The following is a 57,671-nucleotide window of genomic DNA, read 5'->3' on the forward strand; positions in this document are numbered from 1 at the left end:
CATGCCCATAGCGGACATCGGCTCAGTCCAACATCGTTTTATTCATCATTCTTCATACCTCTACATTCAGGCACCAATTATGGTGTTTTCACCTATTTTTATTTACTTTTAGTGAACGATGAATAAAACGCTATAATGTTATAAATGTCTGCATTAACAATTTACAAAAATCACGCCCTTTTTAAATTAGCTTATTTATAAATCCAACTTATTTGATTATCATGAGTTAAAAATGGTAGAATAAATAACTATGCAAAAAGTATTAATAACAGGCGGCTCAGGTTTAGTAGGTACAGAATTTTCGGCTTTATTGAAAGATAAAGGTTATGAAGTAGCACATCTCACCAGAAATAAAAAAGATAATTATCCGTACCAGCAATTTGAATGGGATATCAAAAAGCAAGAAATGGAGGAAGAAGCCATTAGATTTGCTGATGTGATAATCCATCTTGCTGGAGCTGGTGTTGCCGATGAAAAATGGACTGATAAGAGAAAAAAAATAATAATTGATAGTAGAACAGAATCTGCAGCTCTTTTGCATAAAACCATCGCTAAAATGCCAGATGAAGCGCCAGAATATTTTATCAGTGCAAGTGCTATTGGTTATTATGGCATGGACACAGGTGATAAATTAGTAGACGAGGACACCAATGCTGGTAATGATTTTTTAGCAGAGGTCACCAAAAAATGGGAAGCTGCAGCCGACCAATTTAAATCATTAAAGATTCCCACTGCCAAAATCAGAATTGGTATAGTTTTAACGGATAAAGGCGGTGCTTTACCGCAACTAGCAAAACCAATTAAACTAATGGCTGGAGCTCCTCTTGGCTCAGGCAAGCAATGGATGAGTTGGATTCATATAGATGATTTAGTAAGATTATTTCTGCATGTGCTAGAAAATAAATTGACTGGTGTTTACAATGGTGTTGGTTTTAATCCAGCAACCAATAAAGAAGTTACCAAAGCCGTGGCTAAAGTTTTAGATAAACCTTTAATTCTACCAAATGTCCCTGCTTTTGCAATGAAACTATTGTTGGGAGAAATGGCCCAAATGGTATTGGGTGGAAATAAAGTGAGTGCCGAAAAAACGCTAAAATCTGGATTTGAATTTAAGTTTGAGAAGCTGGGTGATGCGTTGGAGGATATTTATAAAGCCCCCTTAACCCCCAAAGGGGGAACTTTTCTCACAGATTTATCTTAGTAGAAAATGATAATTTTCATCTTTAACAATTTAAATTTCTTGATAAGAAATCAAATTAAAATGCAAATGTATTAACGTGAGTATCCCCCTTTGTGGGTTAGGGGCTGGTGCTTGGCTAAAGAAAAACCCAAAAACTCAATATCAATATTGCCCACAAAATGCCTAAAAAGTGCCAGCCTTTGGTGAGTAGCTCATATTTCAAATGCCAATAAGGGTTGGTTTCTGCTATCAGATATTGAACAGGATCTTTAGAAATGCTTTGAGTTTGAAGAATTAGAAAGCCTAAGTAAGTGTGAGCTGCTAAAAAGTGTAGCGCATGCAAACCAGTCAAAACATAGAAAAAGGAGGAAGAAACTTCAGAAGAAAATAGCACATCTGATTCTCTCAATGCTTTCCAGCCTAAGAATTGGCATAAGGCAAATCCTAAACCTAAAAAGAAAGTAAATCGCAAAGCGGTCAGCAAGGATGAAATTTCTTCAGTTTTAAAAAGACTGTGAATAGGATGAATCATAAAACTGGAAGCTGCAATCAAAACAGTGCTTAAGGCAAAGACGGCTGGGATTTCAATCTCCTTTTGCCCTCCGTTGCTTAAGCTCATAAAAAATGAAAAAAGCAAAAAAAGAAAGATTAGCGTACTTCCTACTAAACTTAAAATAAAAATCATTTTATAAGGATGAAGTCTCTCCACTCTCTCGAAAAATGACAAATCTTCTTCTGTTATTTTCTTATCCATTTTATACAAGTCTTACACCTATTTAAGCAATTTTTAATCCATTTTTTGCAGTTTTATCTACATTTATTAAACTAATTTTATCTCCATCTACTGCCCCTAAAACCAAACACTCACTCATGAATTTGGCGATTTGTTTAGGTGGGAAATTCATGACCGCTACTATCTTTTTACCGGGCAAATCTTCCAGTTTATAGAGATTAGTAATTTGAGCTGAGCTTTTTCTTATTCCTAGTTCTCCAAAATCAATTTGCAGCTTGTAAGCAGGCTTTTTGGCTTCAGGAAATTCCTCTGCTTTTACTATTGTGCCCACTCGCATTTCAATCTTGGAAAAATCTTCCCAGTTAATCTCATTAGTCTCTTCATTCATAACTCTTTATCTTTCGTTTTAGTTATTTTATTGTTAAATCATTTAGTGATTATTGAACTATGCGCCTTTCCCGAGAGTTTGTTTTACCTTTGCATATTGTTTACGGATTTGCAAGGCAAAAGTCAGCGCAAAATTTAAATCATATTTACTTTGAAGATTAAAGACTTTCTAAAATTATATAAAGATGATGCCATTATGCAAACGATGGTGGCTTCTCTCAAAGCAAACGAAGACCAAACCATCCAATTTAAAGGATTGTTAGGCAGTTTGGATGCTATAGCCGTGGCGGTTTCCCATCAGTTAAATCATCAAAATCAACTCATCATTTTGCATGATAAGGAGGAAGCTGCTTACTTTCAAAATGACTTGCAAAACCTTTTAGATTATAAAGAACCTCTTCTTTTTCCTACATCTTATAAAAGAGCTTATCAATTTGATGAGACGGAAAATGCCAATGTGTTGATGAGAGCGGAAATACTAAATCGCATAAATAATAAATCATCCACTGGAGAAATTATTGTGACTTATCCTGAGGCACTTTCAGAAAAAGTAATCAATAAAAAATCATTAAAATCAAATACCTTCACTGCCAAAGTAGGCGAAAATCTCAATGTGGAATTCATTGCGGAATTATTGCAAACCTATGATTTTGAACCAACTGATTTTGTGTATGAGCCAGGGCAATATGCCATTCGTGGTGGAATTATCGATATCTTTTCCTACGCTAGCGATGAGCCTTACAGAATAGAATTATTTGGGAATGAAATTGACAGCATCCGAACTTTTGACGTGGCTACTCAGCTTTCCACCGAAACGGTAAAACAAATCAACATCATCCCCAATGTGCAAACCAAATTACTGGAAGAACGCAGGGAATCGCTTTTGGAATACATTCCCAACAACACTAAAATTTGGTTTAAGGATTATAAACAGACGCTGGATGTACTTCAGCAATATTTCGATAAAGCTTCCAATTCTTTTCAAGAAATATTGAAAAGCACCAATCAAACAAAGGTGGTTTTGGAACCTGAGATGTTGTTTGAAACCACCGAAAGTTTTGAAACAGGTTTAAAAAAATTCCTCAAAATAGAATTTGGTAATCGTTTTTACTTAAAAGCCGATAAAGAATTTGAATATAAAGCCAAGCCTCAGCCATCTTTCAACAAAAACTTTGATTTAATAGCTGAAACTTTATCCAGCAATCAGGAAGCAGGTTTAGTTAATATCATTTCCTCGGAATCAATAACGCAAACTGCGCGCTTAAAAAATATATTTGAGGAAATCGACCCTTTCATCAAATTCCAATCTTTAGCAATTAGTTTAAGAGCAGGATTTGTCGATGAGCAATTGAAATTAGCCTGCTATACCGACCACCAAATATTCGAGCGTTTCCATCGCTACAAAACCAAGGACAAGCAAAGCAAATCCAAAGCCATCACCATTCGAGAACTAAAAAATCTTCAGCCAGGGGATTTTGTGACGCATATCGATTATGGCGTTGGGCGTTTCGCAGGCATGGATAAGGTGGAAAACAATGGTAAAAAGCAGGAAGTTATTCGCTTAATTTATCGGGACAATGATTTGCTTTATGTCAGCATACACGCGCTCCATAAAATTTCAAAATACAGCGGGAAAGAGGGAAATAATCCTACTATCAGTAAATTAGGCTCACCTGAATGGGAAAACAAAAAGAAGAAAGCCAAGAAGCAGGTAAAAGACATTGCCAAGGATTTAATTGAGCTTTACGCCAAGCGAAAATCTGCCCTAGGCTTTGCTTGTGAAAAAGATAGTTTCCTGCAAGCAGAATTAGAATCCTCTTTTATTTATGAAGATACGCCCGACCAAGCCAAGTCCACTGCGGACGTTAAATTGGATATGGAGCAAGCACATCCGATGGACAGATTGGTCTGCGGGGATGTGGGATTTGGAAAAACGGAAGTTGCCATTCGAGCAGCTTTCAAAGCGGTAGATAACAATAAGCAAGTGGCGGTTTTAGTGCCTACCACCATTTTAGCCATGCAACATTTCAGGACTTTCTCTGAAAGACTAGAAAAAATGCCTGTCACGGTGGAATACATTAACAGATTTAAATCCACCAAGCAAATCAAAGATATTCTTAAGCGCACCGCTGAAGGCAAAGTTGATATTCTCATAGGCACACACCGAATCGTAAATAAAGATGTGAAATTTAAGGATTTGGGCTTGTTGGTGATTGATGAAGAGCAGAAATTTGGAGTTTCGGTAAAGGATAAATTAAAGCAATTCCGTGTGAATGTGGATGTACTGACTCTGACTGCCACACCAATTCCTAGGACTTTGCATTTTAGTTTGATGGGCGCAAGGGATTTAAGTGTGATTCAAACACCTCCTCCAAACCGTCAGCCTGTGACCACTCAATTAAATACCTTCAATGAAGAAGTATTGCGAGATGCTATTGCCTTCGAATTGCAAAGAGGCGGTCAGGTCTTTTTTGTCCACAACCGAATTGGCGATATCGAGCAGGTCGGCAATATCATTCTTAAATTAGTGCCCGATGCTCGCATTGGCGTTGCCCACGGACAAATGGATGGCGCCAAATTAGAGAAAGTGATGATGCGCTTTATCGAAGGGGAATATGATGTACTGGTCTCCACCAATATCATCGAATCAGGATTGGATATTCCAAATGCCAATACCATTATCATCAATCATGCACATATGTTTGGCATGTCCGATTTGCACCAAATGAGAGGTCGGGTTGGGCGTTCCAATAAAAAGGCTTTTTGCTATTTGCTGACTCCTCCAACCATTGGTTTGAGTTCCGATTCTCGAAAAAGGCTGACCACATTGGAAGAATTTTCGGATTTGGGAGATGGCTTTAAAGTCGCCATGCGAGATTTGGATATTAGAGGAGCTGGAAATATGTTGGGTGCGGAGCAAAGTGGATTTATAACCGATTTAGGTTTTGATATGTATCATAAAATTTTGGATGATGCCGTAGCAGAACTGAAAGAAAGCCATTTTGCCGATTTATTTAAAGATGAATTAGCCAAAAAGGCAAAAATCATTGCTCAGGATTGCACCATAGAAACTGATTTGGAAATCCTGATTCCTGAGGATTATGTGGGCAATATAACCGAAAGATTGAGCCTTTATTCTCAATTGGATAATATTAAAAATGAGGAAGAATTAGGCGTTTTTGAAAAGTCACTGGAAGACCGTTTCGGGAAAATACCTGAGCCTGTTTACGATTTAATCGAAACCGTTCGTATCCGCTGGAAAGCAGAAAGCCTTGGTTTTGAGAAATTGTTAATTAAAAATGGTAGTTTAAAAGCTTACTTTGTGTCAGCTGATAATAAGAAATACTTCAATTCAGATATTTTCGGCAGGATTTTAATTTTTGTTCAAACGCATCCTAAAAAGTGCAAAATGAAAGATTACAAAGGCAGACCGATATTAAAAATCGAGGATATAGAAAACATAGAACAAGCCAAAGCCATTATATTCGATATGGCAGGAGAAGAAGTGGAAACGGCTTAGTGATTTTTTTAACAATCTGTATATTTACAGCGTAAATACTATTTCAAAGAGAATTTGCTGAAGAAAAACCTACAACATGAACAAAAAAGTAATCTTAATGATATTGGATGGCTGGGGTTTAGCTACCAACAAAGAAGTTTCCGCTATTGACAAAGCCAACACCCCTTTTGTGGACAGCCTTTACGGGAAATACAAAAACAGCAAACTAGATGCATCTGGTTTGGCAGTGGGTTTGCCTGAAGGGCAGATGGGAAATTCTGAAGTCGGGCATATGAACATAGGTGCTGGCAGAGTAGTCTATCAGGATTTAGTTAAAATCAATAAGGCAATAGAAGAAAAATCCATCAAGGAAAACCCGGTTTGGGCGGAAGCAATGGATTATGCCAAAAAGAACAATAAAAATGTGCATTTCATCGGATTGGTTTCTGATGGAGGCGTGCATTCCCATATCGGGCATCTGAAAGGTTTATTGAGTTTGGCGCATGATGAAGGCATTAAAAACTTATTCGTTCATGCTTTTACGGATGGGCGTGATACTGACCCAAATGGTGGAAAAGCTTATCTTAAGGATGTTGAACAGCATGCCGAAAAAACAGGAGCTAAAATTGCTTCCGTTACGGGTAGATATTTCGCCATGGACAGGGATAACCGATGGGAAAGAGTCAAACTGGCTTACGATGCCTTGGTGAAAGGTGTAGGTAAAAGCACTGATTCCATAGCAAATGCCTTGCAGTCTTCTTACGATGAAGGCGTTACGGATGAATTTATAAAACCAATTATACAAACTAAAAATAGAAACCCTATTGCTAAAATTGAAGAAGGCGATGTGGTGATTTCATTTAATTTCAGAACCGATAGAGGTCGGGAAATCACTCAAGCTTTAACCCAAAAAGCTTTTCCTGAGCAGGAGATGAAGCCATTACGTTTGCATTACATCACCATGACCAAATATGATGATACTTTCAAAGGAGTGAAAGTACTTTTCGAAAAGGATAATTTGACCAACACTTTAGGTGAGGTTTTAGAAAAACATGGCAAGAAGCAAATCCGAATTGCCGAAACAGAAAAATATCCGCATGTTACTTTCTTTTTTTCTGGCGGAAGGGAAACAGAATTTGAAGGAGAGAAACGCTTGATGTGTCCTTCTCCCAAAGTAGCCACTTATGATTTACAGCCAGAAATGAGTGCCTATGACATCCGAGATAAAATCATTCCTGAATTGAAAGCAGGAGATCCGGATTTCGTTTGCTTGAATTTTGCCAATCCTGATATGGTGGGGCATACTGGAGTTTTCGAAGCTGCAGTTAAAGCTTGCGAAACGGTAGACGCTTGTGCCAAAGCAGTGGTGGATGTAGCAAAAGAAAATAGATATGCCACCATCATCATTGCTGACCATGGAAATTCCGATTTCATGATAAATGAAGATGGAAGTCCGAATACGGCTCATACCACCAATTTAGTGCCTTGCATTTTAGTTGATGATGAGTTTAAAGGCTCTATTAAAGACGGTAAATTAGGAGATTTAGCACCTACTATTTTGAAAATCATGGGTATTGAAATCCCTAAAGAAATGACAGGCGATATTCTTATAAATTAATATATTTGAAAGAGTCCTTAATTTGACCTCTTTTTTGATTCTATTTAACCTGATTATGAAAAACTTTAACAAAATTCTTTTTACTCTTACATTCATATCATTTTTAGCCTGCGAAACAGCAGTAAGGGAAAAACCCATCAATGAATATTATGATGTAGATGCGTTGATCAACAGGCAGTCAAAATTACTATCGGAATTACAGCCAAAAATTATAAAATCAATTATGGTAGACGGAAAACAAGAGACGGATACAATGCAATTTGATTCTTTAGGCTGGAAAAATGAGCTGGAAGTATTCAAGTTAGCCGACATCAATAAGCCTACTTTATATGATGCCTATGAAGCCACCGAAGAACAAACTAGCAATGGGAAAATTTGGAGGTACACTACAGAAAAGCCTTCACTAGGCATAGAATATTTGTATGTGTATTTTGATAAGGATAGTGCAGTTACTAAACTGGAGGCCCGTTATCATGAAAATAATGCGCTTTATGTTTCAGAAAGAAATTTTGAAATCAACTTCAAAAAATCCGATGATTTAAGCGTATTAGAATCCTACAAAATCTTCGGCAGACAAAAAATGGCTATGAAAGATAAAGTGACTTTTTCTATTGAGAGTGAGGTGGTGGATTAAATAATACAATTAAAGTACTGATTCATATTTTAAATAGCCGACACCCCAAGCTTTTTCATACAACCACCCCGTCCTACGGACACCCCTCCTTTTCGTAAGGAGGGGAACTGCTTCGAGCAAATTGACGATGTTAATAATAAATTTCTCCAATCCATACTCGACTTATAAAGGTCAAAAAAATACTTAGCAGACTTTTAATGTTTAGCACAATCTGCTGCTCCCCTGTTTTAGGGGAGCTGTCCGAAGGACTGAGGGGTTTAAACTGTCCTTCAATAGATTTAAGCAAAAAGTGTTACTGAGTCAAAATGGTAAATTAAATTGATAGAAAATCAAATTAAACAGTAAATGCAATTCCGTGCGTCTTTCTATCCATAATTAATTGTAACAGTGCGGGTAATGATAAAACAATATTTGATACATTTCTAATTCTATAAATGAGATATCTAAAGCTATACTAGCAGTTGAAGTTTCGAGAAAATACTTTTTACTATAAAGATATTTATCATTAAAATTTACTATCAAATTTGAATTAAAAATTTCATCAAAGCTATTTACATCTTCAGAAATATCAATCTCTTTAACTAATGAAGAAATAGCGCTACTTTGATAAATTTCAAAATAGTTTTCATCTCCTTCTTTGCAACCATATGCTATTTCATTATTTCCTGGGTTTATTCCACCAGAAGCAACTATTATTTCATATTTAAAATCCTTAATGTCTTTCAAAATATTTAAATATTTCTTTAACTCAGGCTTCCTGTAATAATCTTCAGTGTTAACTATATATTCGTTTGCAAGTAATAAATTCTCTACTCTTTTAAATAGATTTGAGCTACATACATCTTCTTTAGAATTTGATTTATTATCACATGATAACATAATCAAAAAAATTACCGAAATAACTATTGAGTTTTTCATTTTATTGTGCCCTTTATTTTAGGTTATTTCCAATACTTTATTAATGTAAATCTAACCCATAAAATTTAATTTTAATGGCATTTCCTTTCTAAAACCCCACCGCAACCCGTTCCTTCACCACCCTAGTATTTCCCTCAGCGGTGAAAAGCTGAAAGTAAATAATATAATATCCTGTTCTTACTTTTCTGCCATTGGAATCCACTCCATCCCAGCGGAAGAAGCCAGTATTGCTGAGGGTTTCATTATTGGCTAGGGTGTTGACAATAGTGCCTTTCATATCGAATATTTTTACCGTGGCTTTCGTACCCGCATCGTCTAGTCGATAATTGATTAAAGTGAAATTTCTGCCCGGCTGATTATGTGCAAAGGTTTTCGGATTAGCTTCTATATTGCCAAAGCTGATATTTTCATTGGTCAGTTGAGAGTTTGGTTTGCCTGGAGTAGCAAAACCCACTGCTGAAGCAGCAGAGCTCCACGAATCTGCTTGATTAATAGGAGCTTCAGGATGAATTCTTTCCAATGAAACGCCATCCACTGTGCGTAAAAATGGTAAATGCAAATCATCCGAATATTCGAAGTACTCCTCTAATTCCTGATTGGCTGAAACTACTCTTACTATTCCTTCTCCATTAGTCAAAGTAGGCAAATTGACCTCCACAATATTTTCCTCATCATGAGAAGTCGGATAGTCTCTATTAATACTTTCTTTATCAGAAGTTAAGGTCAGATGCTGACCAGGTGAAATGATTACATTTTCATTCTCTAGAATTACTTTTTCATCGCTGTTCCCTTCAACTGTCCATCCACTCAGGTTAATATATTTATCTGAAATATTCAACAACTCAATAAAATCTGCCCCTCTTGACTTTTGGTCGTACAACACTTCATTTAAGACTACATCTCCTTGTTGAGGTGGTTCTGCTAAAGCAAAATTTACTTGATTGGCATCAGAACTAATAATATTTCCTACACAATCGGTGAGGTTATTAGCATTTAAACTATAACGAACTTTCACCATTAACTCATCAGCCAAAGTTAATTTTACGGCATTCAAATCATGGATTTCCACACTTTCAATTCGAATTTCAGGACTAATGCTGAATTGATTTCTTCGGATTTGAGTGATGTCAATTGCCTCATTAAAATAGGCTAAAACTTCAGTCGCATTTGGAGCAAAAGCTTTTTCCAATTTAGGCCCATTCTGGTCTATATTTTCTTCGGTTACAGAATTTTCGGTGCCTGGTGTACCTTGAGCTTCAGCAATTGATGCTCTCCAATTGGAAATACCCAAGCAGGGATTTCCTACATCAATGATTTCCAAAGACCAGCCGCCTTCATCATATTTGAAATTTTCTTTGTACCAACTGTCCCTGTAAAAAGCCTGATTAACAATGGTTTCATCGGTGATTAATTGTAAATCATCTCCTCGGTTATTCAAATTGGGCCAAGGACTTAAACCGATTACTCTAGCGTAAGGACTTAAATCTTCCACAGCCGAACTGGGTGCTAAAAGTAAATACTCACCAGCTTCAATATAATTTAGGTCTAAACTTACTGTATCTCGTTCATCCATAAATTTCATATCCGTCAGCGAAAACAGTTGGTCTGTAGGATTATAAATCTCCACATACTGGCGGTTGGGCAATTGCTGGTCTTCATTAGGATTTGCCATAATTTCAGTAATGATAAGTTCATTAAATCCAGGCTTGGCAGGACTGGTCAAAATAATTTCTTGTTGGAAATCCACTATAGCATTTTCAGATAAATCTGATAAACCATCTATTGTTAAAGTATAGGGAAAACCGGCTATCCAATCATTTTCATAAATCAAAACGATTTGATTTTTGCTCCAAAGTCGTGTTTCATGCAAATTTATTTGAGGGGATAAATCATAGTTATCTGGATTCTCGACACTTACCGTATCCAAAGGCTCATCGAAAGTCAGAAGCAAAATAGAATCCGATAGAAATAATAGAGAATCTAATTGAGGCGGAAGGATATCATATAAAAGGCTTGAGGTTAGATTTTCAGAAGTGTTTCTATTGCAATCTTCTACTACATTTATAGAAATTTCATAGTTAATCTGATTGACTAATTCGTTTGCCAAATTCAATTGTACAGTATTATCAAATTCTTCCTGCACTAAAACTTCTGTGATTTCATTTTCAGGAGTTACAATGTATTCAGCATCTGACAAGGAATTTAGATTCATACTTTTATTAAACTGAATTTCCAATTGAGTTGCGGAAATAGCTTTGAAAGAAAGAATTTGAGGAGGATTACCTGTAAATTCTAAATCCATAATACTGTTTTCGCTTCCAGGAGTACCACCCTCATTAGCCTCAGATGCCATCCAATTATTTTGATCAAAGCAAGGCAAATTCGGATTGATGATTTCAATGGAATAACCCCCTTCTGATTTTTCTTCATCCTGATACCAGCTCAAATCAAAACCTAATCCATCCATTTGAATGCCCTTTGGATTTTTGATAGTCACGCTGTCACCACCATTATTGAGCGCACGCCACAAAGACGGAATTAGTACTTCACCAAATTCTGCATAGCTTTCTTCAGCTGATGAAGGAGCTAAAATCAGATATTCTTCAGGATATAAAATATAGGAAGGCAAAATGCCAGAGGATGAAGTGTTATCAGAAATTTCCCAGCCTTGTAAATCAATAAATTTATCAGAGCGATTATAAATTTCTACAAATTCTTCATCGGGCAAGCCCAAAACGGGGGTTGGGTCTGGAAAAAATTCACTGATAATGACGTCTCCAATTTCGGCTTCTTCCACTTCAAAATAGAAAAAATAAATGGTCTCTCTTTCGGATAAATTCCCTTCTAAATCGCTAATTCTTTCTACTGCCAAACTATAATCCAGTCCGCTTTCAAAAGCATTTTCAAAACCCAACCAAACGGTATCCCCATTATGCTGAATTGTGCTCGGTTGAATATCTACCGGACTCAATAAATAATTGTTGATATCAGTTGCAGGAGCTGATGTCACTTCTTCAGAGAACACAATTTGAATCTCATTGGCACTCAAAATTTCATATTCCAAAACTTGAGGTGGTATGGTATCAAACACATAATCTCCCAAATAGACATTATCGAAATAAAAGCTAGTGCTTCGACTTGAAGTAAAATAACATATAAATCCAGTATATGCTGTTTCGATAAAGCTTGCTTCTGTTCCATTAGCGATGGTAGTAAAATTTTCTCCTTTGTTTGGGTCAATGGCAATTTCCCAATTAGCATCTGTATCTCTTCTAACTCTAATGCGAACATCAAAAGCGGATGCAAAATCACCATCTCCTCCTCTGGCTATCAACTGAGAGTTTTCACCATTTCTGTAAAAAAGACTGATGCCGTCTTCATTTCCGTTTTCCCCAATTTCTAAATAATAGCCCTCCTGACTGCTTCCTGCATTTTCAAAATCCCGTAAATCGGAGGTAGTGCTTGCTAAGTAAATCTCCACCTTATTTGAATTGGAAGGACTGAAATCCAAGCTTACATCAAATCGCCATTCTTTCTCATCAAGATTCCCATTTTGTGCTAAAGTGGATAAATAAGCTGGTCGCAAAGGGTCATCTTCGAAATTGAGTTGTAACTGAAAGGAATCATTTACAATAAAATCATTGGTATCTCCTGTCCATTCGGGATTATTGCTGAAATCTTCATCTGAAAAGTCATCTTGTAGATTTTGAGCGTTCAGATTAAAATAATAACAGCAAAATAAAATACTCAGGGGTAGTATCTTTTTTATCATAAGGTTTTGGTTTGGTTCTGTTTCAAATATACTATTTTTGCGAGGAAATCATAAAAAGATGACTGGAATTGGTAGTGATGCAGTTTCAAAAAACAAGAAATGAGATCTCGGATATTTTTTTTGTTTAAATAATAAAAAGAAAATTTCCGAGATGACGTTAGAGTGTCCCTGATTTCAACTCTTTTATTTCACAAAATATATAATCATGAAAATAGCTGTTGTAGGTGCCACTGGCTTAGTGGGTGGAGAAATGTTAAAGGTTTTGGACGAAAGAAATGTCCAATTTGATGAATTACTATTAGTAGCTTCTGCTCGTTCTGCGGGCAAGAAAATGAGTTTTAAGGGTAAGGAGTATACCGTTATCACCTTGGAAGAAGCCGTAAAAGCAAAACCTGATTTAGCTTTATTTTCAGCTGGAGGCGCTACTTCTTTGGAGTGGGCTCCAAAATTTGAAGAAATTGGGACTGTCGTGATTGACAACAGCTCAGCATGGAGAATGCATGACCGCATTAAATTAATTGTGCCTGAAATTAATGGTCATGAAATTAAAATAGACCATCGCATTATTGCCAATCCAAATTGTTCCACCATTCAGATGGTGATGGCTTTGGCTCCTTTGCATAAAAAATATAAAATTCAGCGTATAGTAGTTTCCACTTATCAATCGGTAACAGGAACGGGTAAAGCCGCAGTTGACCAGCTGATGGATGAAAGAGCTGGAAAAGAAGGAAATAAAGTATATCCTCACCCAATTGATATGAATGCATTGCCTCATATAGATGTGTTTTTGGAAAATGATTACACCAAAGAGGAAATGAAAATGGTGAATGAAACCAGGAAAATCTTTAGCGATAAATCAATTGGGCTTACCGCAACCTGCGTTCGTTTGCCTGTAATGGGCGGACATTCAGAATCTGTAAATGTTACCTTCGAAAAAGATTTTGATGTGGCTGAAATAAAAGAAATTTTAGCCAATACGCCTGGCGTGGTTTTGCAGGATGACCCAAAGAATAATGTCTATCCATTGCCATTGAATGCGCATGGAAAAGATGAGGTTTTTGTCGGAAGAATCAGAAGGGATGAATCGGCTAAAAACACTTTGAATATGTGGATAGTAGCGGATAACTTGCGAAAAGGTGCAGCTACCAATGCCGTTCAAATTGCAGAATATATGATTGAACACAGTTTAGTTCATCCTTATGGAATTGAACGATAGAAATGATAAAATCTGGGAATTTATAAATAACCTTGAGCAGGATCATCCTGCTCAATTGGTTTTAAAGCAAAAGCAATATCCCGATTTACCTTTAAAGGAACTAGCCTCACAAATTGCTTCTCGCCAAAAAGCAAAGACAAAATTACCTGAATGGTATGCTGAAAAGGTTTGGTTTCCTCCAAAGCTTTCGTTGGAGCAATGCAGCTCTGAAGCTACCGCAAAATTCAAATCCAGTTTAATCTCAGGTGAAAGCTTTGCTGATTTAACAGGCGGTTTTGGAATAGATACATATTACCTTTCTCAAAAATTTTCACAAAACCATTATATAGAACAACAAGTGGAACTGTGTGAATTGGCAAAGTATAATTTTGGAGTTCTTAACAGCAAAATTGATATTCATCATTCACAATCTGAGACATTTCTAGAAAACATTCAGAAACCTCTAGATTGGATTTATCTCGACCCAGCTAGAAGAGGAGATGAAAATCAGAAAGTCTTTTTATGGGAAGATTGTAGTCCAAATTTAGTAGAGCTTTTGCACCTGCTTTTTGAGAAAGCACAAAACATTATGGTGAAAGCTGCTCCCATGCAAGATGTCAGTAGGGCTATAACAGAACTGGACAATAAAGTAAAGGCTGTTTACATCATCGAGTGGCAAGGGGAAGTCAAGGAGCTACTTTATATTTTAAGCAAAGAAGCAGTTGAATATCCTGAAATCCACGCAGTGCAATTATCAGATGATGGAAATCCATCATTCATTTTCGCAGGCAATAAATTAAAAGAGACTGAAAGTTTTATCGATTTTAAACTACCTCAGCAGTACTTATATGAGCCTTCACCTGCCATGATGAAAGCTGGGTTTTTCAAGCAAATGGCACAGAAATTTCAGCTTTCCAAACTTCATTCTAACACAAACCTGTTTACATCCAACGAAATTAAAGAAGAATTTCCTGGAAGAAGATTTAAAATAATATATCAGATTCCGGTTCAGAAAAAGGAATTGAAAAAACATCTTCCAGAGATGAAAGCTAATTTAGCTAGCCGAAATTTTCCTATGCCTATTGCACAGTTGAAGAAAAAATTGGGATTGAAGGATGGGGGAGACAAATATCTATTTGCTACAACTTTGAGGGGGGAAGAGAAGACTTTATTATTTTGTAAAAAGATGAAATAAGGACATGCTGGAAAGTTATCACTAGATTTTGAGCATTAGTTAGATAGATTACTAAGTCCAAAGTTAAAAGAACAGCCGGTCTGACTATCGTCTAATCGATTCTAGAAGGTTGATCCTATCAATATCAAATTCTAGAACATAATTTTAACTTTTCAGATTTCTCACTTTAAGTTTTTAAAATGTTTCTATAACAGAATTTCGACTATATACGTACGTTAAGTAGTGAGAAAATTAATCCGTTTTAAAACTAAAGTAAGATGAAACAATACTTAAAATTAACATTGAGTGCCTTTATTGGAGGAACTATCGGAGCATTGCTGATATATTATTTAACAGATCAAAATCATCAAAAGAACACTAAAGAGAAGATGTTTCAAGTTCCGATTTCTCAAGTTTCAAATTCTTATAGATCTGAAGAAAGTACAAAATCTTTTAACTCTTTACCAGAGATAGATTTTGTGGAAGCTTCTAAAAATAGCCGAGAAAGCGTAGTATATATCAAAACGGTGTCAGAAGCCTACGGTAGAAGCTCATGGCTAGATTTGTGGTTAGGTGGTGGAGGCAGTATGCAACAAGTTGGTTCTGGTTCTGGTGTAATTTTTAGGTCTGATGGCTATATATTAACGAATAATCATGTTATAGAAGATGCAGATGAAATAGAAGTAGTCCGTAAAAAGAAAACCTATAAAGCTAAATTAGTTGGTCGTGATCCATCTACAGATTTGGCAGTATTGAAAATAGAAGCCTCTAATTTGCCCGACATAAAAATAGGTTCTTCTAAAGATTTGAAAGTTGGCTCTTGGGTTTTAGCAGTAGGTAATCCCTTTAATTTAACATCTACCGTAACAGCAGGAATAGTAAGTGCCAAAGGAAGAGAGCTCAATATTTTAAAAAGTAATTTTCCAATAGAATCTTTTATTCAAACAGATGCTGCTATTAATCCAGGAAATAGTGGAGGTGCTTTAGTAAATCTTGAGGGGGAATTAGTAGGAATCAATACTGCTATAATTTCAAGAACTGGTTCTTATGCTGGCTACGGTTTTGCTGTACCAATTGATATAGCAAAAAAAATTGCTACTGATATTATTAAATATGGAATTGTACAAAAAGCATTTTTAGGTGCTGAAGTAAAATCTTTAACACCAGAATTAGGGAGTATGCTAGGTGTTGATGATTTGGATGGTGTGGTGATAAGTTATATACGCGAGAATGGTGCGGCAGATCAAGTGAATTTACAGGAAGGTGACATAATCCGTGAACTTAATGGAGAGGAAGTGAGCACGCATGCTGAATTTGATGGAAAATTAAGTATGATGTCCCCAGGAGATAAGCTGTATTTAACTTTAGAAAGAAAAGGAGAAATGATTCAAAAAGAGTTGGTTTTAAAAAATAGTGAAAATACCACAGAATTGCTCAAAAGAGATGTCTATTTTTCAGAATCTCTTGGTGTCGAATTTGAATCTGTATCAACTATTGAAAAAGATTTATTAAATATTAATAGTGGAGTTAGAGTTATAAATATTAAGAATGGGTTTTTCAAAAGACTTAATATTGATGAGGGGTTTATTATCACTGCTATTAATGGTGCAACAGTGGATAACCCAAAAGAACTGTCAGATATTTTAGAATCAATAAAGGGAAAAGTAGTGGTGCAAGGAGTGAATAAAAAAGGTATAAAAGCATACTATTCTTATTATTTCTAAATTTGAAAAAAAGAGACTGGCCAGAAATTAGCCAGTCTCTTTTTACTCTACCTTAAATATAATTAGTTATCATCATCTTCATCATCTTCATCATCTTCATCAAATGAATCTTCAAAAGCATCAATAATATCATCCATAGCGTCCATCATTGTATCTGCTAAGTCGCTATTTCCATCTTCATTTGTAGGATTGATTTCTATAATTCCATCACCATTTCCATCAGAGGCAGCGCTAATGTCAACTAATGTAAAAAGATTGTTTAAATTAAATTGAATATTAATTAAAGTAGCTGAAGCATCTTGCAAAGTAAGCATTCCATTTTCGAATTCAATTTCGAAATCTATATCTTCATTATGCCAAAATTCGAAAGGAGTGCCATTAATAGTTCCAGCAATTAAAAATGATTTTCCAAAAATTTCGCTTTCACTGTCTTCATTTTCATTTATGGAGAATTCAAGCTCTTCATAATTCCCTTCAGGTAAATTAACCTCAGCTAAAATTTGTTCTATGCCACTACTGTCTTCTATTAAATCCACTACAAATGGGCCATCTAATTCAATATCACTCGCAAATGGGCCTTCTTCTGCTTCATTATCATCATCAACCTCTAATTCGATTTCTTCAATATTTAAAATGAAAGAATTGATCACGATTTCATTGGCAGTTCTTAGTGTAGTTGGGGTATCATAAACTGCACTTAATTTTATGACTGTATTTTCCTGATTTGTGGCAACATTATCATTATCACATGACATCAAAAATGATGCACCCATGATTGCTAGTAAAACTTTTGATCCCCAAAAATTAATAGCACTTTTCAAATTGTTCTTTTTCATAATTTTTAAATTTTAATTCATACACAAACACCTAAATTCTATAAATAGAATTTTTACTAAGACGAATTAATGATTCTTTTATTTCAAATCGTAAATAAACTTTTAGAGGAGTGCTGTGATTAAATTTTAAGAATGACATTAGTAAATTGAATAAGGTTGGAAGCCTATGCGAAAAAAGATAGTTATAATAGCAGTAGCTTGATTAAGAATTTAATCTTGTACTCCGCTTTCGTGTTGCCTTAGTTGTCTTTCTGAGGATTGAGGGAAGTATTTTTCATCACTAAAAATTGCTCGTTCTTTTATTAAAATATCTAAATTAGGCTGCCCGGCATTGACCCATGCGGTAAACCAATAGTCTCCCACCATTTTTATAGAATTCCGCATTCTTCTTTCCACTTGTCCGCTAAGCATTCGGTGATAGGCTGTGGAGAAGTCTCTAGAATACACTTTCATATTGACGCTTCCTCTCAGCTCAGAACTGTATTTTGCATCATCTGCCATTTTTTGAGTTAATTTTTTTTCAAAACCAAATACCGAATCTAATGCTAAGTGTGCCTCTTTTACCGCATCCCAAATAGCTAATTGTGTATTATCTACATATTCTGCTTTCCCTGTGAAAAAATTATAATCCGCTGAAAAGAGTTCTGGCAATCGTGATTCCCAGAAGCCATGAATTCCATATTGGTCTGTCAATTGTCCATTATAATTTTCAGTAGTATGTAGCGGAACATTTGCATCGGCTATATAATGGCCTAGGTCAGCGGAATACCTTAAAATATCTTCCGCATTATTTTCTTTGAAAGCTTCGGTTAGCTGGTAGGTTACTAGATGAACATGCCAAGGTACTGTTCCGTATGCTTGCAGGGTGTCTTCCGAATATTTTTCTACTGCATCATTCCAGTATCGGGGAAGTTTGTATATAGCACTGTCTCCATATACGTCCAAATCAATGAAATGTCTTGGGGCTTCATAATCTACAGCATAGCGTCTTCTGTCGGGGTTAACTGCATTTTCCGTAATGTATTGAATATGATGTTTGTAAAAAGTAATCATTTCAGGAGGGAGAGTGAAAACGGCTAATCTGTTAATTTTTTGGTGAGCATAGAATCCCCACACTGGCTTTTCATTGAGGTTGAAAGCAGCTACTATGACTAAAAGAAAAGGAATTATGAGGGTAAGAGAAGTTCGTTTCATCTTAGGTTTTTGGCTAATCTAAGTACTAAAGTAAAAATTGTAATGGAAAAAACCATAAAACAGACTCCAATTCAATAGGTGATATATCAATAATATAGCGTATTTTTGGCATTAGTTTTAGATCAGAATTGCATTTTAGATCAATTTCATTCTTTTTTATTAAAATAAATCGGGATAAAAATTGCTAAGTTTTGTTTAATAAAACAAATTCTTTTAAATTTGCAGTCCTTAAAACAGAAAGCAAGAATTTCAATAGACATAAATCAATATGGCAAATCACAAGTCAGCATTAAAAAGAATTCGCTCAAGTGCAGCAAAACGTTTGAGAAATAAGTATCAAGCTAAAACTACTAGAACTTATATTCGTAGATTGAGAGCTACAGAAGACAAGGCGCAAGCTGAAGATCTATTGAAAACTGTAACTTCAATGTTGGACAGATTAGCGAAAAAGAACATTATCCACAAGAAAAAGGCGGATAACAACAAATCTAAATTAGCAAAACACGTAGCTAAATTAGCTTAAGAATTTTTAAGATTTAAATCTTAAGCCTCAACTCCAACAGTTGAGGCTTTTTTTGTTGAGACTAATTTGATAACTTTTGGGCTTAATTTATTTTCAACCATAAATCATCCCAAATGAAAAACGAACAATATTCAGCCGTATCCAGTATTAAAAGCTGGGCTGAAGCCGATAGGCCTAGAGAAAAATTATTAACTCATGGTCGAACAGTTTTATCTGATGCTGAATTAATCGCTATTTTAATTGGTTCCGGAACCCAATCTTTATCTGCAATTGATGTAGGTAAGAATATTTTAGCTGAAGTCAATAACGATTTAAACCATCTTGCGAAATTTTCTGTAAAGGACTTGATGAAATTCAAAGGAATAGGTCAAGCCAAGGCAATTTCAATTATTGCAGCGCTTGAATTAGGCAGACGAAGAAAAGAATCAGCAGTAGAGCAAAAGCCTAAAATTGTTTCCTCTCAAGATGCTTATGATTTGTTGAAATCTGTTATGCTTGACTTGCATCATGAGGAGTTTTGGGTGATGATGTTAAACAGAGCTAACAGGCTCATTAGAATGAAAAGAGTCAGTAGTGGTGGAATTTCTGGAACTGTGGCCGATGTTAAAGTTATTTTTAAGGAAGCTTTAGATCATATGGCATCTGGATTAATATTAGCTCATAATCATCCTTCTGGTAATCGAAACCCAAGTGATCAGGATATTCGTTTAACCAGGAAAATGAAAGAAAGTGGGGTATTGTTAGATATCCCAGTACTTGATCACATTATTTTTGCAGAAGACAACTATTACAGCTTTGCTGATGAAGCAATGCTTTAAAATTGAAGCGTAAATTATGGATAATAACCCGGAATTGAACGGTAAATATTTAGGAACAATCACTGAAGATTTTGTTGCCATTTCTGACACATTAAAAGAAGCGTCCTACGCAATTCGGCAGAGAGGCTTTTCTGAGTATCCAATTTTTCCTATATGTAAAACTGAACAGCCTGTTGGACAGGTTTTGATAGGAGCCGGAGAATTAAATCTTACTTGGAATTATTTTATTACGTACTTGGATGAATTTGTGCAGAGAAAAATCATTGACGAAGACAAAGTAGAAGAATTCAAGCAAGCTTATAAAAATCCAGATGAATTCTGCTGTTTGTTTGTAGTTGATACTGATATGACCAGCTTTGTTTATGTACCTTATCCTGAGGATTGATTATCTCTTTTTTCTTGGATAAGCGATAATGCTGTTCTGCTCAAGCTATCGTTCATTTTTCTGATAACTAGGTCCATTTTATCAGCAGTTGATTTTAGTTTTTCTACTAAATAGGTGGGGTCATCATATTTTTTAAACAAAACGGTAAGTCCCATCATGCTGGTTAAAGGCCCACGGAGTTCATGTGAAGTTTGAAATGCATATTCAGTGAAATCATCTAACAATTTTTGCTGAGTAATTTCTAATTTTTTCTTTTCAGTAATGTCGTAGCTAATAGACATAAATTTATAAACTTCTCCCTGATGATTTTTGATTGGGCTTATCACTACATCTACCCAGTAATCTTTAGCTGATTTCGTTTTGTTATTTATATCGGCTCTCCAGATTTCTCCTGCATTAATCTTCGCCCACATTTCGTTCCAGAATTTTGGTTCATGGTACCCCGATTCTAAAATTTCAATGGGTTTTCCAATGAGTTCGGAAGAAGTGTAGCCACTAACTCTGCAAAACTCACTGTTCACTTCCTGAATATGTCCATTTATCCCAGTTATGGATACTGATGCTGCCTTATCTAATGCTTTTTCAAAATTTTCACGCTCTATTTCTGCCATCAATTTCTCATTTATGTTGATAGCATTAACTATTCTGCATTGCTTACCTTTATATAGAGTTGAATGAGAAAAAATATTAACATAAAAATAATTTCCGAATTTATCCTGATGTAGCCATTCGCCACAATCCTGAAACTCATCTTTTACATTCTTTAAAAATGCTTGCAATTTTGGTTTCTCAGAATTAGGCCTTAATTCATCCACAGTAAGATGCTTCATTTCTTCACTAGAGTAGCCATATTGCATGCTTGCCGCCTTATTAGCAAGTAAGATTTTTTGAGAACTAATCTCAAAAATTAACATAGGGTTTGGGTTATTATTAAATAATCGACTGAAATCATTTTTTACTAATTCAATGGATTTCGTTTTCCTTTTAATAAGATAATATAAAAGAAAAGTAGTAAGACCTACATATAAAAAACCCTTCCATTGGCTAAGCTTGTTTAATGATTCTGATTTTAAATCAAACTTAGTAGCCAAAAAGAACAAAAGCTCATCACTCAAGCCAATCCAGACAATTCCTACTGCTAAATATATGATTGGGATTGTCCAGTTTTTTTCTTCAAATTTCATTATTTATTTGGGACAAATGCTAAAAATTCTACTTTATATAGAATCAATGTAGACAGAAATTCATTTTTAATAAACTGTATGTAATGTTATAGTTAAAGCTAAACTATTATCAACTTTTACTTATTTATTTTTTAGGAAGTCGTTTTACAATCTATATTCTATCTTTGTAGCAAATAATATTTGATATGCCAAAACAAGCAAAAAATCCAAAAGATACTTATACCATCATGACCGAATTGGTATTGCCCAATGATACCAATCCTTTAAATAATTTAATGGGAGGTCGGTTGATGCATTGGATGGATATTGTATCTGCAATAGCCGCGCAAAAGCATTGCAATAGAATAGTAGTGACTGCTTCTGTCGATAATATTTCCTTTCAGCATCCCATTGCACTTGGTGATGTAGTCACTTTAGAAGCAAAGGTGACAAGGGCTTTTAGTTCTTCAGTGGAGGTCCACATCGTTGTCAAAGGTGAAAATATACCTTCGGGAAAAAAATATCCTTCCAATTCTGCATTTTTCACTTTCGTAGCGGTGGACCAATCTGGAAGACCTATTGATGTACCAGAGTTAATTCCAGAAACGGAAGAAGAGCAAGAGTTATTTGATGGCGCTTTACGTAGACGACAATTACGATTAGTACTCGGTAAAAGAATGAAGCCCGAAGAAGCGACTGAACTGAAGTCTATTTTTAAATTAGATCAATAATGAAAATTGAACAAGACTACCTGGCTCAAATCTTTGACGGTGATCAGCTTTTTGTATTAAATGAAGGAAAAGATGCCGTGGAATACGAAATTGAAGAAGATAGTTTAATTCACAAAGAAGTTAAAGAGCCTCAGCATAAATTAGAGACTAAAAAGCCTGAACCGAAAAGACCTCAAAAGGAGGTAGTCATACTGGTTAATGAAAATTTAGGAAATCCTGAAAAGGAAACACTTACAAAATTATTAAAGGCCATTAATATAGAAGAAGGCCAATATGAAATTATATATGAGCATCCTGAGCAATTGAAATCCATTCAGCACTTGAAGCTCTTCCTATCTTTTCATAATCAGTACGTACAATCAAAAGAGTACGCTATTATCAAAATCAATAAGGGTAATGCAATTTATGCTCATAACCTTTCTGACCTTAATCAAGATAATTCCAAAAAACTAATGCTTTGGAATTTGCTCAAAACAATAGTTTGATTTTAAAAGTAAATAATCCTTGTCTCGCTGTAGTATTTTAATTAAGTTTATTATGTAAAGTAGATTACATTGTATATTTTTATAACTTATTATTTACAACATGTTCAAGCCACTAGACCCTTTATTACATTCACAGTTAAGGTTAGCTGTCATGAGTTTGATGATGAATTTTGAAGAAGCTGATTTTAATTTTATCAAAGAAAAAACAAATGCTACTTCTGGTAATTTGAGTGTACAAGTTAATAAGTTGAAGGATGCAGGTTATATTAAAGTGAAGAAGAGCTTTAAGGATAATTATCCTCATACCACTTGTAAGATAACTGAGAAAGGAATCAATTCTTTCGAATCATATTTGAATGCATTGAGGTCATACATTAAACCTACAGATTGAAGTGTTAAAATCAAATCTGATCAACTGAATTTTAGATATAATTTACTTTAATATATAAAGTAAATTACAAAATTTTAAAGTCTTCATTTTGAAATTCCTCAAAATTATAATTAGCACCTGTTTATTAGCCTTGAATTAAAGAGAATTGAAATAATTCGTTTTTTTGAATAAATTAGTAATGGTTCTATAAAAATTAGGTGAAATATTTATAGAATTATAGTGCAATAGGTTAATTTCAATTTTTAACATTCGAAAAGTACTGTGATTATTCTATTCAACATTATTCTTTTAAATTATGGCTTAGCTATTGGTGCAGATACCGAGGATTTTGAAAATGTACTTAAAAAGGGTGATTCTTGTTTAGTGGCCGAGAATTATTCCTGTGCAATTCAATTTTACAGGAGGATAGACAATGATTCAACAGAGTTTCAATCTGAAACTCAGCGCTTGGAATTTTATCTGAATTATTCAAATGCATTATTTATTACAGGTGAATATCCTAATTCATTGGTTAGCTATGAAAAGCTAAAAACGATTGCGATTCAAAATCAAAATAAATTTTATGAAGGAAAAGCAAGTTCTGGAATTGCACATTCACTATGGCGCATGACAGATAATGTTGAGGCAATAGAAGAGATTTTGAGTGCTATGGCGATTTTTGAGCAGTTGGGTGAAACAGCTCATTTAATAGAAGCTGCTAATATATTAGCTGGAATTTATGTTAGCATTGAAAAGTATGTAGACGCAAGAGAAATATATCAAAAAATGTTAGATGAGGCAATCCAATCGAATGATTCATTTAGCATCGCTACTAATTATGAATATTTAGGCATAGTAGATTATTATGAAGGAGCTTATAAAAGTGCAATTAATTATTATAAGAAGTCCCTGGCAATAAATGAAAAAGGTGATAATTCATTCAGACTTTCGATTAACCTAGGCAATTTAGCGGAAGCAAAAATGGAATTAGGTGAATATCAAGAAGCTCTTGATTTACTCCATCAAGCAATTAATTTACAAGAAAGGCACCAATACAAATCAGTATTAATTTATAGTTATTATACCATAGGTAAAATTCATACCCGCATTCAATCTTATGATAGTGGGTTGTACTATTATGAAAGGTCACTTCAAATGATGGATGCAACTTCTGAAACTAGAGATCGACAAGATGTTTACAGACTAATTGCAGAGAATTATGCTAAAAAAGGTGCATTTAAAAAAGCTTATGAATTTCATAGATTACATAGTGCTGAAAAAGATTCGCTGACTGCATCTGAAAGAACTCGTGAGTTAGAGGAAATTAAAACGCGCTATGAAGTTGAAAATAAAATAAAGGAGAATGAATATTTAGTACTTCAAAATTCAGAAAAACAGAAAGAACTTTATGCACAACAAGAACTGATTCAATTGCACTATACAATCGGAATATTAATCGTGATGTTCCTGGTTCTCTTACTATTTTTAGCTATTAAGTTATACAGCGTGAGACAAACCCTCATAAACGCCAATAATAGTAAAGACAAACTTTTTGGAATTATTGCTCATGATTTAAAAGGACCAATTGGAAATATTGAAACCATACTCAGCTTAGCCCAAACAGAGAAGGATGAGAGCAGAAAAACTGAATATTTTGAATTTCTAAATAAATCCATTCAAAATTTATCCGCACTTACAAACCAACTGCTCTCGTGGAGATTTAGCCATAAAGGGGATTTTAATTTCAAAATGGAGAAGGTCGCAATTAAAGAAATTTCAGATAGAACTATTGATTTGTTTGATTATCAGCTTGCAGAGAAAAATATTAGAATAATTAATACAATTAAAGATAATCTTTATGTTTCAGCCGACAAGAATGCCTTATTGACCATATTCAGAAATGTAATTTCTAATGCAGTTAAATTCACTTCAAAAGGAGGTGAGATTAAATTGGAAGCTGCACAGAAAAGTAGTTGGATTGAAATTAAAATTCAGGACAATGGTGACGGAATGCCTAAAAGTGTAATTCAAAAAGTATTAGATGGTAAACACATAGTTAGCAGTTCTGGAACTGATAATGAAAAGGGGAGTGGTTTAGGATTCTCCATTGTTTTACAATTTATCAAAAAATTGAAGGGTAATATGGATATCCATAGCGATGAAGGAAAAGGTACCACCGTTATGATCAAATTGAAAAAGATAACTTAAAGTAAATAGCTCATTTGTTTACTTCATCTTTAATCTACTAGAAAATATTTCTAAGTGAAAAAAAGAAGGCTATCTTATGATAAAGTAACCCTCTTTTTACTGTTAATGGTTTCAATTGTTAATTTACTTCAAATTAGAAGGACATGCATAATTAGTCGTAGGAATGTCAGTTTCTGCTATGGCTTTAAATCCACCTGCAACGTCCACTAATTTATGAACCCCTCTTGATTTCATGATTGATGCGGCAATTACAGAGCGATATCCTCCTGCACAATGTACATAATATTCCTGATTTTTATCCAGCTCGTCAAAATTATCATTAATATAGTCTAGCGGGAAGTTTTGAGCCTTTTCGATATGCTCTGATTGAAATTCAGTAGGTTTTCGAACATCTAAAACAGTGAGGTTGCCAGATTTTAATTCAGCAGCAAATTTGGTTGCTGGAATTGATTTTACACTATCCGTTTCTTTTCCTGCTGTTTTCCAGGCACTAATTCCACCTTTCAAATACCCTAATGTGTTGTCATATCCCACTCTTGATAATCGGGTGACGATTTCTTCTTCTCGACCTTCTTCAGCAATAAATACAATCGGTTGTTGTAAGTCAGGAATTAAAGCACCCACCCAAGGGGCGAAACTTCCATCAATCCCAATAAAGATTGAATTTGGAATATGCTCTTTAACAAATTGTGTTTGATGACGCGTATCCAATACTAGCGCCCCCTCATGATTGGCCATGGATTCGAATGCTTCTACATCTAAGCCTACGTTACCTTTCTTTAATATTTGGTCTAAACCTGATGTTTCACCAGATTTATTCAAAGCAACGTTTTGAGCGAAATACTGAGGTGGAGGCAATAATCCATCTGTAACTTCTGCAATGAATTCGGCTTTGGTCATATCCGCTCGAAGCGCATAATTGTTTTTCTTCTGGTTGCCTAGAAGGTCGGAGGTTTCTTTGCTCATATTTTTACCACAAGCAGAGCCAGCACCATGAGCTGGGTAAACCACTACATCATCAGGCAAAGTCATGATTTTATTTCGTAAGCTGTCGAAAAGCATTCCAGCTAAATCTTCTTGTGTAATCTTTCCAGCTTTTTGGGCTAAATCCGGCCTTCCAACATCTCCAATGAACAATGTATCACCACTGAAAATAGCTTTTTCTTTTCCTTTTTTATCGATCAATAAGAAAGTCGAACTCTCTAAAGTATGACCAGGTGTATGCAAAACTTTGATTTTAATTTCTCCTATTTCAAATAGTTCACCGTCCTTGGCTTCATGCATATTGAAATCTGTTTTAGCACCCGGACCAAAAACGATTGTAGCACCCGTTTTTTCGGCTAAGTCCACATGACCTGAAACAAAATCTGCATGAAAGTGAGTTTCAAAAATATATTTGATTTTCGCTCCATGCTTTTCTGCCTTTTCAATATAGGGTGCAGATTCCCTTAGAGGATCTACAATCGCAACCTCTCCATTGCTTTCAATATAATATGCACCTTGTGCTAAACACCCAGTATAAATTTGTTCTATGTTCATATCTCAAAATTAATTTCTTTTTAAACTTTACACAAGTATACGGCATTGCTTAATGCTAAATTGTAACATCGGTTACTTAGTGAATGAGACAGTAGGCACTGAATGTTTTAAGTTGATCATTTAAAAATTTTTGCAATTGTTTTTCCAATTTCGTCAAGTCTTTCAAGCGGCTCAATAAAAGTTGGGTTCTTTAAATCAATCTTTGAGGTATCCGTTATGCCTTCTTGCAATGGGTAAATTAAAATGTAACTAGTATCCTTGAAATATTTGTTCAAATAAGAAGGTATTTTTGCCATTTTGTTTTGGTAAGAGGGTTTGTCTTTTCTGCTTAAGATAATTATTAAATTATCATTCTTTTGAAAGTCTCTGGCAAGAATTAAAAAATCTTCCCAATCATTAAATTCTTCATATTCACATTCAATGGGATGTTGGGATTGAATTTTGTGTATAACTTTTAAGGTGCCTTCTGTTGCGTAGAATAAAAGTTTGGCGCCAGAGTTTCTAGCTATGTTCCAAACCTTTATAATCCAAAAAGGGAAACCAATTTCTTTTTCTGCATTTTGAGGTACAATGATGATATGCCTCTTTATGGTAGCAAAGGGTTGGGCTGGCTTGTAAATCAACGTTGTCGTGCTGCATTTAGTTAAAATCCCTTCAGTAAGATTCCCTAAAAAGGAGTCTGAAATACCTTTTTTAACGTGAAGTCCTAATATTAAATCTGTGATTTTATGTTCTTTGACAACACTGGTTATTCCATTAACGATATTTAGGTCATAGCGTAGTAAGCCTGTTATAGAGTTGTCAGTGGCTGATGCTGTAATTGCTGCTTTACTTAAAATTTTTTGGGCTCTTTTGTCAGCAGAACTTTCCTTGGAATTATTATCAACAATACTTAAAGCAAACAATCCTTTTTTATTTTTCTTCGATTTTATTGTTATTCCAAGATTAATTAATTCATCCGTGGTATCAATATTACTGATTGGTATCAATATTTTTTCATCAATCTCCTTTTGATCTTTAGATTCTTCTTCACTTTCAGCTAAAGCAATATTTTTAGCTCCTTTTTGTGCAACAAACGAAGCAATAGTGCAAGTGAATAAAATCATTAAGATCGTTCCGTTCAAAATACTCTCATTTAATAATCTGATTGGTTCACCCGAATCAGTTTGTCCAATAATTATATTATAACCTACTAAAACGGCTGCTAATGTTGCGGCAGCTTGAGCATTGCTCAATCCAAATATTAACCTTCTTTCGTCAACAGAAAACTTAAAGGTTTTTTGTGTGATCCATGCGGCTAAAAATTTTGCAGTGGTGGCTACAATTATCATAACAGCAGCGACTTTAATAGTTTCTAAATCTTTAAAAAATACTTGATAGTCGATTAGCATTCCAACCCCTATCAAAAAGAAAGGAATAAAAATTGCATTCCCAACAAATTCAATTCGGTTCATCAAAGGGGAAGTTTGTGGAATCAATCTGTTGAGTGCAAGTCCAGCCAAAAATGCTCCAATAATTGCTTCAATGCCTGCTAACTCTGCTAAAACAGCACCAAGAAAAACCATAACTAGAACAAAAATGTATTGGGATACATTGTCGTCAAACCGCTTGAAAAACCATCGACCGATAATGGGGAAAATTAACATTACAATTAGACCGAATATGAGAATTGAAATGGATAGTTTAAGCCAAAATTCTGTATTTACTTCTCCTGTGTTCATACCCACAATAACGGCAAGCACCAAAAGAGCTAAAGTATCTGTAATCATTGTTCCGCCTACAGTAATATTGACTGCTTTGTTTTTAGATACTCCCATTTTGCTGATTAATGGGTAGGCAATTAAAGTATGGGAGGCAAACATACTTGCAAGCAAAACAGAAGTTGGTAATGTAAATTCCAATACATAATATCCTGCTATTGTACCCAAAATCATTGGAATAATAAAAGTGAATAAGCCAAAGACTACACTTTTTTTACTGTTCTTTTTAAAGTCGGCCAAGTCAATTTCCAAACCGGCTAGGAACATAATGTAAAGAAGTCCTGCCGTGCCTGAAAGAATGATACTACTATCTCTTTGGATTAGGTTGATTCCATTTGGTCCGATAACTGCACCTGCTATAATCAATCCGAGGAGATGAGGAATTTTTATTTTATTTAGAATGATGGGAGCGAACAGAATGATTACCAATATTAATAGAAATTTCAATACTGGATTTGTCAATGGAAGGGTAGTTTCAAATATATTCAGTAATATCATTTAGATAGTTTTTTTTAAAAAAAAGGTATTTAGATTTTGAGACTTGTGCCAATATCAATTTTAAATCAACTTAAAAAATTAATACAACCCTATATTTCCTCATGAGTATTACAGTGGCAATGTTATTTTTTATCCTTTTGCCCAATAAATTTGGAAATCAGAAAGTAAAACCCCTTTGCTATTTGAGAGCAAAGCTTTTTATGTGTAAAATGATAATGTAAAAAATACTACCCGTATTGTCAGTTTCTAAAGAATCTCTATATAATTTCTCCTTTGCTCTATTTTTCCTTCTTTTTCTAATTTCTTTAAAAGTCTGGAGATGACCACTCGTGAGGTACTTAGTTCATTAGCAATTTCCTGATGCGTTTTTTTAATTTCATATGATCCACTAGAAACTTTCTTGTCGAGCAAATAATTATAAAGTCTTTCTTCAAGCTTCATAAACACCATGCTATCTATTGTATGCAATAATTCATCAAATCTCGTTTGGTAAGCATTAAAAACAAATCTTCTGAAACTGTGGTATTTAGTAATCCAACTGTCCAAATTAGAAACCGGCATCATCCATAGTTCAGAGTCCTCTTCTGCTACTACGTGAAAAGAACTTCTCCTTCCTTCCAAACAACATGTAACGGACATAGCACATGTTTCACCCCCTTCCAAATAATAGAGGAAAACTTCATTTCCATTGTCATCATTTCTCATTACCCTCAAAACTCCAGATATTACGAGAGGCATTTCTTGAGCGTGATCATCATGATGGATGACGGTTTGTCCGGCTTTTGATTTTTTCATTCTGCCGCTTTTGATGATTTCATCTTTCAACTCAGGTTCAAACGGAGATTTTTCTAGCACCTCTGTTACCTTATCGTTCATTATAAGGTTCATAATTTTATTTATTTAATAATTTCTTTCCATTTTTCAGATTCTGCAAACTCTTTAATAGTTTGATTTCTCTTTTTGAGTAATTCAGTCATATATTTTTTTAACAGCATTTTATCCACCAACCTTCCTATTATTCCAAAAGGAGATTCATAGTCAAAATAATCAGTCATTTCTGTCCTGTTTCCTGAAGCTATGAAATGATGTTCATGTTTAAATTTTGTAAAAGCACCACTAACCATTTCATCCGTAAAATAATTTGGGCGCTCAAACTCCGTAATTTCTGTTCTGAGTTTTTGGTAAAACCCAAAATGCTTAGCCCTCCAGGTAACACTTTCACCCATTTCAATCAAACCTTCTGTTCTTCCCGCAATTGCTTTTTCATTGGTATGCTGGGTAGAAATTTTATGTAAATCAATACTTCTTGAAAGGTCGAAAACAATGTTTCTCTCTGCTTGTATGGTAGTTGAAAGTTTAATTTGAGGCATCTCTTATTTTGTATCACAACAATTTTCTAAACAATTCAATAAATGCTCAATTTCTTTTTTAGCAGAAGAGTAGTAAATCTTTCGACCTGCTCTCCGCGAACTCAAAATCCCAGTTTCTTTTAAGGCTGACAAATGATGGGATAGTAAAGACTGTTCACAGTTTTTCAAATTTTCACAAATTTCATTTACTGTCAGTTCTCCGTTAATAATTAGTAGCTGCACAATCCGTAATCTGTTTTGATTGGCAACTGCTTTCAAAACTTTTGCCATGGCAGCTAATTTTTTATCGGACTTTTGAACTTCCATCACTTTCATATCGTAATATATGAAAAAATGTTTATATATTAATTTGTAGATTTTAATAATTCCTTAAGGGAATAGAACTTATGTCTGATAAAGTTGAATCTGGTATCGTCAAAAAAACATTTCCTATAACTGGTATGAGCTGTGCAGCTTGTGCCAGCAGTGTAGGCGCTACCTTGAAAAGCACTAAGGGTGTTCAAGATGCTGATGTGAATTTTGCCACTCATACTGCCTGGGCAACTTTTAATCCTGATGAAGTTTCCCTCGAGGATTTAAAAATGGCTTTGCAGGGCGTTGGTTACGATGCCATTATTGAAGAAGAAAATGTAGCTGAAAAGCAAGAAGAGGCTCAGATGGCTCAGTTCTTAAAGATTAGAAAAAGCTTAATTGGCTCAGCTATTCTTTCCATTCCCGTCTTTATCATCGGTATGTTTTTTATGGATTGGGAAGTTGGCCACTACATATCACTTCCCTTATCGGCTATAGTTCTATTCTATTTTGGAGGGCATTTTTTCACGGGTGCCTGGAAACAAGCTAATAACGGTAAAGCCAATATGGATACTCTGGTGGCTTTAAGTACTGGAATTGCTTTTTTATTGAGCGTTTTCAATACTTTCTATCCGGAATTTTGGCTGCAAAGAGGTTTGGAAGCTCATGTATATTACGAAGCAGCGGTGGTTATCATCACCTTCATTTCTTTGGGGAAATACCTGGAAGAAAAAGCTAAAACCAATACTTCCTCTGCCTTAAAAAAATTGATAGGCTTGCAACCGAAAACTCTAATCGTTTTAGTAAACGGAAAAGAAGAGGAAATTCCTATCAACGCGGTTAAAGAAGGATTTGAAATTTTGGTTAAACCAGGAGATAAAATCCCGGTAGATGGTCTGGTAGTTAGCGGTGATTCATATGTAAACGAAAGCATGATAACCGGTGAACCTGTGCCCGTTCAAAAAATTGAAGGAACAAAAGTATTTGCAGGCACCATCAATCAAAAAGGAAGTTTTTCTTTCAAAGCAGAAAAGGTAGGTGGAGACACCTTATTGGCATCTATAATCGAAAGAGTAAAAGAAGCACAAGGAAGTAAAGCACCTGTTCAAAAACTGGTCGATAAAATTGCCGGAATATTTGTGCCTGTCGTTATCGGAATTGCCATTTTGACTTTCATTTTATGGCAAATTTTTGGTGACGATAATGCATTGACACAAGGCATGCTATCGGCCATAACTGTTTTGGTTATTGCCTGTCCATGTGCTTTAGGTTTAGCGACTCCAACCGCCATTATGGTGGGTGTAGGAAAAGGAGCAGAAAACAATATGCTGATTCGTGATGCAGAAAGTCTGGAAAAAGCCTATCAGGCAGATACCATTATCTTAGATAAAACGGGAACCATTACCGAGGGACAGCCATCTGTGGTGAATCAACACTGGCTTTTAGAAGATGATAAGCTGAAATCAATTCTTTGTGAAATAGAAGCCAAAAGTGAGCATCCTTTAGCCGATGCTGTTTTAAATAAATTTAAATCTGATAATTTATCAGATGTGCAAATTGATTCCTTTGAAAGCATTACGGGCAGGGGAGTAAAAGCTAAATCGGAAGAGCTTAATTATTTTGTAGGAAATATCGCTTTAATTAGAGCGCAAAGAATAGTAGTTGAAGCTGAGATGTTGAAAGTTGCAGATGAGTGGGAAACTGATGGACAAACGGTGATTTATTTTGCTGATGAACATCATATTCTGGCTATTTTAGGTATAGCAGACAAAATTAAAGAATTTGCAGAAATCAGTATTCTACAATTGCAAGATAGAGGAATGGAAGTTTATATGCTGACAGGAGATGCTGAAAAAACGGCTATGGCGGTAGCAAATGCTGTCGGAATAAAGCATGTGAAAGCTAACTTAATGCCTGCTGATAAATCCAATTTTGTAAAAGAATTGCAAGCCAAAGGAAAAGTCGTGGCGATGGTGGGAGATGGAATAAACGATTCCGAGGCATTGGCTCAGGCCGATGTTAGTATTGCCATGGGCAAAGGTTCTGATATTGCGATTGATGTCGCAAAAATGACTTTAATAGGTTCTGATTTGCAGAATTTGCCTAAAGCCTTTCACTTATCCCAGTTAACGATTAGAGGGATAAAACAAAACCTGTTCTGGGCATTTATTTACAATATTATCGGAATTCCATTAGCCGCTGGATTGCTTTATCCTTTCACAGGATTTTTACTTAACCCTATGATAGCTGGAGCCGCAATGGCCTTTAGCTCAGTTTCGGTTGTGTTGAATAGCTTGAGACTGAAAAGCATGAAATTGTAAGTTTTTCAAAAGATATTTCTAAATAAGCGAATCAGTAGCGAAACAATTAAGCTAGCCAGCAGCATAGTGGTAAATGGAAAATAGAATCTAAAATTATCTCTTTCAATTCTGAAGTTGCCTGGTAAATTGCCTATCCACTGCAATTTGTCATGAAAAAAATAAATAATGATGCCTGCCAACAGCACAAAGACACCAATGATGATTAAACATTTACCTAATGAGTTGTTCATCTTCTGCAAAATAAAATTTTAATAGGCTTTTTTTAATTAGAACGAGTTTATGAGCGTAGGTTTAAAGTAATTTGGTTTCATTTAACATTGTTTAGCTAATATTAGAATAAATTTATCTAATCAATACCTGACAAATAACTGTCAAATTCCCTTCTTTATCGAAAAAATTGGATAAATGAATTATTAGAATGAATTTTTCTAATAATTACACTTATATTTGGATAAATATTTAAAATGAAGAAAGATGAAAAATATTAAAAAATTATTAGTTTACCCATTGGCATTTGTATTGTTTTTTGGTTTAACGGCAAATGAATGCCTTGATGCGGTGGAGAATATCGCAGTTGATGTGCCAACAGAATTTGAGGAAACCTTTACTATTCAAGTTCCTGAAGCGGGCGTTTATACTTATCCTCATGAGATTGATTTAAATTCTCCAGAGGTTCAAGAATATAGAGATAGATTAGAATCATTTGAAGTTTCAGCAATTAGTTTTGAAGTAACGGATAATATCGCAACGGGAAGTAGTTTGTCTAAAGATACAAAGATGGTATTTTCGCAGGCAAGAACACTACCTTTCCCAGGAACAATTGAACTAAAAGAGAAGTTAGAAAGTTTAACCTTAAATGGACTAGAGGTACTCAAAGAGTATTTGGAAGATACTGTAGTAAAGCCTGCAGATGCATCAAATGGAATGATTAACTTGGAACTTGTTGGTGAGGCGGTTGATGGACCAATCGATATAACAGTTACTATGACTATTAATGGAACCTTAAAGGCTTCAGCAAACTAATTAGCTATAAAATTATTGTTTAAAACCTGTTTTCAAGCTGAGAGCAGGTTTTTTTATGCCTACTTATTTCTAAAAACATTATCACAAATAATTGCTGTAGCCACTGCGGCATTTATTTTAGCACTTAAGTCCCCCGTTTGAGTGTTTTCACCCAAATTTTAGCGCTGAAACCCCCTTGAAGTATCATGAAAACTTGAGGTGAAAACACGTTCAACGGGAGGAGTTGTAATAATTTCGGTTTTTAAGCGGTCTTAAATGGTTTAGCGCTTTCTATTTAATTAAATACTAATATCAACAGATGGAGTGTTCATTCTAGCTATGTGCAACTAAGCAACAATCAACTGTCTAGTCCCTCAGTTCATCGAAAAAATTGTATAAATATTCGATTTGAAAGAAATATTTTAATATTTATGTCTATTTTTGAATTATCATATTTAAAGAAGGAGATTATGAACACATTTAAAAATTTATTGATTTATTCAGCGTCAATTGCCGCGTTGTTTAGTTTAACTGCAATTTCTTGCGAAGATTTATCAGAAGAAATTACTGTTGATGTCCCAACTGATTTATCGAAAACTTTTCGAGTATCAAGTACAGAAACTGGTGCTTTTGTAATTGTAGAACAAGTTGATGTAGCATCTGATGAGATTAAGGAAAGACGTGAGCAGATGAAGGATTTCACGGTTGATTCTTTTGATTTTTCAGTGGTTGATAATTTAGCAGAAGGTAGTGCTATTCCTACTGATTTACAGCTTCAATTTGATGCTGGTGAGACCAGAGTGTCAACTGGAGCTGGGGTTCTTAGTGGTTCAACATTTGAAGAACAATTAAATTCTCTTGACCCAGAGTATGTTACCCAATTGAAACAAGTAGTTGAGATATATGTACTTGATGATGGTTCTTTATTGAATATCACTCTTAGAGGAGATGCAGGTGCTCCAATAGATTATACAATTACTTTTACTATGAAAGCCACTATTGAAGCTAGCGCTCAATAAAAATTTATAAAAATAATCTGAACCTGTTTGCCTCCAGCAAGCAGGTTTTTTTGTGTCTAAAAATTAACAATTTCTAAAAACATTATCACAAATAATAGCCGTAGCCATTGCAGCATTCAAGGATTCTGCATGGCCAATTTTAGGGATTGTTACACTTTCGGTGATCAATGAAATAAGCTCCTGATGAATCCCGTGCGATTCATTTCCAATCACTAAAAGTCCAGTATCTTCAAAATTAACTTGGTGCACATTTTTTCCCTCCAGCAAAGCACCGTAAATTTTTCGGTGTTTGTTTTTGGATAAGAATTCTTTCAAATCTCTTCGATATAAATGAGTCCTGAAAATAGAACCCATCGAGGCACTGATTACTTTTGGGTTATAAAATTCCGCTGTGGTTTCAGAGCAAATAATATTTTGGATACCGTACCAGTCAGCTAATCGAATGATGGTACCTAAGTTTCCTGGGTCACGAATATCGTCTAAAACCAAATCAAAACCTTTAGCTTTGTATTCAGTAACTTCCATTTCATGAACCACAGCAAGCGCTTCAGTATTGGTCTGAAAAGAACCTAAAGTGCTTAATTCTTTTTCTTTTACAATAATTGGCTCAACTGCCAGGGTGAAATTTTCTTTTTTTACCTTACTTAAAAATGCTTCGCTTACAATTAAAGTCTCGATTTTATAGGGAGAATTTAATAATTCAAGGGTATTTTTGGCTCCTTCAACTATAAATAGTCCTTCTTTTTGACGGAATTTCTTTAATTGGAGAGATTTGATGAACTTTGTATTATTCTTAGTAAGCATTATTCGATAGCACTGAAATTGGTTGTAAAATTAATAAAATCTTTTTTACTGGTCAGCATCATCTTTTTCACTTCTTGTGTGGGCACAAGTTATTTGAAAAATGATGAAAAGCTGTTATACAAACAGAAAATTAAAGGTAATGAAAATATCTCTGCTGATAGATTAGAATCGCTTTACACTCAAAAAGCTAATAGAAGAATTTTACTGCTCCCCATTTCGCCATATGTAGCATTTTATGAAATTGGTCAAAATTATTACGATAAAGACGAGATTGAACAAAAAAGAGAAAGAGTTCTTGAAGAATATAATCAACGAATAGAAAATGCCAGAAAGGCCGATAAGTTTGGTAAAGCAACTCGTTTAGAGCGAAAACTCAATAAAAAAACAGAGAAACTCACCACCAAATTAGAAGATGGTAATTTATTGATGAGATGGGGAGAGCCACTGGCTATTTATGATTCGGCTTCCACTCAGAAAACCAAAAATCAAATTAAGCTTTTCTTGGAGTCAAAAGGTTTTTTTGATGCAAAAGTAGCAACCAACATAAACTTCAAGGGCAGAAAGGATCGAAGAGTTGTAGTCAATTATGAAATTGAGGAAGGAAAAGCCTACATAATTGATAGTGTTTTTTATGATTCAGGAAATGATAAAGTAATATCGAGTGTTTTAATTGGTGCCAGGAGAAGAAGTTTGATTAAAGCTGGTGATAAATACGACCAAAGTAAACTGACTGAAGAAAGGGAACGGATTGAAAGAATAATGAAGAATAGCGGCTATTACGCTTTTTCTAGGCAATTTGTAGAATTCAATGTTTACAGAAATCCAGATACAACTGCAATTGCAATAGAAATCTTAATTAATAAACCCTTAGACGCTGAAAAGCATAAAAGGTATAAGTTAGATAAGGTGAATTTCACCACTGATGTCAATACCCAATTAAGTGGTACAAATCGATTAACTGAGCAATACAACGCCATTAATTATTCTTATTATAATTATTCTTACAAAAAGAAAATTCTGGATCAAAGAGTCTTTTTACGGCCAGGTGAATTTTACAGTCTGGAAAAAACACTGGATACGCAGCGACAGTTAGCTAATTTGGATATGTTCCGCTTTGTAAATATAAAGTACGATACTGCTGGAGGTAATTTTGTGGCCAATATATTTACAAGTCCGCTAGAGAAATATCAGCTAAGCAACGAAGTGGGCGTAAATGTTAATGTAGCTTTTGGTTTACCTGGCCCTTTTTATAATGTATCATTAAAAAATAGAAATCCATTTGGTGGCGTGGAAATCATGGAACTATCTGGTCGATTTGGATTTGAGGGGGTGGCTAATTTAGCAGATCAAACGGACGTTACCACAGCCACTGAGGCGCGAGCAAATTTATCGTTTACTTTTCCACACTTTTTATTTCCTTTTGGAATTCAACTGAAATCTAAATTTGCATTATTAAACCCTAAAACTAAAACAGGTTTAGGGTTCAATTATACCGATCGTCCTGAATATGAAAGGAGTAATTTAAATGGTTCTTTTGGGTACTCATGGCAGAATAAAAAAAGATGGATGTTCGATTTGACAGTTGCTGATGTCAACTTTATTGATTCTGAATTACAAAAAGAATTTAGGGATGCATTGGAGGAGCGGACCAGATTTGGAAATCAGTTGAGAAGATCATTCCAGCCTTCATTTGTTTCCAGTAGCTCAATTAATATTTCTAAAAATTTTAATAATTATGGACAAGCCAAAAGTCAGGCTAGTTACATTAAATTCTTTGTTGAAACAGGTGGGACGCTGTTAAATATCAAAGGCATTCGTGAAAATATTAATGAAGATTCCTTATCCTATTTTCAATTTTTGAAAGCCTCAATTGATTATAGAACTTATATTCCTTACGGTAAAGAAAGTACATTTGCTTACAGATTTCATGTAGGAGTTGCAAAACCTTATGGTGATATTTCTCAAGATATTTTGCCCTATGAAAAATATTATTTTGCAGGAGGAAGTAATAGCATAAGAGCCTGGGCACCAAGAAGATTGGGTCCTGGTAGTTATGTTAATACAGATGAAGAAGGAAATTTCACCTATAATCTTGAACAACCCGGTGAAATTATCTTTGAAACTAGTGTAGAAGTTAGAAGAAACCTGATTAACTTTTTAGATGGAGCGCTTTTTATTGATGCAGGAAACGTTTGGTATTTTTCAGAAAATCAGAATCCGGGAAGCAATTTTGAGCTTGATAAATTTTATAAACAGATAGCAATTGGTACGGGATTCGGCCTCCGAATTGATTTTTCGTTCCTTATTCTTCGCTTTGATTTCGCTTTTAAAGTATATGATCCTGCGAGATCACCAGGAGAACGCTGGACTATCAATGAATGGAATTTAGGAACTCGCCAAAATTATGGGCCAGCATTAAATATTGGTATTGGCTATCCATTCTGATTTTTCTTTTTTCGAAAAATATTTTTAATGTCTTCGAAAGATTCTTCAAAGCTATTAGCGATATCTTTGAATACCTCTTTATTATCACTTGTAAAGTCATTAAAATCCTTTTCAAGAGATTCTTTGTTGCGTTTTAGTTCCTGTAGCCTTTCTTTTAATTCTAGCTTTTCGGAAATATCGCTTCTACTGATTTCAGAAAACAAATCATCAATTTTTTTTCCTGCTTTACTAAAAAATTCTTCAGCCTTTCCTCTTTTTTGCTCCATATATAAAAAATAATGAGTTAGTTCAAAGTTAACAATTTCAAATTATAAATACATTTTACTAAATGTTATCTTTTACTTACTATCTTGATTATGTCTTTGCTCTTTCAAAAACTTTTCAGGAGTTCTTTTCTTATACCATTGCATGAATCCAAAGCTAAGGAAAAAACCAGAGCCAGCACCTTCCATGACGATGATAAAAGAAATTAAAAAGGCATTAAGGTAATTACCAAATGGTTCTACATTTTTTATTTCTTCCAAAAATGCAGGATTAGATAAAAGAAAAATAAATATAAAAATAGCAAATGCCAAGGATGAGCTTACTGCCGTAAACATTCCCGTACCTATTCCCTTGAAATAGTCAAAGTCTTTATTTTTCTTTTTGATAGATTTTATGGAATAGAACACGCCCGCGCCCATGATGATGATATTTAAGGCGCGAAGTTCCAAATTATGATCTAATCCTGCTGCTTGCATTATGAGAAAGTAAGCAACTAATCCTACAAAAACTAGTAGTCCTCCTATAAGTCCGTTATATTCAATTGAATCTTTCTTCATCGCTTTTTATGATTGTTTATTTAGTTAACACGACCAAATGCAATTTGTTGTTACTAATTGAGAATCAATCCATTTTGAATTATGATTGAGTGTAATTCAGTATTTCAACAAATTATCCGTGAAAATCTTTACGTATCCTTTATATTTGCATTCAAAGAAAAGGAGCAAGTCAGTTATGTTAAAGAAAGCACTGAAAATAAATATAATATTCTTAATTATTATTGGATTCTTAATGTCAGCCTGCGTAAATAATGGCGGTAGAAAATCAATGCCAAAAAGAAAGCCATTACCTTGTCCTGTAAAAGATTGCTAGCATGAGAAAAATAGTTATTGCCATAGATGGATATTCTGCTTGTGGAAAAAGCAGTACTGCAAAAGAAGTCGCAAGCCAGCTTGGCTATAGTTATATTGACTCCGGTGCTATGTATCGTGCAGTTACCTTATATTTTCATCAAAATTATGTGACGTTAGATAATCCCAAGGAAATTAACAAAGCGATAGATAATATGACTATTTCCTTCATTTTTAATGAAAGAAAAGTGGCAAGCGAAACTTATTTGAATGGATTGAATGTTGAAGAGGAGATCCGTAAAATGTATATTTCAAATCAAGTGAGCCAAGTAAGCGCTATACCTGAAGTGCGAAAAAACATGGTAAGTCAGCAGCGAAAATTAGGAAAGAAAAAAGGTGTGGTAATGGATGGCAGAGACATTGGCTCCAATGTTTTTCCAGATGCGGAACTGAAAGTATTTATGAGAGCTAACTTACAAGTAAGAGCAGAAAGAAGGCAGGCAGAATTATTGGAAAAAGGACAGCTCGTTCCTATACCTGAAATAGAAGAAAACTTATTATCGCGGGACAAAATGGATTCGGAAAGAAAAGAAAATCCGTTAGTAATTCCGAAAGATGCGTATATATTAGATACCAGCGAGTTAACGTTGCCTGAGCAGGTAGATTATGTACTTCAGCTGGCAACCGAAAAAATGATTAAACATGATGTCTAAACTTAATGTAACTATAGACCAAGATTCTGGATATTGTTTTGGCGTAGAATATGCCATTAGAATGGCAGAAGATGCAATGGAAGATGCTGGACAATTGTATTGTTTGGGAGACATTGTCCACAACGACATGGAGGTTAAAAGACTTTTTGATAAAGGGTTAAGAGTTATTAATTATGATGATTTAAAAAATCTTCGTGACTGCAAGGTGCTCATAAGAGCTCATGGCGAACCTCCAGAGACCTACAGAATTGCAATGCAAAATAATATCGAATTGATTGATGCAAGTTGCCCTGTAGTTTTAAAGTTGCAAAACAGAGTGAAAAATGCTCATGATAAAATGTGCACTGACAAAGGACAAATAGTGATTTATGGTAAAAAAGGTCATGCGGAAGTAACGGGGCTCGATGGTCAAACAAATGGAAGCGCCATCATTGTTATGGATGAATCTGATCTAGACAAAATTGATTTCACAAGACCAGTAACTTTATTTAGTCAAACCACAAAAAGTACTACTGGCTTCTATGCTATCAAAGAAAAAATTGAAAATAAAATAAAAGAAGCGAAGGCAAGCAATGATAACCTCAATGCTAATGATAGTATTTGCAGACAGGTATCAAATAGAGAGCCTAAGTTAAAAATCTTTTCAAATCAGCATGATGTAGTGTTATTTGTGAGTGGAAAGAAAAGTTCTAATGGAAAAGCACTTTATCAGGTATGTAAATCACAAAATCCAAATAGCTACTTTGTAGAAAATGAAGAGGAATTAGAAATGAGTTGGTTTGAAGGAAAAGAAACAGTAGGCATTTGTGGGGCAACATCCACTCCAATGTGGTTAATGGAGAAGATTAAAAATTTTGTAGAAAATACAGAACAGGAAAGCCTATTGAGTTGTTAACACCAAAGTTCAATTTCAATTTAGAGAAGTATTGTTTTATTATATTAAAAGATTTTTTTTAGCGAAATAATTCTTAATTTTGCCTCAATTTCAAATAAGGGTTCATTGTTAACAAAAGACATGTCTCATACCATTAAACTAAAAAAAGGTTTTGATATTAACTTAGCAGGAAAAGCTGAGCTAAAAATATCAAATGCACCTAGTCCAGAAACATTCGCAATAAAACCAACTGATTTCCCGGCAATTACTAGGCCTAAGTTATTAGTAGAAGAGGGCGATACTGTAAAAGCAGGAACACCGCTCATCTACGATAAAATGTCGCCGGATGTATACTATTGCTCTCCTGTAAGCGGAGAAGTGGCCGAGATCAAAAGAGGTGATAAACGAAAATTATTAGAATTAAGAATTTTAGCGGATAAGGAAGTTTCATTCGAAGATTTCGGTAAACTTTCTAAATCGGATATCAAGTCATTAGAAGCTGGAAAAGCTAAAGAAACAATGATGAAAAGTGGTGTTTGGCCAAATATCATCCAAAGACCATACGGTATTGTTGCCAATCCAGAAGATTCACCAAAAGCCATTTTTATTTCTGCTTTTGACACACATCCTTTGGCTCCTGATTATAATTTCATCTATAAAGAAGAAGGAGAAGCTTTTGCAGCAGGTTTAGAAATATTGAAAAAATTAACAGAAGGAAAAGTACATGTCAATATTTCTGATGATAAAGAAATGTTAAAGATGTTTAGCCAGGCTGAAGGTGTTCAAATCAACAAATTTTCAGGTAAGCATCCATCAGGAAATGTAGGAGTACAAATTCACCATATTGATCCTATTAACAAAGGAGATATCGCTTGGACTGTTAAACCTTATGGAGTTATCCAAATTGGAAAGCTTTTCTTAACAGGAAAATATGATGCTTCCAAGAAAGTAGCATTAACTGGTTCTGAAGTTAAAGAACCACAGTATTACCAGACTTACGTGGGTGCTTCCATTAAAAACATCATTAAGGATAATATTTCTGGGGATCATGTAAGATATATTTCAGGAAATCCTTTAACTGGGGAACGAATAGAAGCTGATGGTTATTTAGGATATTACGATGAGCAAATTACGGTAGTTCCTGAAGGAGATTTTGAAGAATTGCTTGGTTGGATTAAACCGACTACCTCAAAATTGAGTTTCCATAGAGCTTTTGGTTTACTGTCTTTCCTTAATAAGGACAAGGAATATGTGTTAAATACCAATACAAATGGTGAAGAAAGAGCTTTTGTGATGACTGGAGAGTTTGAGAAAGTTCTTCCAATGGACATTTTGCCTAACTTTTTATTCAAAGCCATTATGGCAGAGGATTATGACGAAATGGAAGCGTTAGGCATTTTCGAATTAATAGAAGAAGATGTTGCTTTGTGTGAATTTATTGATGCATCTAAGCATGAGCTTCAGGGCATCTTACGAAAAGGCATTAATTTAATGATAAATGGATAAACGGTGATTAATCCTTCGGGATTAATATCTATTAATATAATCATACTATAATATATGAATCCAATACAAAAATTCTTCGATAAAGTTGAGCCTCTTTTTGAGAAAGGGGGGAAATACGAGAAGTACCACACATTGTACGAAGGTCACCGAACTATACTTTTCAGACCAAAGTTAGTTACTGGTAAAAAAGGAGCACAAATTAAGGATGCTAATGATTTAAAGAGAACCATGATTACGGTGGTAATCGCTATGATTCCTTGTTTATTGTTTGGAATTTGGAACATCGGACACCTGCATTACTTAGCAATTGGTGAAACAGCAACTTTTATTCAAAAAATTGGTATAGGGGCTATTCAGGCAATTCCTATCGTTATTGTTTCTTATGCGGTCGGGTTAGGTACTGAGTTTACAATCTGTGTGATTCGTAATCACCCAATCAATGAAGGCTACTTGGTAACGGGGATGTTGATTGCATTGATTATGCCGCCAAATATTCCATTATGGCAAGTTGCTTTGGCAACGGTTTTTGCTGTAATAATTGCAAAAGAGGTTTTTGGTGGAACTGGGATGAACGTATTAAACGTGGCATTAACTGCCAGAGCATTTTTATATTTTGCTTATCCTACTGATATTTCAGGAGAAGTATGGACTTATCTAGGTAATGCAACTCCAGTAGATGGATATTCTGGTGCTACAGCTTTAGCGGTTGCTTATGATACTGCATTAAATGGAACAGGAAGCGTTTTGAGTTCATTCTCTAATTATTGGGCTGAAGGTATGTATACATTCAAAAACATGTTTTTAGGTGCTATACCTGGTTCTATAGGCGAAACTTCAACTTTAATGATTCTTTTAGGAGCTGCAATCCTAATCATAACAGGAGTTGGAAGTTGGAAAATTATTTTTAGTGTTTTTGCAGGAGCTTGGTTGATGGGATTAGGATTTAATGCTATAGGAGTAAATGCTTTTATGGAAATGCCTGCTCATTATCATTTAGTGATTGGTGGATTAGCGTTTGGCGCGGTGTTTATGGCAACGGATCCAGTATCTGCTGCACATACCGAAACAGGTAAATGGATTTATGGACTTTTAATTGGTGTATTAACAGTAATCATAAGAGTTGTAAACCCAGCTTATCCAGAAGGAATCATGCTAGCCATTCTTTTAATGAATGTGTTTGCTCCACTAATCGATCATTATGTTGTTGAATCAAATAAAAATAGGAGGTTAAAACGTGCGACAGTCTAATTATTATGTAATACTATTTTCCGTTATACTCACAGTAGTATTGGGCGGATTATTGGCAGCGACATCTGAAGGCTTAGGGCCTATCCAAAAGAAATCTGTAGAATTAGATACTAAAAAACAGATATTGGGAGCAGTCATTGAAGTAACACCTGAAATGGATGTACTAGAAACTTACGAAAAAGCTATAAAATCAGAGGTTGTTGATTATAATGGAAATATTGTAACAGAAAATGAAAAGGGTGAAAAAATTATTGCGGAAGATGTAAATGTGGAGAAACAATTTGATAAAGCCCCTGAAGAACGACTTTATCCTGTTTTTAAATTTTTTGGTAAAGATGGAGGAGATGAAGTTGTTTCTTACATTCTCCCTGTTTATGGAAATGGTTTATGGGATAATATCTGGGGATATATTGCATTAGACACAGAAGGTGAAACCATAAAGGGAGCTGTTTTTGCTCATGCTGGTGAAACACCGGGATTGGGTGCAAGAATAACAGAAGAAGAAGTACAAGCTAGATTTGAAGGTAAAGAACTTTACAACGACCAAGGGGAATTAGTGTCAGTTAAAATGCTTAAAGGTGAAAATAATCCTGAAAGTAAACTGGATGAACATCATGTGGACGGAATGTCTGGAGCTACAATCACAGGTAATGGTCTTAATGCGATGTTGGAAAACTATTTTAAGTATTACCAATCTTATTTTAACAAAAAAGGTACTACTGCCACTTTATAATTTAAAGAATTTAAAGATATGAGTACAGAAACTGTAGATAAACCGATAAAAAAAGAATCGGAGCCTCTTTTATCAAAAAGAAGAAAGAGTATAGTGACCGATCCATTGAGTGATGACAATCCAATTACCATTCAGGTATTGGGAATTTGTTCTGCTCTTGCCGTAACTACTCAGATGAAACCAACTATGGTAATGTCTATTGCCGTAATTTTCGTTGTTGTGTTTTCCAATCTCTCAATATCATTGATGAGGAAATTAATACCAGGTCGTGTTCGAATAATTGTACAATTAGCAGTTATTGCCACACTTGTAACTTTAGTAAGTGAAGTGCTCAAAGCTTTTGCTTATGATATGTATAAAGAACTAAGCGTTTTTGTAGGTTTGATTATTACGAACTGTATCGTGATGGGTAGACTAGAGGCTTATGCCATGGGAAATAAGATATACGATTCTGTTTTAGACGGACTAGGAAACGGTTTGGGTTATGCATGGATAATTTTGGCAGTAGCTTTTTTTAGAGAGCTATTAGGTTCAGGTTCAATATTTGGATATGAAGTTTTTGAAGCTATTGGTTTCTCTGCTGATGGCTGGGTTGGTATGGATTACCAAGCTAACGGTATTATGGTAACTCCAGTGGGTGCCTTTTTTATTCTTGGTTTAATAATATGGGTTCAACGAACCAAAACAGGTTACATTGAAAATTAATCGCTAAAATATATATAATATGGATTTAGTTAATTTAGGAATAAAAGCAATTTTTATTGAGAACATGGTTTTCGCCTATTTTTTGGGTATGTGTTCATTTTTGGCGGTTTCTAAAAAAGTGAGTACTGCTTTCGGTTTAGGATTAGCAGTAGTTTTCGTTTTGACTATCACTGTACCAACTAACTGGTTATTAGGTGAATTTATATTGAAAGAGGGTGCTCTTTCATGGTTAAGCAAAGACTTAGCTACTGTCGATTTAAGTTTTTTAAGCTTTATCATGTATATAGCTGTTATTGCTTCGATGGTGCAATTAGTAGAAATGGTTATTGAAAAAACTTCACCAGCTTTGTATGGCTCTTTGGGTATTTTTCTTCCATTAATCGCGGTGAACTGCGCTATCTTAGGTTCTTCTTTATTTATGGACCAAAGAGATTATAATTTAGCAGAATCTGCTGTTTATGGATTTTCCTCAGGAATTGGATGGTTCTTAGCAATTATTGCCCTAGCAGCTATTCGCGAAAGATTAAAATATTCAAATGTCCCTGATGGATTGAAAGGACTAGGTATTACAATGCTCATTACTGGTTTAATGGGGATTGCATTTATGTCTTTCATGGGTATTTCTATTTAAAATAAGACAGACAAGATATTTTAAAGCCTTGATGGACTGCATCAAGGCTTTTTTCGTTAGAAAATTATTAACATTTTTAAATTAGAACATGCGACAAAAAATATTCACTAAAATTGCAAGTTATTTTTTCAGGGGCTTGTTATTTGTAGCTCCTATTGCTTTTACGCTTTTAGTAATTCAAGCTGTTTTTAATTGGGTTGATGGATTACTTCCTGTAGATATTCCAGGTCTTGGAATTTTAATTTTGGTCTCAGCAATTATTGGTGTGGGCTATTTAGGTAGTACTTATTTCATGAGGCCCTTTTTTGAATTATTTGAACAAATCATAACAAAGATACCGCTATTAAGCTTGATTTATAATTCCATCAAAGATTTGGTTGGAGCTTTTGTGGGTGACAAAAAGAAATTTAATGAGCCCGTAATGGTACAATTTGATGAAGCTGGTAAAATATTTAAGCCAGGTTTTATAACTCGAAGTGACTTAGCCAAAGTAAATATGGCAGGCTTTTGTTCTGTATATATGCCTCATTCTTATAACTTCTCAGGTAATATCATGGTAGTAAGAAATGAATTGGTTCACATATGGGATGTGAATAGTACTGATGCTATGAAGTTTATTGTTTCTGGAGGAGTGAGTGGTATAGAAGAAATGTAATAAATAAGAAGTATTTGGACATTATGAAAGTCCTAAATATCAATTAGTATAAATAAATGTATGTAAAATATAATTAAGCTAAGTATTTATCTATAATTAATGTATTTTTGTTTCTTTCTTCCATGTATGTTATTATATTTATGAAGTTGATTTTTAACACAGAAAAGAAAGTTTATTTTGGAAATTAAAGTGAAGTCTAATTCATTTAGAAATACAAAGTCGGTTGGAGATGTAGTTTCTGCGGTTATTATTTGTATTGAATGTATACTTGCTTCCTCTGTAATTTTAGTGAATATATTAAACTGAGTCCTTTTAATTTACTGTAACTTCTGTTAATTTTCCTTCATGCATAAGGGAAATCTATTCACAGTTTATAAATCATCTGCCGGTAGCGGTAAAACATTCACCCTCACAAGAGAATATTTAAAATTAGCATTTCAACATCCCGATCATTTCAAGAAAATATTAGCAGTTACTTTTACCAATAAAGCAACTCAAGAAATGAAGGAACGGATTATTCACAATCTTTTTGATTTCTCCAGAAATACTCCTTCTCATATGGGCGATCAACTGAAAACCATCCTTGGAATTTCGGATTCTCAGCTGCAAACTCAATCACAACAGTTATTAATTTCAATTCTTCATAATTATAGTCGTTTCTCAGTTCAAACCATCGACCGTTTTTTCCAAAATGTAATGCGTTCTTTTGCTAGGGAATTAAGTCTTCAAGGGGATGGTGAGCTACTCTTAAATACAAATGAAGTTAGGCAGGCAGCGTTAGATTTACTTATGGAGGATATCAGTGAACCAAAGCATACAGCCTTAAAAAATTGGGTGATAGATTTTTCCATCAGTAAGTTGGAAGATAAAGGCAAATGGGATGTCAGAAAGGATATTCTTTCCTTCACGGAAGAATTGATGAAGGATGATTTTAAGGTTATCGAAAATGCCTTAAACAAAGAAATAAATGATTATGAAAAGCTTAAAATATTTAAGGATAAGCTTAATGAAATCATTGTAAAATTTGACAATACGTTGAATGGAATTAGTAAGCAGGCCTTTCAATTAATGGAAAATAAGGGGCTGTCGGTTGAAGATTTTAGTTACGGCAAATCTGGAGCTATTAATTTCTTTAATAAAATTAGTGCTAGAGATAAGGTTTATGATTTATCTGAGTTGGTAAAAGGAAGAACAAAAACTGCAATTGAAACCAATGGTGAATCTTTGGCTACTAAATCCTCAAAAAAGAAAGAACTAATTGCTCAAGTAGCACAGGAAGGCTTAATGTCTTTTTATCAGGAGGCTATCGATTATATACAAAAAAATCTACCCGAATATCGCTCGGCTGAGAATATTCTTAAAAATATTTACCTGATTGGAATAACCCAGCATTTTAATCAAAGAATGCAGGAATATAAACAGGAAGAAGGAATTCAATTTCTTTCGGACACTACTCAGTTTCTAAACCAAATAATTGGGACAGACCCTGCTGAAAGCCCTTTTGTTTATGAAAAGATGGGCAGTTTTTATGACCATTTTCTAATCGATGAATTTCAAGATACATCTACATTACAATGGCAAAACTTCAAACCATTGGTTGAAAACTCTTTAGCAGAAGGAAACGAAAATTTGGTAGTAGGAGATGTGAAACAATCCATTTACCGTTGGCGTGGAGGCGATTGGCGATTGCTCCTGAAAGGTCTAAAGAATGATATTTCCCCTGCTTTTTATCAAGAGGATGCTTTAAGTCATAATTTCCGTAGCAAGCCCAATGTAATTGAATTCAATAATACTTTATTTACTGCTTTGCCTACAATTATTAAAGCCAATGCAGTCAATAAAGATAAAAATAATTTTACTCAGGATGTTGAGTATCTTTTGCAGGACTTGCCCGATGCTTATAATGAGGTAGTTCAGCAAAAGAAAAAGGAATATCCGTACAATGGATTTGTTGAGCTACAATTTTTTAAGGAGGACGAAACAGATGATGGTGAAAAAATTAGCTGGAAAGAAAAGGCTTTGGAAAAGTTTATTCAAGATTTGGAGCGATTGCAAGATGCTAAAATTCAGCTAAAGGATGTGGGGATTTTGGTAAGAAGAAAAGCGGAGGGAATAGAAATTCAAGATTTTATAGAGCGGTATAAAATTGATCATCCACAGAAAGCCAAAGACTATCAATACAACGTCATTTCTGATGAAACACTTTTACTTTCAAGTGCTCATATTGTAAATTTCTTATTAAACTGCTTTCAATATTTATATACGGAGGACAAAATTGCGCTGGCGCAAATTAAATTCTACTATCAGAAAATCATCAGTCAGGATACTTCACTGATTCACGAAATTGTTAAGGTGAATGGTAATGATGATTTTTTACCCGAGGATTTTTTAACTACTCAAAAAGAATTGATGAGTTTGAGTTTACTGGAGATGAGTGAAAAACTCATTCAAATTTTCAAACTCAAAGAAATAAAGCAAGAGAAAGCTTATTTGTCAGCCTTTCAGGATGTACTGTTAGACTTTGGAAATAAAGGGGGTATCCCTGATTTTATGGAATGGTGGGAGCAAAACAGTTATTCTTATGCCATTAAATTACAATCCAGTGAGAATTCCGCAAGATTGATGACGATTCATAAATCAAAAGGATTGGAGTTTAAAATATGTATGATTCCTCTTATGGAATGGACTTTAAGTCCCAATGCTTTAATGGCTCCCACGCTTTGGGTGAATACGGATGGAACGCAATTTTCAGAAATACCATACTTACCGGTAAAGCAAAATGCATCCTTGAAAGATTCTGTTTTTGCTCATGCCTATTGGGAAGAGGAGGTGAGAAGTTATTTGGATAATCTCAATTTACTGTATGTTGCCATGACCCGAGCAGGAGATGCACTTTTGGTCAATACTAATGCTAAAAGTGATGCAAGATATATTTCTAATTTTCTCTTAGAGTTTGCAGAAAAGCAGGATAACTGGAATGAAGATGAATTGAAATTAACGATTGGAGAGGAATCTGATTTTGCATTAATGGCAAAAGATAAAGAGGAAAAAACAGAAACATTTTCCACTGCTTCAGTAAATTTGACCTATTATGAAAGCCATAACTGGCAGGATAAACTACAAATCAAACATTCCCAAACTTTGAAATTGGATGATTCTGGATTATCTAAAACAGATTTGGGAATTTACGTACATGATATTTTTTCTAAATTAAATGACTTGGCTGAACTTCCTGCATTGCTTGAAAGAGTAAAAGCTGAAAAGATGCTCAATAGGGAGGATTACGATTCTATTCAGAAATTAGTGAAGGATAATTTACATCTTGAGAGTGAATTACTTCCTTGGTTTGAAACAGATTGGCAAGTGAAAACGGAAGTTCCAGTTTTATTGACCGATGGATCATTGATAAGATTAGATAGAGTTCTAATTAGAGATAATGAAGCACAAATTTTAGATTTCAAAACAGGTAAAAAATCTGATCAGGATAAAAAACAGCTCAACTTTTATCGAAATACTTTAAAGAAAATGGGCTACGAAAAAGTCACGGCCCATATTGCCTATTTAAATCCTTTGGAGATAGAGGAGGTTTAGTTTTTTTATTTTAAAGCTTAGTGCTTTGATTTTATAGTTTCTGTTAAACAAGATTGACCGAAGGCGTTTATAGACGCTTAAAATGTCTCGCAAAGCCGCAGAGGCGCAAAGTTTCCGAAAATGAAACTTATCATTATCTCCCTTGAAGTTCAGTTTATAAGACAGTAATTGATAAATAACAGTCTGGTGAAATTTGTTCTGTGCGAGCGGGAGGGAAGACAAAAAGGCGGGGTGCGCGTAGTTTGTAGCGTGGAAGCATCTTTTTGTCTTGAATTTTTGTTCAAGCAAAAAGAAAGTAAAGTAATTTTGAAATGCTAATGAATAATTAACTTGAAGACTGAAATCATGGTAAATTTTATCAATAAGATTTCTGTATCCTAAGACTATTCCGAATTTCGGAATCAAAAAAGTACGTGTCTTTTAGATATATGGAAGTAAAGGTAGATTTCTTTCAATAACATCTAAAAAGAGTCTCATTATAAAACTATGCAAAACACATTTTTAGAAGAAGTTGCTAACTCATTATATAATCAATTAGGAAAAGACATTTCAAATTACACCGTCATTTTTCCCAATAGACGTGCTGGTCTGTTTTTTAACAGAGCTTTACGAAAACTAATTGACCAACCCATTTGGGCACCTGAAGCCATGGCGATTGAAGATTTCGTTCGTCAAAAAAGTGATTTTGCAGTCCCTGACCAGTTGTCCTTGATTTTTTCCCTGCATGAGGTTTTCCAAAAACATGCGCCATTTAAAGAGGATTTTGAGCAATTCTATTTTTGGGGTGATATGCTTGTAAAGGATTTCAATGATGTGGACCATTATATGGCAGATGCCCGGCCGCTATTTTCTAATTTATTGGAGTGGAAAAAATTAGCAGATACTGATTTCTTAACAGAGGAACAGATTCAGTTAATCGAAAAATTCTGGAAAAGCTTTGAAGCCAAGCCTAAAGATGCTCAGGAAAAATTTACTCGAAATTGGAATATTCTTTATCCGGTTTATCAGGACTTTCGACAGAAATTGAAGGAAGAGAATCAGGCTTATAATGGGATGTTGTATAGAGATTATGCCGAGAAGTTGAAGGCTGGAGAATTGCAGATTTCTGGTAATCTGATTTTCGCGGGTTTTAATGCATTGACTAGGACAGAAGAAATTATTATTTCGGAGGCTGTAAAGCAAGGTGCACAGATTTTTTGGGATATGGATACCTATTATGCGGCTCCGGAAAGCGCCGTGCAAGAGGCGGGTAACTTCTTCAGAGAATACTCAAATCATACAATTTTGGGTAAAACTTTTCCTGATGAATTACCAAATAGAATTCTTGAGGAAACTCCTCAAATCAATATTACGGAAGTAAAAGGAAATATAGCTCAAGCAAAATTTTTAGGGCAATTGCTCTCAGAACAAAACATAGAACAGCCTGAAAAGACGGCTATCATCCTGGGGGATGAAAGTTTGCTTTTTCCTGTTTTGTATGCGCTCCCAGAAGAAATCCAGAAAGTGAACGTCACGATGGGATATCCACTTCGTTTTGCCTCCATTTATCAATTGATGAATATTTGCTTATATCTTCAAAAAAATAAAAGGGTAGAAGCTGAAAAAACCACTTTTAACCACAGAGATGTTCTAAAAATCTTAAAGCATCCATTTGTTGGAAACCTGTTGGGAGAAGGAGCTAAAACGAAAATCCATCATATTGAAGCCAATAACATCATTCGATTGGAATTAAAGGATTTGTTTGAAGAAAATGAAGAAGAAAATCCGCTATTAGAGATTTTGTTTAAGGATGGTTCTGACAACTATTTTTTATATCTAAGAACCATTTTACAGTACGTGCATCAAGAACAAATAGAATCCACAGAGCAGGAATTTATTGCTGAAATATATAAGCAAATCAATCAGTTGGAACAAATCATCCGTGAGTTCAAATTGACTTTGGATATCAATGCTTTTATCCGTTTGTTCAATCGTATTATTCAATCCATCAGAGTTCCGTTTTCAGGGGAGCCATTAGAAGGAATTCAAATTATGGGAGTTTTGGAATCTCGTAATCTGGATTTTGACAATATTTATTTCCTCAGCATGAGTGAGGATAATTTTCCTGGTGGAGCCAACAGTCAATCCTTTATACCTTACAACATCCGAAAAGCTTATGGATTACCCACTTTAGAACAAAGAGATGCAATCTATGCGTATTTGTTCAATCGACTTTTGCAGCGTTCGAATCACATGCATTTGATGTATAATAGTGATAACAGTGGTGGAAAAGGTGGTGAGCCTAGCCGTTATTTGTTGCAATTGCAATATGAACTGGGTATTCAAACGAAAAAAGTGCAATTACAAAGTCTAAATCAAGACCCTCAAGCAGCTTCTCCAGTTCCGATTACAATTGAGAAAAATGAGTCAATATGGAAGATTTTGAAATCTTATAATCACGATAAATCTCTATCAGCATCTGCCTTGAGAACGTATCTGAATTGCAGGTTGCAGTTTTATTTCCGCTATTTAGCAGGTTTGAAAGAAAGAGATGAGGTAAGTGAGGATTTAGATGCAGCTGATTTTGGAAATATTCTTCACCATGTGATGGAGAATATATACGAGACGGTTTTAAACCAAAAATTGGATGCAAATAAAATAATCCTTTTAAAGAAAGAAATAGACTCTTTCATTAAGCAAGAATTTGCAGCGCTGTATGGGAAAAAATTAGAGGTTGCAGATTTTGAATTTGAAGGTAGGAATATCATAATACGAGATGTGGTGAAACGAATGGTCATCCAAATTCTAAATTATGATGTTCAAATTGCTCCTTTCACTGTAAAAAAAGTAGAAGGAGAATTTCAATATGAAGTCCCACTGGATGATGGACAGAAAATTAAACTTCAAGGATCTATTGATAGATTGGATGAAAAGGATAATAGTATCAGAGTAATCGATTATAAATCTGGTGGCGATGAAGTGAAATTCCCTGATGTAGAAAGTCTATTCGACCGAGACCATAAAAACAGAAATGGTGCGGCAATGCAAACGCTTTTCTATTCTTATTTATTCATAAAAAGTGCTGATTATGATGGAGTGAAAAATGTCGTTCCAGGATTATATAACGGAAAGGGTTTGTTTAAGTCAGATTTTTCCGAAAAATTAAAATTGAACGGAAATGAATTGAATAATGCGGAGCTTTTAATGAATGATTTCGAAAATGGGTTAAAAGATATTTTATCTGAAATTTTCAGCAGCGAGCAGCCTTTTGGGCAAACTGAAAAGCTTGAAAACTGTACTTATTGTGCTTACAGAACAATCTGCAACCGGTAAAAAAAAGAAAAGCAACACGTTTTTCTACGTGTTGCCAAACCTAATTGAACATGAAAACTAAATTGTTATCTGAATAACTCAGAATAAACTATTTGAATTTGAAATAGTTTTATCGATAATTAAAAAAAATAATATGCCTTTAAAAGTACAGCAAAAAGCGCCTGATTTCGAATTAAAATCCACCTCGGAGACTCCCTTTAAATTATCCGAACAAGCAGGAGAACCCATTATTCTATTTTTTTATCCTAAGAATTTTACAAAAGTTTGTACCGCTGAGGTTTGCGAATTTAGAGACGCATTTTCTGAATTCAGAAACTTGAATGTTAAGGTGGTGGGTATAAGTCAGGACACCATTTCTTCTCACCATAAATTCAAAAAGGAAAATAAGTTACCTTTCGAATTACTCAGCGATCCTCAAGGGAAAGTAGCCAAGCTCTTCAAAGCAACCATACCTGTAATAGGCATGAATAGAAGGATTACTTACCTGTTGGATAATGATTTAAGGATTAAAGCAGTTTATGAAAATATGTTTACAGCTGATCAACACGTAAAACAGATGATAGAGAATATGTAGATTGTTGCTTTTCAGTTAATTATAATATTTTTTAATTCGAAAAAACCTTTTAAATTTACATTCGTAATAAAGTATCGTGTTCAAACAAAAATCCATATTAGCCCTTTTACTCTCTGTGTTGATTCTAAGCACTAGCTTAGGAGCAGTGATGTATAAGCATTTTTGTGGAGATACTTTACAGGAAGTTGCTTTTGCTGAACCTGACAAACACTGCACACACCATGCTGAAAGCAGTGAACTACCTCCATGTCATCAACATGAGGCTGAAAAGGAAGGCTGTTGTAAAACAGAATCACAGAAAATAGCTGTTGAAGACATTCAGAAACAAAAAGAAAACAATTCTATTTTAAAATCTGGTGCTTCTTTTGTTTCTGTTATTTACGTCTTAGTTAATTATCTATTTTCCAATCCGTTAGATTCACAGGCGCAATCATCAATCCTAATTTTTGACAGTCCACCACTGTACAAAGCACCTTTTCAAATTCTCTATCAAAGCTTCTTGATTTAATATAACCATTGTTTTAAACGATTAATCGAAGGGAAATATCCATCGATAGTAATTTCTATGTTTAAATCAATGGCTTTTTTATGTTAAATCGAATCATTAAATACTTTTTATACAATAGGCTAGTTACCTTTTTAATATTATTAACCTTTATTGGTTGGGGATTGGTGACGGCACCCTTCAACTGGGATACAGGATTTCTTCCAAAGGATTCTGTGCCTGTTGATGCTATTCCGGATATTGGTGAAAATCAGCAAATAGTTTTTACTGATTGGCCTGGTCGCTCACCTCAAGATATAGAGGATCAAATCACCTATCCGATGACTACCACCCTTTTAGGGATTTCTGGTGTGAAATCAATCCGTAGCACTTCTATGTTTGGCTTTTCAATCATCTATATCATTTTTGAAGAGGGTGTGGAATTCTACTGGTCAAGAAGTAGAGTTTTGGAAAAATTGAATGCGCTACCTGCCGACTTATTACCAGAAGGTGTACAACCTAAATTGGGGCCTGATGCCACAGGTTTAGGACAGGTTTTTTGGTATACATTGGAAGGTAGGGATTCTGTAGGAAATGTGACTGGAGGATGGGACTTAAATGAATTACGGTCGGTTCAAGATTATTATGTGAAATTGGGTTTGAGTGGTACTTCAGGTGTATCAGAAGTAGCTTCCATTGGTGGATTTGTGCAGGAATATCAAATTGATGTAAACCCTGATGCATTAAAAGCCTATAATGTTGGCCTCGATCAGGTAATGATGGCTGTTAAAAATTCTAACCGTGATATTGGTGCCAAAACTTTAGAAATCAATCAGGTAGAGTATTTAGTGAGAGGTTTGGGCTATATTGAATCTATTGAAGATATAGAAAATTCAGTAGTTAAAGTAACAGACAATAAGCCAGTTCTTATCAAGGATTTAGGAAAAGTGTATTTAGGCCCTGCAGAAAGAAGAGGTATTTTAGATAAAGGAGGAGCAGAAGTTGTTGGAGGTGTTGTAGTAGCCCGCTATGGTTCAAATCCATTGCAAGTAATAAAAAACACTAAAGCAAAAATACAAGAGATTTCTACTGGCTTGCCTGAAAAGATCTTGGCGGATGGCACGGTCAGTAAACTTACTATTGTGCCTTTTTACGACCGTACCCAATTGATTAATGAAACCATCCACACCTTGGAAGAAGCTCTTTCTCATGAAATACTGATTAGTATAATTGTTATTCTTGTATTAGTTCTAAACCTCAGGGCTTCCATCATTATTTCTAGTCTGCTTCCTATCGCGGTATTAATGACATTTATAATTATGCGCTATCTCGGGGTAGATGCCAATGTAGTGGCACTTTCTGGGATTGCCATTGCCATTGGTGTCATGGTAGATGTAGGGATAATTTTTGTCGAAAATATCATAAGACATCTCGAGAAAAAGAAAAATTCAGGGGCAAAAGGTGACCCATTATTAGCAGTTATTTACAAAGCTACGGTAGAAGTAGCTCCTGCAGTGGTTACAGCATTGGCAACTACCGTCATTAGTTTTCTACCGGTGTTTTTTATGGAAAATGCAGAAGGCAAGCTTTTCAAGCCTTTGGCCTTTACGAAAACATTTGCCTTGGGAGCTTCCTTCTTCATAGGCATAGTTATTTTGCCTATGTTTGCCTATTTCGCCTTTAATATCAAGCTACAAAAAAAGCGAATTGTAAGAATTTGGAATATTATTCTAATCCTAGCAGGACTATTTTTAGCCATTTACTTTAGTTTTTGGCTACCTCTAGCACTGGTTTTTATTGGCGTTATTAGGTTGTTGGAAGAATTCAATCCTCAATTTCTAGGTAAATATTCTACCCAAATAACTTTAATCATCATACTAGCAGTAACTGTGTTTTTTTTAACGCAGGAATGGGTGCCTTTGGGTCATCAAAAATCATTGCTTTCTAACTACCTATTTGTAATTATTTTATTGGCCATTACGCTTTTAGCTTTAATGGGAATAGTGAAATACTATCGTTACATCCTCAATTGGTGTTTAAATCATAAGCTTGCTTTTATGATGGTTCCTGTTTTCACTATCTTATTTGGAATCATGATTTGGTTAGGCTTTCCTAAAATTTTCGGGTTTGTAGCCAATGGTTTTGATAAAATAGGATGGGATATAAAATCCACCAAAGCTTGGAGTAGTATGGCGCATACTTTCCCAGGTGTAGGTAAAGAATTTATGCCTTCACTCAATGAAGGTAGCTTTTTGTTAATGCCTACTTCAATGCCACACGCTGGTATTGAAAACACCAAAGAAACGCTTCAGAAGCTAGATATGGGGGTTAACTCCATTCCTGAAGTGGAAATGGTAGTCGGTAAACTGGGAAGAGTTGAGAGTGCGCTTGATCCTGCTCCCATTTCCATGTACGAAAATGTTATTAATTACAAATCTGAATATATGCGCTCTGAAGAGGGTGATTTGATAAGTTTCAGGGTAGATGAAGATAATCGATTTATCACAAATTCAGGAGACTCGCTTACAAATGAAGAGGCAATTCTAGCTGGTATAAGTAAAGAGGATTTGATTATTGATGAAGACGGTAGATACTTTAGAAATTGGCGTACTCAAATTGAAAATCCAGATGATATTTGGGATGAAATTGTGAAGAAGACTAAACTGCCTGGAGTAACCTCTTCACCTAAGTTGCAGCCCATAGAAACACGTTTAGTGATGCTGCAAACTGGTATGCGTGCACCAATGGGGATTAAAGTCTACGGTCCTGATTTATTAACTATTCAGGAATTCAGTTTTCAGCTGGAGGATTTATTGAAAGAAGTGCCTTCAGTAAAATCTGAAGCTGTTTTTGCAGATAGAACGGTAGGAAAGCCTTATTTAGAAATAGATATCAATCGAAATGCCATTGCTCGCTATGGTTTAACCATAGAAAGTG

47 protein-coding genes (1 of these 47 running past the window's edge) are annotated in these 57,671 nt (G+C 34.8%); 31 read left to right on the forward strand and 16 right to left on the reverse strand.

Going from position 1 to position 57,671, the window contains the following annotated elements; all coding sequences use genetic code 11:
* The first annotated feature begins 250 nt into the window (after positions 1-250).
* Positions 251-1,201 carry a TIGR01777 family oxidoreductase gene (locus tag VFM92_RS11715; protein WP_325122413.1) on the forward strand — a complete coding sequence of 317 codons (951 nt, stop codon included), beginning with the start codon at positions 251-253 and terminating at the stop codon, positions 1,199-1,201.
* Positions 1,202-1,316: 115 nt separating this feature from the next.
* Here the strand turns inward: VFM92_RS11715 and VFM92_RS11720 are convergent, their stop codons facing one another.
* The gene (locus tag VFM92_RS11720; protein ID WP_325122414.1) at positions 1,317-1,934 is read right to left on the reverse strand and encodes a hypothetical protein; all 618 of its coding nucleotides are present in this window, start codon (positions 1,932-1,934) and stop codon (positions 1,317-1,319) included.
* A gap of 22 nt (positions 1,935-1,956) precedes the next feature.
* A complete protein-coding gene (locus VFM92_RS11725; RefSeq protein WP_325122415.1) occupies positions 1,957-2,301 on the reverse strand; it encodes a tRNA-binding protein in 345 nt (114 codons plus the stop codon).
* A gap of 150 nt (positions 2,302-2,451) precedes the next feature.
* Here VFM92_RS11725 and mfd point away from each other — a divergent pair, with 150 nt between their 5' ends.
* The 3 genes from mfd to VFM92_RS11740 all read left to right on the forward strand — a co-directional run bounded on the left by mfd (position 2,452) and on the right by VFM92_RS11740 (position 8,051).
* Positions 2,452-5,820 (forward strand): transcription-repair coupling factor, encoded by a 3,369-nt coding sequence (mfd, locus tag VFM92_RS11730; RefSeq protein ID WP_325122416.1) that lies wholly within the window; start codon positions 2,452-2,454, stop codon positions 5,818-5,820.
* A 76-nt stretch (positions 5,821-5,896) separates the two neighbouring features.
* On the forward strand, positions 5,897-7,417 hold the full coding sequence (gene gpmI / locus VFM92_RS11735; RefSeq protein ID WP_325122417.1) for a 2,3-bisphosphoglycerate-independent phosphoglycerate mutase: 1,521 nt from the start codon (positions 5,897-5,899) through the stop codon (positions 7,415-7,417).
* Between the two features lie 55 nt (positions 7,418-7,472).
* Positions 7,473-8,051: a hypothetical protein gene (locus tag VFM92_RS11740; protein WP_325122418.1), complete on the forward strand. Its 579-nt coding sequence runs from the start codon at positions 7,473-7,475 to the stop codon at positions 8,049-8,051.
* A gap of 375 nt (positions 8,052-8,426) precedes the next feature.
* Here VFM92_RS11740 and VFM92_RS11745 read toward each other — a convergent pair whose 3' ends face one another.
* Together VFM92_RS11745 and VFM92_RS11750 are read right to left on the reverse strand one after the other, a co-directional pair.
* The gene (locus VFM92_RS11745) at positions 8,427-8,969 is read right to left on the reverse strand and encodes a hypothetical protein (protein ID WP_325122419.1); all 543 of its coding nucleotides are present in this window, start codon (positions 8,967-8,969) and stop codon (positions 8,427-8,429) included.
* Between the two features lie 88 nt (positions 8,970-9,057).
* Positions 9,058-12,741 carry a lamin tail domain-containing protein gene (locus tag VFM92_RS11750; RefSeq protein ID WP_325122420.1) on the reverse strand — a complete coding sequence of 1,228 codons (3,684 nt, stop codon included), beginning with the start codon at positions 12,739-12,741 and terminating at the stop codon, positions 9,058-9,060.
* Between the two features lie 205 nt (positions 12,742-12,946).
* On the opposite strand from VFM92_RS11750, the gene VFM92_RS11755 reads away from it, so the two are divergent.
* The 3 genes from VFM92_RS11755 (at position 12,947) to VFM92_RS11765 (ending at position 16,834) form a co-directional block, all read left to right on the forward strand.
* Entirely contained in the window at positions 12,947-13,957 is a 1,011-nt protein-coding gene (locus VFM92_RS11755) for an aspartate-semialdehyde dehydrogenase (protein WP_325122421.1), read from the forward strand.
* Positions 13,941-15,131: a THUMP-like domain-containing protein gene (locus tag VFM92_RS11760; protein ID WP_325122422.1), complete on the forward strand. Its 1,191-nt coding sequence runs from the start codon at positions 13,941-13,943 to the stop codon at positions 15,129-15,131. The genes VFM92_RS11755 and VFM92_RS11760 overlap by 17 nt, the downstream gene beginning before the upstream one ends.
* Before the next feature lie 257 nt (positions 15,132-15,388).
* Complete coding sequence (locus tag VFM92_RS11765; RefSeq protein WP_325122423.1) at positions 15,389-16,834, forward strand: trypsin-like peptidase domain-containing protein; 1,446 nt, start codon at positions 15,389-15,391, stop codon at positions 16,832-16,834.
* A gap of 62 nt (positions 16,835-16,896) precedes the next feature.
* Here the strand turns inward: VFM92_RS11765 and VFM92_RS11770 are convergent, their stop codons facing one another.
* Positions 16,897-17,670 carry a DUF4382 domain-containing protein gene (locus tag VFM92_RS11770; RefSeq protein ID WP_325122424.1) on the reverse strand — a complete coding sequence of 258 codons (774 nt, stop codon included), beginning with the start codon at positions 17,668-17,670 and terminating at the stop codon, positions 16,897-16,899.
* A 210-nt stretch (positions 17,671-17,880) separates the two neighbouring features.
* Entirely contained in the window at positions 17,881-18,864 is a 984-nt protein-coding gene (locus VFM92_RS11775; protein WP_325122425.1) for a zinc dependent phospholipase C family protein, read from the reverse strand.
* A gap of 268 nt (positions 18,865-19,132) precedes the next feature.
* Here VFM92_RS11775 and rpsT point away from each other — a divergent pair, with 268 nt between their 5' ends.
* The 3 genes from rpsT to VFM92_RS11790 all read left to right on the forward strand — a co-directional run bounded on the left by rpsT (position 19,133) and on the right by VFM92_RS11790 (position 20,590).
* On the forward strand, positions 19,133-19,387 hold the full coding sequence (gene rpsT, locus VFM92_RS11780) for a 30S ribosomal protein S20 (protein ID WP_308350945.1): 255 nt from the start codon (positions 19,133-19,135) through the stop codon (positions 19,385-19,387).
* A gap of 113 nt (positions 19,388-19,500) precedes the next feature.
* Entirely contained in the window at positions 19,501-20,205 is a 705-nt protein-coding gene (radC, locus tag VFM92_RS11785; protein WP_325122426.1) for a RadC family protein, read from the forward strand.
* A gap of 16 nt (positions 20,206-20,221) precedes the next feature.
* A complete protein-coding gene (locus VFM92_RS11790) occupies positions 20,222-20,590 on the forward strand; it encodes a hypothetical protein (RefSeq protein WP_325122427.1) in 369 nt (122 codons plus the stop codon).
* On the opposite strand, the gene VFM92_RS11795 is transcribed toward VFM92_RS11790, so the two are convergent.
* A complete protein-coding gene (locus VFM92_RS11795) occupies positions 20,575-21,774 on the reverse strand; it encodes a PAS domain S-box protein (RefSeq protein WP_325122428.1) in 1,200 nt (399 codons plus the stop codon). The two genes, VFM92_RS11790 and VFM92_RS11795, sit on opposite strands and share 16 nt — an antisense overlap.
* 185 nt (positions 21,775-21,959) lie before the next feature.
* Here VFM92_RS11795 and VFM92_RS11800 point away from each other — a divergent pair, with 185 nt between their 5' ends.
* From VFM92_RS11800 to VFM92_RS11815, 4 genes are all read left to right on the forward strand, one after another.
* Positions 21,960-22,484, forward strand: coding sequence for an acyl-CoA thioesterase (locus VFM92_RS11800; protein ID WP_325122429.1), 525 nt, complete (start codon positions 21,960-21,962; stop codon positions 22,482-22,484).
* Positions 22,484-22,969: a hypothetical protein gene (locus VFM92_RS11805; RefSeq protein ID WP_325122430.1), complete on the forward strand. Its 486-nt coding sequence runs from the start codon at positions 22,484-22,486 to the stop codon at positions 22,967-22,969. The genes VFM92_RS11800 and VFM92_RS11805 overlap by 1 nt, the downstream gene beginning before the upstream one ends.
* Positions 22,970-23,069: 100 nt before the next feature.
* Positions 23,070-23,360, forward strand: a complete 291-nt coding sequence (locus VFM92_RS11810; protein WP_325122431.1) for a transcriptional regulator — start codon at positions 23,070-23,072, stop codon at positions 23,358-23,360.
* A 261-nt stretch (positions 23,361-23,621) separates the two neighbouring features.
* On the forward strand, positions 23,622-25,547 hold the full coding sequence (locus tag VFM92_RS11815; protein WP_325122432.1) for a tetratricopeptide repeat-containing sensor histidine kinase: 1,926 nt from the start codon (positions 23,622-23,624) through the stop codon (positions 25,545-25,547).
* A gap of 123 nt (positions 25,548-25,670) precedes the next feature.
* Here the strand turns inward: VFM92_RS11815 and VFM92_RS11820 are convergent, their stop codons facing one another.
* The 5 genes from VFM92_RS11820 to VFM92_RS11840 all read right to left on the reverse strand — a co-directional run bounded on the left by VFM92_RS11820 (position 25,671) and on the right by VFM92_RS11840 (position 31,029).
* The gene (locus VFM92_RS11820) at positions 25,671-27,086 is read right to left on the reverse strand and encodes an MBL fold metallo-hydrolase (RefSeq protein ID WP_325122433.1); all 1,416 of its coding nucleotides are present in this window, start codon (positions 27,084-27,086) and stop codon (positions 25,671-25,673) included.
* Between the two features lie 116 nt (positions 27,087-27,202).
* Complete coding sequence (locus VFM92_RS11825; RefSeq protein ID WP_325122434.1) at positions 27,203-29,344, reverse strand: cation:proton antiporter; 2,142 nt, start codon at positions 29,342-29,344, stop codon at positions 27,203-27,205.
* A 246-nt stretch (positions 29,345-29,590) separates the two neighbouring features.
* Positions 29,591-30,232 (reverse strand): Crp/Fnr family transcriptional regulator, encoded by a 642-nt coding sequence (locus VFM92_RS11830; protein ID WP_325122435.1) that lies wholly within the window; start codon positions 30,230-30,232, stop codon positions 29,591-29,593.
* Positions 30,233-30,240: 8 nt separating this feature from the next.
* On the reverse strand, positions 30,241-30,714 hold the full coding sequence (locus tag VFM92_RS11835; RefSeq protein WP_325122436.1) for an SRPBCC family protein: 474 nt from the start codon (positions 30,712-30,714) through the stop codon (positions 30,241-30,243).
* Between the two features lie 3 nt (positions 30,715-30,717).
* Positions 30,718-31,029, reverse strand: coding sequence for a metalloregulator ArsR/SmtB family transcription factor (locus VFM92_RS11840; protein WP_325122437.1), 312 nt, complete (start codon positions 31,027-31,029; stop codon positions 30,718-30,720).
* Between the two features lie 71 nt (positions 31,030-31,100).
* Here VFM92_RS11840 and VFM92_RS11845 point away from each other — a divergent pair, with 71 nt between their 5' ends.
* Positions 31,101-33,326, forward strand: a complete 2,226-nt coding sequence (locus VFM92_RS11845; RefSeq protein ID WP_325122438.1) for a heavy metal translocating P-type ATPase — start codon at positions 31,101-31,103, stop codon at positions 33,324-33,326.
* Positions 33,327-33,331: 5 nt separating this feature from the next.
* Here the strand turns inward: VFM92_RS11845 and VFM92_RS11850 are convergent, their stop codons facing one another.
* Complete coding sequence (locus VFM92_RS11850; protein WP_325122439.1) at positions 33,332-33,556, reverse strand: DUF2905 domain-containing protein; 225 nt, start codon at positions 33,554-33,556, stop codon at positions 33,332-33,334.
* 244 nt (positions 33,557-33,800) lie between these two features.
* Here VFM92_RS11850 and VFM92_RS11855 point away from each other — a divergent pair, with 244 nt between their 5' ends.
* Together VFM92_RS11855 and VFM92_RS11860 are read left to right on the forward strand one after the other, a co-directional pair.
* Entirely contained in the window at positions 33,801-34,349 is a 549-nt protein-coding gene (locus VFM92_RS11855; protein ID WP_325122440.1) for a hypothetical protein, read from the forward strand.
* Positions 34,350-34,798: 449 nt separating this feature from the next.
* On the forward strand, positions 34,799-35,347 hold the full coding sequence (locus VFM92_RS11860; RefSeq protein WP_325122441.1) for a hypothetical protein: 549 nt from the start codon (positions 34,799-34,801) through the stop codon (positions 35,345-35,347).
* Positions 35,348-35,410: 63 nt separating this feature from the next.
* On the opposite strand, the gene VFM92_RS11865 is transcribed toward VFM92_RS11860, so the two are convergent.
* Positions 35,411-36,151 (reverse strand): RNA methyltransferase, encoded by a 741-nt coding sequence (locus VFM92_RS11865; protein WP_325122442.1) that lies wholly within the window; start codon positions 36,149-36,151, stop codon positions 35,411-35,413.
* An 18-nt stretch (positions 36,152-36,169) separates the two neighbouring features.
* Here VFM92_RS11865 and VFM92_RS11870 point away from each other — a divergent pair, with 18 nt between their 5' ends.
* The gene (locus tag VFM92_RS11870) at positions 36,170-38,596 is read left to right on the forward strand and encodes a BamA/TamA family outer membrane protein (RefSeq protein WP_325122443.1); all 2,427 of its coding nucleotides are present in this window, start codon (positions 36,170-36,172) and stop codon (positions 38,594-38,596) included.
* Here the strand turns inward: VFM92_RS11870 and VFM92_RS11875 are convergent.
* Complete coding sequence (locus VFM92_RS11875; protein WP_325122444.1) at positions 38,584-38,862, reverse strand: hypothetical protein; 279 nt, start codon at positions 38,860-38,862, stop codon at positions 38,584-38,586. The two genes, VFM92_RS11870 and VFM92_RS11875, sit on opposite strands and share 13 nt — an antisense overlap.
* 72 nt (positions 38,863-38,934) lie before the next feature.
* Positions 38,935-39,417 carry a DUF4199 family protein gene (locus VFM92_RS11880; RefSeq protein ID WP_325122445.1) on the reverse strand — a complete coding sequence of 161 codons (483 nt, stop codon included), beginning with the start codon at positions 39,415-39,417 and terminating at the stop codon, positions 38,935-38,937.
* Between the two features lie 314 nt (positions 39,418-39,731).
* Here VFM92_RS11880 and cmk point away from each other — a divergent pair, with 314 nt between their 5' ends.
* The 13 genes from cmk to VFM92_RS11945 all read left to right on the forward strand — a co-directional run.
* Entirely contained in the window at positions 39,732-40,421 is a 690-nt protein-coding gene (gene cmk / locus VFM92_RS11885; RefSeq protein WP_325122446.1) for a (d)CMP kinase, read from the forward strand.
* Complete coding sequence (locus VFM92_RS11890; protein ID WP_325122447.1) at positions 40,411-41,316, forward strand: 4-hydroxy-3-methylbut-2-enyl diphosphate reductase; 906 nt, start codon at positions 40,411-40,413, stop codon at positions 41,314-41,316. The genes cmk and VFM92_RS11890 overlap by 11 nt, the downstream gene beginning before the upstream one ends.
* Positions 41,317-41,436: 120 nt before the next feature.
* Positions 41,437-42,801: a Na(+)-translocating NADH-quinone reductase subunit A gene (locus tag VFM92_RS11895; protein ID WP_325122538.1), complete on the forward strand. Its 1,365-nt coding sequence runs from the start codon at positions 41,437-41,439 to the stop codon at positions 42,799-42,801.
* 54 nt (positions 42,802-42,855) lie between these two features.
* Positions 42,856-44,049 (forward strand): NADH:ubiquinone reductase (Na(+)-transporting) subunit B, encoded by a 1,194-nt coding sequence (locus VFM92_RS11900; protein WP_325122448.1) that lies wholly within the window; start codon positions 42,856-42,858, stop codon positions 44,047-44,049.
* Positions 44,036-44,782, forward strand: coding sequence for an NADH:ubiquinone reductase (Na(+)-transporting) subunit C (gene nqrC, locus VFM92_RS11905; RefSeq protein ID WP_325122449.1), 747 nt, complete (start codon positions 44,036-44,038; stop codon positions 44,780-44,782). The genes VFM92_RS11900 and nqrC overlap by 14 nt, the downstream gene beginning before the upstream one ends.
* 18 nt (positions 44,783-44,800) lie before the next feature.
* Entirely contained in the window at positions 44,801-45,487 is a 687-nt protein-coding gene (locus VFM92_RS11910) for an NADH:ubiquinone reductase (Na(+)-transporting) subunit D (RefSeq protein ID WP_325122450.1), read from the forward strand.
* A gap of 19 nt (positions 45,488-45,506) precedes the next feature.
* Positions 45,507-46,118 carry an NADH:ubiquinone reductase (Na(+)-transporting) subunit E gene (gene nqrE / locus VFM92_RS11915; protein ID WP_325122451.1) on the forward strand — a complete coding sequence of 204 codons (612 nt, stop codon included), beginning with the start codon at positions 45,507-45,509 and terminating at the stop codon, positions 46,116-46,118.
* Positions 46,119-46,206: 88 nt separating this feature from the next.
* Positions 46,207-46,773 (forward strand): DUF502 domain-containing protein, encoded by a 567-nt coding sequence (locus VFM92_RS11920; RefSeq protein ID WP_325122452.1) that lies wholly within the window; start codon positions 46,207-46,209, stop codon positions 46,771-46,773.
* A 345-nt stretch (positions 46,774-47,118) separates the two neighbouring features.
* A complete protein-coding gene (locus tag VFM92_RS11925) occupies positions 47,119-50,364 on the forward strand; it encodes a UvrD-helicase domain-containing protein (protein ID WP_325122453.1) in 3,246 nt (1,081 codons plus the stop codon).
* Between the two features lie 486 nt (positions 50,365-50,850).
* Entirely contained in the window at positions 50,851-53,676 is a 2,826-nt protein-coding gene (locus VFM92_RS11930) for a PD-(D/E)XK nuclease family protein (protein WP_325122454.1), read from the forward strand.
* A 133-nt stretch (positions 53,677-53,809) separates the two neighbouring features.
* Positions 53,810-54,250 (forward strand): peroxiredoxin, encoded by a 441-nt coding sequence (locus tag VFM92_RS11935; RefSeq protein WP_325122455.1) that lies wholly within the window; start codon positions 53,810-53,812, stop codon positions 54,248-54,250.
* A 76-nt stretch (positions 54,251-54,326) separates the two neighbouring features.
* Positions 54,327-54,758, forward strand: a complete 432-nt coding sequence (locus tag VFM92_RS11940) for an HYC_CC_PP family protein (RefSeq protein WP_325122456.1) — start codon at positions 54,327-54,329, stop codon at positions 54,756-54,758.
* Positions 54,759-54,838: 80 nt separating this feature from the next.
* Positions 54,839-57,671, forward strand: the 5' portion of a protein-coding gene (locus VFM92_RS11945; protein WP_325122457.1) for an efflux RND transporter permease subunit. Its footprint extends 1,001 nt past the window's final position; only the first 2,833 of its 3,834 coding nucleotides appear in the window; its start codon is at positions 54,839-54,841; its stop codon lies off the right edge, out of view.

Source organism: Marivirga sp. (genome assembly GCF_035704835.1).
Lineage (GTDB): Bacteria > Bacteroidota > Bacteroidia > Cytophagales > Cyclobacteriaceae > Marivirga.

Coding starts and splice junctions, on each gene's coding strand:
- VFM92_RS11715 (WP_325122413.1), top strand. CDS start 251: ATGCAAAAAGTATTAATAACAGGCGGCTCAGGTTTAGTAGGTACAGAA.
- VFM92_RS11720 (WP_325122414.1), bottom strand. CDS start 1,934: ATGGATAAGAAAATAACAGAAGAAGATTTGTCATTTTTCGAGAGAGTG.
- VFM92_RS11725 (WP_325122415.1), bottom strand. CDS start 2,301: ATGAATGAAGAGACTAATGAGATTAACTGGGAAGATTTTTCCAAGATT.
- gpmI (WP_325122417.1), top strand. CDS start 5,897: ATGAACAAAAAAGTAATCTTAATGATATTGGATGGCTGGGGTTTAGCT.
- VFM92_RS11740 (WP_325122418.1), top strand. CDS start 7,473: ATGAAAAACTTTAACAAAATTCTTTTTACTCTTACATTCATATCATTT.
- VFM92_RS11745 (WP_325122419.1), bottom strand. CDS start 8,969: ATGAAAAACTCAATAGTTATTTCGGTAATTTTTTTGATTATGTTATCA.
- VFM92_RS11750 (WP_325122420.1), bottom strand. CDS start 12,741: ATGATAAAAAAGATACTACCCCTGAGTATTTTATTTTGCTGTTATTAT.
- VFM92_RS11755 (WP_325122421.1), top strand. CDS start 12,947: ATGAAAATAGCTGTTGTAGGTGCCACTGGCTTAGTGGGTGGAGAAATG.
- VFM92_RS11760 (WP_325122422.1), top strand. CDS start 13,941: ATGGAATTGAACGATAGAAATGATAAAATCTGGGAATTTATAAATAAC.
- VFM92_RS11765 (WP_325122423.1), top strand. CDS start 15,389: ATGAAACAATACTTAAAATTAACATTGAGTGCCTTTATTGGAGGAACT.
- VFM92_RS11770 (WP_325122424.1), bottom strand. CDS start 17,670: ATGAAAAAGAACAATTTGAAAAGTGCTATTAATTTTTGGGGATCAAAA.
- VFM92_RS11775 (WP_325122425.1), bottom strand. CDS start 18,864: ATGAAACGAACTTCTCTTACCCTCATAATTCCTTTTCTTTTAGTCATA.
- rpsT (WP_308350945.1), top strand. CDS start 19,133: ATGGCAAATCACAAGTCAGCATTAAAAAGAATTCGCTCAAGTGCAGCA.
- radC (WP_325122426.1), top strand. CDS start 19,501: ATGAAAAACGAACAATATTCAGCCGTATCCAGTATTAAAAGCTGGGCT.
- VFM92_RS11790 (WP_325122427.1), top strand. CDS start 20,222: ATGGATAATAACCCGGAATTGAACGGTAAATATTTAGGAACAATCACT.
- VFM92_RS11795 (WP_325122428.1), bottom strand. CDS start 21,774: ATGAAATTTGAAGAAAAAAACTGGACAATCCCAATCATATATTTAGCA.
- VFM92_RS11800 (WP_325122429.1), top strand. CDS start 21,960: ATGCCAAAACAAGCAAAAAATCCAAAAGATACTTATACCATCATGACC.
- VFM92_RS11805 (WP_325122430.1), top strand. CDS start 22,484: ATGAAAATTGAACAAGACTACCTGGCTCAAATCTTTGACGGTGATCAG.
- VFM92_RS11810 (WP_325122431.1), top strand. CDS start 23,070: ATGTTCAAGCCACTAGACCCTTTATTACATTCACAGTTAAGGTTAGCT.
- VFM92_RS11820 (WP_325122433.1), bottom strand. CDS start 27,086: ATGAACATAGAACAAATTTATACTGGGTGTTTAGCACAAGGTGCATAT.
- VFM92_RS11825 (WP_325122434.1), bottom strand. CDS start 29,344: ATGATATTACTGAATATATTTGAAACTACCCTTCCATTGACAAATCCA.
- VFM92_RS11830 (WP_325122435.1), bottom strand. CDS start 30,232: ATGAACCTTATAATGAACGATAAGGTAACAGAGGTGCTAGAAAAATCT.
- VFM92_RS11835 (WP_325122436.1), bottom strand. CDS start 30,714: ATGCCTCAAATTAAACTTTCAACTACCATACAAGCAGAGAGAAACATT.
- VFM92_RS11840 (WP_325122437.1), bottom strand. CDS start 31,029: ATGAAAGTGATGGAAGTTCAAAAGTCCGATAAAAAATTAGCTGCCATG.
- VFM92_RS11845 (WP_325122438.1), top strand. CDS start 31,101: ATGTCTGATAAAGTTGAATCTGGTATCGTCAAAAAAACATTTCCTATA.
- VFM92_RS11850 (WP_325122439.1), bottom strand. CDS start 33,556: ATGAACAACTCATTAGGTAAATGTTTAATCATCATTGGTGTCTTTGTG.
- VFM92_RS11855 (WP_325122440.1), top strand. CDS start 33,801: ATGAAAAATATTAAAAAATTATTAGTTTACCCATTGGCATTTGTATTG.
- VFM92_RS11860 (WP_325122441.1), top strand. CDS start 34,799: ATGAACACATTTAAAAATTTATTGATTTATTCAGCGTCAATTGCCGCG.
- VFM92_RS11865 (WP_325122442.1), bottom strand. CDS start 36,151: ATGCTTACTAAGAATAATACAAAGTTCATCAAATCTCTCCAATTAAAG.
- VFM92_RS11875 (WP_325122444.1), bottom strand. CDS start 38,862: ATGGAGCAAAAAAGAGGAAAGGCTGAAGAATTTTTTAGTAAAGCAGGA.
- VFM92_RS11880 (WP_325122445.1), bottom strand. CDS start 39,417: ATGAAGAAAGATTCAATTGAATATAACGGACTTATAGGAGGACTACTA.
- cmk (WP_325122446.1), top strand. CDS start 39,732: ATGAGAAAAATAGTTATTGCCATAGATGGATATTCTGCTTGTGGAAAA.
- VFM92_RS11890 (WP_325122447.1), top strand. CDS start 40,411: ATGATGTCTAAACTTAATGTAACTATAGACCAAGATTCTGGATATTGT.
- VFM92_RS11895 (WP_325122538.1), top strand. CDS start 41,437: ATGTCTCATACCATTAAACTAAAAAAAGGTTTTGATATTAACTTAGCA.
- VFM92_RS11900 (WP_325122448.1), top strand. CDS start 42,856: ATGAATCCAATACAAAAATTCTTCGATAAAGTTGAGCCTCTTTTTGAG.
- VFM92_RS11910 (WP_325122450.1), top strand. CDS start 44,801: ATGAGTACAGAAACTGTAGATAAACCGATAAAAAAAGAATCGGAGCCT.
- nqrE (WP_325122451.1), top strand. CDS start 45,507: ATGGATTTAGTTAATTTAGGAATAAAAGCAATTTTTATTGAGAACATG.
- VFM92_RS11920 (WP_325122452.1), top strand. CDS start 46,207: ATGCGACAAAAAATATTCACTAAAATTGCAAGTTATTTTTTCAGGGGC.
- VFM92_RS11925 (WP_325122453.1), top strand. CDS start 47,119: ATGCATAAGGGAAATCTATTCACAGTTTATAAATCATCTGCCGGTAGC.
- VFM92_RS11930 (WP_325122454.1), top strand. CDS start 50,851: ATGCAAAACACATTTTTAGAAGAAGTTGCTAACTCATTATATAATCAA.
- VFM92_RS11935 (WP_325122455.1), top strand. CDS start 53,810: ATGCCTTTAAAAGTACAGCAAAAAGCGCCTGATTTCGAATTAAAATCC.